Genomic DNA, 50,706 nt, shown 5'->3' on the forward strand with positions numbered 1-50,706 from the left:
TGCGGCGAGCAAAGGCAGACCGGTGCGCAAACCCATGAAGCCAATCTAGCCGGTCACCGCTGGGCTTCTCCTGTGCGCCGCGCCAAGTTACCCATCCGAAGTATCGCCCGCGCCGCGTTGTAGCCGCTCATTCCGTGTGCCCCGCCGCCCGGCGGCGTCGCCGACGAACACAGGTAGACGCCGTCGACGGGTGTTGCGTACGGGTTCGCCGACATCACCGGCCGAGCCAGCAGTTGGCGGAGACTGCTTGCGCCGCAACCGATGTCTCCACCGACGAGGTTGGGGTTGTAGCGGCTGTAATCGGCGGCGGTGATGACCCGGGAGGCGAGGATCACGTCTCGGAACCCGGGTGCGCATCGTTCGATCTCCGCGGTCATCGCCTCGCTCATGTCGACGTCGGAACCGTGCGGGACGTGGCAGTAGCTCCAGGCGACATGCCTGTTCGACGCCGCGCGGGACGGATCGATCCGGGTCGGTTCGCCGCCGAGCAGCCACGGGCGGAGCGGATGGCGACCGGCGGCGACGTCGGCTTCGACCGTGCGGATGACATCGTAGGACGTCGCGAGGTGGAAGGTCGCGGTGCGCGCCAGGTCGCGACCCCGCCACGGGATCGGTTCGGACAGCAGGTAGTCGACCTTGCACACGCCCGGACCGTATCGATACCCGGCCAGGCGGCGTCGGTACCCCGCGGGCAGGCGGTCACCGAGAATCGCCGCCAGCGCCGTCGGGGAAGTATCGAAGAGGACGGCGCGCGCTCGCGGGATCTCGTCGAAAGCCGTTATCTGCCAACCTGTTTCTACTCGTCCGCTGAAGCCGTGCAGCACGCCGGCCAGGGCGTCGGCGATCGCCTGCGAACCGCCGCGGGCGATCGGCCAACCGGTCGTCGACGCGGCGGCGGTCAACAGCAGCCCGGCCGCGGCCGACGCGGGAGCCGACGTCGGGCGGATGCCGTGTGCGGCGACGGCCGCGAACGCCGTCTTGGCGTCGTCGGTGGTGAACGCCGCGGTCAACAGGTCCGTGGAGCAGAGTGCGCGCGGACCGAACGACAGCCACGGCCGCGGATCGTCGGGAAACGACAGGGGCGACAACACTTGTCGCGCCAGGCGCGCGGGGTCACCGCTGAGCGGGCCGAGGACGCGACGCCACCGCGCGGCGTCGACGCCGAGATTGCGCAGCGTCTGCTCCCAGGACCGTTCGACGCTGAGCGTGCGCGCGGCGTCGAAGACGTGGGTGAAGGAGACGTCGGGGGTGAGCCATCGCAGCCCGTGCTCGTCGAGCGGCCACCGCATCCATGCCGGTGAGATGAACCCGAGCGGATGCACCGCGGCGCAGACGTCGTGGCGGTTGCCGGCCTCGAACAGCTCGCTCGAGCGCAGCCCGCCCCCGATGGTGTCGGCTCCCTCGATCACCAGCACCGACCACCCCGCCTCGGCAAAGGTGATCGCGGCAGTCAGTCCGTTGGGCCCGGACCCGACGACCACGGCGTCGTAACTCATGCGAGCTACCGGGACAAGTGCCTACCCGTTGCGCCCGTCGCGCCACTTGCACAGTGCCGCAAGGGGACTCAGATCGTAGTCGGGGCCGCCGACGCCGACGGTGAGCAGCGAGACCCCCTCGTCGGCGAGGGCGTCGGCGCGGCGCAGGATGTCGTCGATGCTGTCGGCGGGGTTGCCGGCCGCCGTCGAGCGTTCGATGGTCTGCGGGTCGCGGCCGACGGCGGCGCAGTGCTCGGCGAGAATCGCCGACTTGGCCCGGTATTCCTCGACCTGGAGGAACGAATGCCAGATATCACCGTGCTGCGCAACGTATTTGAGCGTCTTCTTCTCACCGGAGCCGCCGATCAGAACGGGGATGTCGCGCGTCGGAGCCGGGTTGAGCTTGGCCCATCGAGCCTCGATCCGCGGCAGCGCCTCGCCCAGATCGTTCAATCGTGAACCGGCGGTGCCGAAGTCGTAGCCGTATTCGTCGTAGTCCTTCTTGAACCACCCCGAGCCGATGCCGAGGATCAGGCGGCCGGCACTGATGTGGTCGACGGTGCGTGCCATGTCGGCGAGCAACTCCGGGTTGCGGTAGGAGTTGCAGGTGACCAGCGCGCCGATCTGCACGCGCGTGGTCTGCTCGGCCCACGCTCCCAGCATGGTCCAGCACTCGAAGTGGGCGCCGTCGGGATCGCCGTAGAGCGGATAGAAGTGGTCCCAGTTGAAAGCGACGTCGATGCCGATGTCCTCGGCGCGTCGAACCGCGTCGCGGATCAGCGCGTACTCCGGAGCGTGTTGTGGTTGAAGCTGGACACCGATACGAATGGGGAAGGCCATGACTGCCAGTGTGCCGGGTGAAGATGAACAATGCAGGTGATCTCCGCGACCGAGCAGACGAGACGAGGATCCGATGACCCGACCCCATGCTCCCGACCTCGACGTTCTCCGGCGTCGCACCAGCGAGAAATGGTCGTTGTACCCCGACGATGTGCTGCCGCTGTTCGTCGCCGAGATGGACTACCAGGTCGCGCCGTTCATCGCCGACGCGCTGATCGAGCAGATCCGTTGCGACGACTTGGGATACGTCGCGGGCGCCGGCGACGTCGGTGAGGCGTTCGCGGGTTTCGCCGCCCGACGCTGGGGATGGAGTGTCGATCCGTCGGGGGTTTCGGTCACCACCGACGTCAGCGTGGTGATCGCCGAGGCGCTGCGGGTGATGATCTCGCCGGGCGACACGGTGGTGATCACCTCGCCGGTGTACCCGCCGTTCTTCGACCTCGTCGTCGAGGCCGGTGGGCGAGTGGCTGATGTGCCGCTGGCGCACGGACGGCTGGATCTGGCCGAGATCGCCGCCGCGCTGGCCGACGGTGCCCGCGCCGTTCTGTTGTGCCATCCGCATAATCCATTGGGACACAGTCATTCTCGCGAAGAGCTGGTCGAACTCGCCGCACTGGCGCAGCGGCACGGCGCGCTCGTGCTGTCCGACGAGATCCACGCGCCGCTCGTCTACGACCCGGGCTTCGTCCCATTCCTCTCCTGCGGTGCCGCGGCCCGCTCGATCGGTGTCGCCGCGCACTCGGCGAGCAAGGCGTTCAACCTCGCGGGCGTGAAATGCGCGCTGACGGTCACGGCGTCGGAGCCGATGCGGGCGATGATCGCGCGCCAACCCGAGGAGGTGACGTTCCGGACGAGCATCCTCGGGCGGACGGCGACGTCGGCCGCGTATCGGCTCGGCGACGACTGGCTGGACGCGACGGTCGAGGAGATCCGGGCCGGTCGGGATCTGTTGGGGCGGTTGCTCGACGAGCGACTGCCGCTCGTTCGGTGGACGCCGCCCGCGGCGTCGTATCTGGCGTGGCTCGACTTTCGGGGTTACCCGCAACTCGGCGACGACCCGGCGTCGACGCTGCTCGAGACGGCCGGCGTCGCGCTGCAGGCCGGTCCGCCGTTCGGGCCGTCGGGGGTGGGGTTCGCGCGCCTCAACTTCGCCTGCTCACCGCAGGTGCTGACCGAGGCCGTGGAGCGGATCGCGGCTACCGCGACGGTCGAGTAGGGACCAGCCGCGAAGCGGTGGTCCCGTCATCGAGACCATGCCGCGTCCACTTGTCGTACCCCGATGCGAACATATGTTCGTGCGGATACCTCAGACCGAACGCAGCGACGCGTCGATCCTGCATGCCGACCTGGACTCGTTCTACGCGTCGGTCGAGCAGCGGGACAACCCCGAGCTGCGGGGGCGCCCGGTGCTGGTCGGAGGCGGTGTCGTGGTAGCCGCGAGCTATGAGGCGAAGGCATTCGGGGTGCGTTGCCCGATGTCGGGGCGCGAGGCGATGGCGATGTGCCCCGGTGCGGTCATGGCCCGCCCGCGGTTCGACGCGTACATGGAGGCGAGCAATGCCGTCTTCGAGATCTTCCGGGACACCACACCTCTCGTCGAGGGCATCTCCGTCGACGAGGCGTTCCTCGATGTCGGGGGACTGCGGCGGATCTCCGGTACGCCGATGGAGATCGCCACGGCGCTGCGGGCGCGGGTCCGGGCCGACGTCGGGCTGCCGATCACCGTCGGCGTCGCACGCAGCAAGTTCCTCGCCAAGGTGGCCAGCGCCGTCGGGAAACCCGATGGGCTGCTTGAGGTTCCGCCCGACGCCGAGCTGGAATTCCTGCATCCGCTGCCGGTCCGCCGCCTCTGGGGCGTCGGGGCGATCACCGAGGCCAAGCTCGCCGACGCCGGGGTGCGGACCGTCGGTGAGCTGGCCGCACTCGGCGAGACGCGACTGTCCGGAGTTCTGGGCCGGGCGTCCGGGCGGCATCTGTATTCCCTTGCGATGGCGCAAGATCCGCGTCGAGTCGAAACGGGACGTCGGCGCGGATCGATCGGATCGCAGCGAGCGCTGGGACGTCGGCCCAAGACGCCCGACGACCTGGAAGCGACGCTGATCGCCATCGTCGAGCGGTTGGCGAAACGGTTGCGCAAGGCGGAGCGGCTGACCCGAACCGTGGTGTTGCGCTTACGGTTCGACGATTTCGGGCGGGCGACGCGGTCGAAGTCGATACTGACGCCCACCGATCGGACCGACGTCATCATGGCGTTGGCGCGCGACTTGTTCCACGACGCGCTGCCGCTGATCGCCGAACGTGGTTGCACGCTGATCGGATTGTCGTTGACCAACCTCGACGACGCCGATTCCGCCCAGCTGACCCTGCCGTTCGACGACGATCACCAGGAAAGCCTCGACAAGACCATGGATGATCTGCGGTCGAGATTCGGCGTCGACGCCGTGACCCGGGCCGTGTTGGTGGGCAGACACCACGGCGCGGACGCGCCGATGTTGCCGGATTAGGCGCCGTCGGGAGTCTGTGGCGCGGGCTCGCCGATCCCGCCCCGTCGAGTCACGACTCGACGGTCTTCTCGAAGAACACTCGATCGAAGCCGTCGACATGTCGTCGATCCACTTCGACGTAGCCCAGATGCCGATACAGCTCCAGGTTCTCGGTCATCGCCGCGTTCGTGTACAGCCGCACCCCACCCAGACCCGCGTCTGCGGCGTGGGACTGGGCATGAGCCAGCAACGACCGCCCGTATCCCCGGCCACGCGCGGACGGTGCAATAGCCACGTTCTCGACGAACAGATGCGCCCGATCGACGCGACTGACCAGCACACCGACCACCTCGTCGCCGACGACGAGTACCTCCACATCGTCCGACGTCGCGATCAGGGCGCTGGTCGACGTCCATCGGCGCTGGTCGACGGCCCATTCGCGGCTCGTATCCGGAGAAGGCGGCGGCGACTATCGATGCCACCCGCCCGACGTCGCCGGGCTCGGCGGGCCGGATCGTCGTCGGGTCGGCATCCATGCCCGCGACCGTATCAGCGCGGTGAGCAAAACGATCAAAACGCGACTAACGCTCACAAGCGTGACTGTGACCGCCACCACCTCGACACTCATTCACAACCGAAGTCACCGCCGGGTGGCCGGAATCCCTTCCACGAATGAATTGAGAAAGCGATGTTGGTAGCGCTGGGCCTCGCGATGGTGGCCACGTTCATGTTCCTCATCATGACGAAACGTGCGACCCCGGTGGTCGCACTGATCCTGGTGCCCACCGCCTTCGGCTTGTTCGCCGGCGCCGGACTCGGCATCAGCGACATGATCTCCGACGGCATCAAAGACCTCGCCCCGACGGCGGCGATGCTGTTCTTCGCCATCATCTTCTTCGGCATCATGATCGACGTCGGGCTGTTCGACCCGATCGTCCGCGGCGTGGTGCGCCTGGTCCGCAACGATCCGGCGCGGCTCGTCGTCGGCACCGCGGTGCTCGCGGCGATCGTGTCACTCGACGGAGACGGCTCGACGACCTTCATCATCGTGACCTCGGCGCTCCTGCCGCTCTACCTGAAGCTCGGCGTCAGCCCCGTCGTCCTCACTGTCACCGCGGGCCTGGCCAACGGAACGATGAACATCCTGCCGTGGGGCGGTCCGACGGCCCGCGCGGCGTCGGCCCTCAAAATCGACACCTCCGACGTCTTCCTTCCGATGATCCCCTCGTTGATCGCCGCGATGGTCGTCGTGCTCGCGTTCTCCTACCACCTGGGTGTTCTCGAGCGGCGTCGGATCGGCCGGATCGAGATCCGTGAGTCGATCCTCGCATCGGTCGCAACCCGCAAGTCCCCGGCTCTGGCTGGCGGATCCGCCGACGCCACCGTCGACGCCGTGGAGACCACGTCGACGGGTACGGCATCGACCGGCACCGCAAACACCGGCGACGACAACGCCTTCACCGGAGTTCTCGATCCCAACCGCTCTACCCTCCGACCGAAACTGCTGTGGGCCAACGCCGCGCTGACCATCGCGTTGCTCGCCGTCCTGGGCGCCGACGTCGTCGCGATCCCGGTCCTGTTCATGATCGCCACCGGGCTGGCGCTGATCATCAACTTCCCGCACGTCAAGGATCAGCAGGCCGCGATCACCCGCCACTCGTCGTCGATCGTGTCCGTCGTCGCGATGGTGCTGGCCGCCGCCGTCCTCACCGGTGTGTTCACCGGGACCGGAATGGTCGAGGCACTCGCGCACTGGCTGACCGGCGCGATCCCGGACTGGATGGGCCCGCACATGGCCATCGTCGCCGGCGTGCTCTCCATCCCGCTGACCTTCCTGATGAGCAACGACGCCTTCTACTACGGGGTGCTGCCGGTCCTGAGCGAGACGGCGTCGAAATACGGCATCGATCCCACCGAGATGGCCCGCGCATCCATCACCGGACAGCCGGTCCACATGCAGAGCCCGCTGGTCCCCGCGATTCTGCTGCTCGTGGCGCTGGCCGCCGTTCCGCTGGCCGACCACCACAAGAAGGTGCTGTGGCGTGCCGCCGTCGTCTCGGTGGTGATGCTGACCGTCGGTTGCCTTGTCGGAGCGATCCCGTTCTGACCCGCGCCCAATTACGCTCACCTCATGGCGCCTGACACACGACCGGTCCCGCGGGCCGGTCGTGTGTCATTGGTGGGGCAGGTGCTGATCTTGCAGGTGGTGGTGATCGCGCTGAGCCTCATCGTCGGATTCGGTTGGCGCATCAGCAATGTCGACGACGACATGCGCGACGAGTACGCGCAGCGGGCCGTCGCCGTCGCACATGCGGTAGCGGGCGACCCCGACGTCGCGCGTCTCGTCGCGGCCAACCAGGGCACCAGCCTCGACGCCGCGGCGCTCGCCGATGGCGAGCTGCAGCGTGAGGCGGTCGATGTCGCTCGACGCACCGGCGTCCTCTTCGTCGTCATCGCCAATCGCGACGGGATCCGCATCGCCCACCCGGATCCCGACGAACTGGGCCGGCGCGTCTCGACCGACCCCGACTACGTCCTCGCCGGCCACGACGTCGCGGAAACCGACCGGGGCACCCTCGGCGAATCGGTGCGCGGCAAGGTCCCGGTCCGCGATGCATCGGGCGCCGTCATCGGGTTCGTCAGCGTCGGGATATCGACCGAGAAGGTCGCCGAGGCCACCCGCCGCGACATTCTTCTCACCGTCGGGCTCGCGTCGGTGGCGTTGGCCGTCGGCATCGCCGGTGCGGTGCTGCTGGCACGACGCTGGCGTCGGCTCACCCTCGGCCTGCAACCCGACGAGCTGGTCGCTCTGGTCACCGAGCAACGCGCCGTGTTGCACGCGCTCGCCGACGGTGTGCTCGCCGTCGACCGCGATGGGCGGATGCGAGTGATCAATGACAAAGCGCGACAATTGCTTTCGATCTCGGCTCCGGTCGGGACCGCCCGCGCGGACCTCGGCCTCACCACGCGCCTGCAGCAGTTGCTCGACGTCCCACAGACCGTCCCGATCGCTGCGACCGTCGGTGACCGCATCGTGCTGGTCAGCTCCCATCGGGTGACCGTCGACGGCCGCGACCTCGGCATCGTGATGTCCGTCATCGACCGCACCGACGTCGAGAATCTGACCCGTGAGCTCGACGCCATCCGATCGATGAGCGAAGCGCTGCGTGCCCAGCGGCACGAGACCGCCAACCGGCTGCACGTGCTCGCCGGGCTGCTGCGCCACGACCACGTGGCCGAGGCCGTCGACTATCTCGACGAGATCACCGGGTCGGGTTCGCGCGGAACGCGATTGACCGGACTCGACAACGTCGACGAACCGCACCTGTCGGCCTTCCTCGACGCCAAGGCCGCGTTGGCCCGCGAACGCGGCGTGGTGTTGAGTCTCGGCGCGCAGACCTGGGTCACCGGGGTGCTCGACGACGCGGTCGCGGTCACCACGGTCGTCGGCAATCTCATCGACAATGCGCTCGACGCCGCCGCCGACCCGGCGTCGAAGAACGGGAGGGTCGACGTGGAGCTGCTCACCGACGCCGACACGCTGTGGGTCACCGTCGCCGACTCCGGTCCGGGAGTCGTGTTCGACGATCCCGATCGGGTGTTCACCGAGGGGGTCACGTCGAAGGACGGGCACGCGGTGCCGGGCGGCCGAGGTATGGGACTGGCGCTGGTTCGGCAGATCTGCCGCCGCGCGGGCGGTGACGCGTGGGTGGCCCAGGCCAGCGAATCAGAGCTCGGCGGTGCGGTCTTCGTGGCGAAACTACCTGGGGCGCTGGATGCTGAGTGACTCACCTCGCCGGTTGAGCCGGGACGAAGCGTTAGCGGAGTCCCGTGTCGAAACCTCGCGGTCAACCAGCGGAGCGAGGATCGGACCGACGTCAGTGGAGACAGGAGTGGCGCATGAGTGAGCTCGGAGTATTGATCTGCGACGATGACTTTCGGGTCGCACGCCTGCACGCGGCGATCGTTTCCGCGGTGCGTGGCTTCCGGATCAGCGCCCAGGTGGGGTCGGTCGGTGCGGCGCGGGCCGCGTTCACCGACCCCGACGTCGGGCATATCGACCTCGCGCTGCTCGACGTCTACCTGCCCGACGGTTCCGGCATCGACCTGGCGGGTGAACTACCGTGCGACTGTTTCATCGTCGGTGCCGAATCGAGCGCCGACGCCATCCGCGCGGCGACGCGGTCGGGAGCGTTGACGTATTTGATCAAACCGTTCGACGACGCCGAGCTGGCGCGTCGGCTCGCCGGGTACGCCCACTACCGCCGTTTGCTGTCCAGCGGCAACGTCGATCAGCGGCAGGTGGATGAAGCGTTGTCGGCGATGCGGTTCGGAACCCGTGGCCGCGACAGCGCGCCGGCGTCGCCGACGGAGGAGAAGATCCTGGCGCTCTTCGAGGGGCCGGAGACGGGGCTGTTCGCCGACGACGTTTCCGATCGGGTGGGCATCTCGGCGCCGACGGCTCGACGCCACCTGGCCAATCTGGTGGCCGCGGGCCGCTTGCGGATGAGTCTGCAGTACGGCGGGACAGGCAGGCCGCGGCAGGAGTATCACCTGATGTGAGGTGGCCGGTGTCGCTCTGCGCGCACCCCGCCGCGGCCGGACGTTCGAGGTGGTCCCAATCGGCCGATTGCACGACGAACGTCGCAATTGCGAAGGATACTGGCATCGTCGTCGACGAAACGGAGCGAGATGATGAACCGGAGAAGACTTCTGTTCACGTCGGCGATCGCGGCGCTGGCATTGGTGGGTTCGGGTTGCGGCGATGCGGGCACGTCGTCGGGCGTCTCGACGGTCACGGTCACGGCGTCGACCATGACTTCGTCGAGTGCTGTGCCCGCGACGACCGCGCCCACCGATCAGTCCGGCCCCACCGATCAGACCGGCACCGTCGACGCAGCTCGATACCAGCAGGAGGGCGGCTACTTCTTCGTGTCGCCGAGCGGAAAGTTCCACTGCGGCATCATCTCCAATCGTGACGGTCGCAGGGCTGCAGCGGGATGCCACGGCAAGACGCAGCCGGTCCCGCCGCGTCCGGCGTCGTGTCCGCAGTCTGTCGGCTGGGGCCGGGGTCTGCAGGTCTACTCCGACGGCGAGGTGTCGTTCGTGTGTACCGGCGGGGTGATCTACGGTCCGGGAACCGGTGTGGAACCGCCGGCATTGGACTACGGTCGACGTCTGTCGGCGACCGGATTCACGTGTACGACGGCGACGTCGGGCGTCACGTGCAAGAGCGACGCGTCGGGTCACGGCTTCACCATCGCCGACAACACGAATACGACATTCTGATCTGCGGGCGTTTCGGCGTCCCCAAAGCCGGGGCAGCGGGCTGTGATCTACATCTCCTACAGTTGTTCCCATGACGACTGAAATCGCACCCACCGTCGAAGCGATCAACCCCGAGCTGGTCACCGCGGGCGTTCCGACGCATTGGTACAACCTGGCCGCCGACCTGCCCGAGCCGATTCCGCCGCACCTGCATCCGGGCACCAAGGAGCCGGTCGGCCCGGATGACCTGGCGCCGCTCTTCCCGGCCGGACTGATCGCCCAGGAGGTGACCCCGGAACGCTACATCGAGATCCCCGAGCCCGTCCGCGAGATCTACCAGATGTGGCGACCGTCGCCGCTGTTCCGCGCCCGCAAATTCGAGCAGGCGCTCAACACCAAGGCCCGGATCTACGTCAAGTACGAGGGCGTCAGCCCGGTCGGTAGCCACAAGACCAATTCGGCTGTGGCACAGGCCTATTACAACTCGGTCGACGGCGTCACGAAGCTGACGACGGAGACCGGCGCGGGGCAGTGGGGCAGTGCGCTGTCGTTCGCGGGCGCGCAGTTCGGCATCGACGTCGAGGTATGGCAGGTCAGGGCGTCGTACGACTCCAAGCCGTACCGCGGCTACCTGATGAAGACCTACGGCGGCACCGTTCACCCGAGTCCGTCGGATCTGACCGAGTCCGGCCGCGCGATGCTCGCCAAAGACCCCCACACCACCGGCAGCCTGGGCATGGCGGTCAGTGAGGCCGTCGAGGTGGCGGCGAACGATCCCGACGCGCGCTATGCACTCGGCTCGGTGCTCAACCATGTCGTGCTGCACCAGAGTGTGATCGGACAGGAGGCCGTAGCGCAGCTCAACGCCGTCGAGGCCGACGGCGCCGACGTCGTATTCGGTTGTGCGGGTGGTGGTTCCAATCTGGCGGGGCTGTCGTTCCCATTTCTGCGGGAGAAGCTCGCCGGACGGTCGAACCCGCGGATCGTCGCGGCCGAGCCGTCGGCGTGCCCGTCGATCACGCAGGGCGAGTACCGCTACGACCACGGCGACGTCGCCGGGCTGACCCCGCTGCTGAAGATGCACACCCTCGGGATGGACTTCGTGCCCGACCCCATTCACGCCGGCGGCCTGCGCTACCACGGCATGGCGCCCGCCCTCAGTCACACCGTCGAGCTGGGACTCGTTGAGGGACAGGCTATTTCGCAGCACGATGCGTTCGCCGCCGGAGTCACCTTCGCGCGCACCCAGGGCATCGTGCCCGCGCCGGAATCGACGCACGCCATCGCCGCATGCGCCGCCTACGTAGCCGACAGCGATCGCGAGGAAGTCGTGGTGATCGGATTGTCCGGGCACGGGCAACTCGACCTGCCCGCCTACGCGGAATACCTCGACGGCGGATTCTAAAAGCCATGACTACTCCCGCTCAGCGCAGCCGACTCTGGCCGGCTGCGCTGGCGGGTGTCATCGCGGTGGGGTCGGGGCTTGCGATCGGCGAACTGGTCGCCACGATGGTTTCACCCGACGCCGCGCCCTTTGTGGCGGTGGGCTCCGCGGTGGTCGATCGCACGCCGACGTTGGTGCGCGAGTGGGTCATCACGACCTTCGGCACCTCCGACAAGCTGGCGCTGTTCGTGGGGATGGGTGTCGTCATCGCGTTGCTCGCCGCAGAGTGCGGTGTCGCGGAACGTCGTCGACCGCCCGCGGGCGTCATGATCGTGGTGCTGTTCGGGGTGCTCGGCGTCGGTGCCGCGCTGGACCGGCCGACCGCCGTCTGGACGTACGCCATTCCGTCGGCCGCCGCGGCGGTGGTCGCCCTGATCGTGTTGCGGGTGCTGGTCGGGATGTTGCGCGGATCGTCGGTATCGGGGGAGGCCGAGGGCGTCACCCGTCGATTCGTTCTCACCGCGGGCGGAATCATCGCGCTGGCAGTCGTCGCGGGTGGGGTGGGTCGGCGGATGCTCGCCGACACGACGCGGACCGTGGCAGATCGGCTCGCCGTCCGGCTGCCGGCTCCCCGGTCGGCGTCGAAGCCGATTCCCGCCGGTGTCGAGGTCGCCGACGCTACGTCGTTCGTCACCTCCAACAGCGACTTCTACCGGATCGACACGGCGCTGCGCCTGCCGAGTCTGACGACGGCCGATTGGGAGCTGCGGATCCACGGGATGGTTGATCGGGAACTGCGCGTGCGGTGGACGGACCTGTTGTCCATGGACCTGATCGAGCGGTACGTGACGCTGACATGCGTGTCGAACGAGGTCGGCGGCGACCTCATCGGCAACGCGCGCTGGCTGGGTGTACCGATGAAGACACTGCTCGACCGGGTCGGCGTGCATGCGGGCGCCGACATGTTGTTGTCGACGAGCTCAGACGGATGGACCTGTGGCACACCGGTTTCCGTCGTCGCCGACGGTCGCGATGCGATGCTGGCGATCGGAATGAACGGGGTCGCGCTGCCGGTGGAGCACGGCTACCCCGTGCGCCAGGTGGTGCCCGGGCTGTACGGCTACGTGTCCGCGACGAAATGGGTGGTGGACTGGGAGCTGACCCGATTCGCCGACGCCACCGCCTATTGGACCGACCGCGGCTGGTCGGCGATCGGGCCGATCAAGCTGGCATCGCGCATCGACCGGCCGAGGTCCAGTGCGTCGTTCGCGCCCGGCGACGTCGTCGTGGCCGGGACCGCATGGTCGCAGCACGTCGGCGTACGCGAAGTGCAAGTCCGTATCGACGACGGGCCATGGCGTACTGCCGACGTCGCCACCGAGTACTCCCGCGACACCTGGCGGCAATGGCACTACACCTGGGCCGCGACGCCGGGCAAGCACACGGTGACCTGCCGCGCGATCGACGCCGACGGTCGGGCGCAGATCGAGACCCCGTCGTCGCCGATACCGAACGGGGCGACGGGGTTGGATATGAGGCGGTTCACCGTCGAGTAGGTACGGCCGCCGGTGAGGCCGGGTCCGAGCACCCGCTGGTTGAGCCCGGTCCCGCGAACGCGTCGACACCCGGTAGGTGTCGCTCCTAATGGTATTGATATCTTGCGTGCACCCTGCTGCGCCGCATCCTGCTGGTCCCCTCCGCTGGTTGAGCCGGTCCGAGCGCCGCTCTGCTGGTTGAGCCGGTCCGAGCGCCGTGCTGAGCGAGGCGCTAGCCGAGTCGAAGTAGCGCTAGCCGAGTCCGTGTCGAAACTTCTCAGCCACAACGACTTTCGACGGTCCGCGCCAATATCGCGATGTCACCCGGCAAGTGTCGCGTGTGCACCCTATGGGTGCACACGCCTCGATGTTCGATTCCATAACAGTTCGACAAGTGCGCTGCAATCAAATGCATTGTGGTACAGAGGTTTCGACACGCTCGTCACTTCGACTCGGCTAGCGCCTCGCTCAGTACGGCGCGCTTGCGCTCCTCGCGGCTCAACCAGCAGATGGGGCCTACCGTCGGTGAATTCAGGCTCAACCGGCAGAGAAACGCAACGTCATACAACTCTTAAGTGCGACACACCCGCTGTCGCTCCCTCCCGGCTGATCAGAGGTCGGCCCTCCGACTCCTCTCAGTGGGGGCGACCCGACATGAAGCGCTACCGCCCCAGGAACTGTCCGAGGTGCGGCACGGCTTTGCCCGGGGTCTTCGCGTTGAGGCCCTCGCCGATCGCGTGCAGCTTCCACTCGCCGCCCGCGCGCACGATGGTCGCCATCACCATCGCGGTGAACGGCATACCACCCTTGAGCGTGTAGCGGGCGAGCTCGGCGTCGGACGTCGAGTCGATCAGGCGGCAGAAGGCGTTGTCGATCTGCTCGAAGGTCTGCCCGCGGTAAGAGGTGACGATGAAGAGCAGCGTGTCGACGTGTGGCGGGATACGCGTCAGGTCGACGTTGATCACCTCGTCGTCGCCTTCACCTTCGCCGGTGAGGTTGTCGCCGGTGTGCACGATCGAGCCATCCGGGGTGCGCAGATTGCCGAAGTAGATGATGTCGAAGGGCGTGTGACCGGCGAACATGACCACTGACGCGTCGAGGTCGATGTTGGCGCTGCGGCTGCCGAATCGCCCGGTCTTGCGGATCGGATCCCACCCCAGACCCATCCGGATCTGGGTGAGCGCGACGCCGCCGTCTTTGCGCAGCGTGACCTTCTGCCCCTTCGTCAAGCTGACCGGGCGAGCCTTCGTCAGGCTGACTTCACCGCCGGCGGGGGCGGGAGCCGGCTGCTGGGGAACCGGCGCCGGATAGGTCGGGGCCTGCGGCGGCTGCGGGGCCTGCGCCGGCTGCTGGGCGTATCCCGGATACGGGGTCGCGGGGGTGCCGTAGCCGTAGTTCGGCGCCGGATAGTCGAGGGTCGGCGGGGCCGTGGGAGCAGGGGGAGTCGGAGCAGCTGCCGGCACCGGCACCGGTGCCGGTGCGGGAGCGCTGGGTGGCGGAGTCGGGGCGTCGTCGACGCTGACGCCGTGGTCGCGGACCAGGTCTGCGAAGCCGCCGGCGTACCCCTGGCCGATGGCTCGGACCTTCCAATTACCTTGGCGCCGATACACTTCCAGCGCGATGACCACCGACTCGGTGTTCAGGCCGTTGACGACATAGCGAAAGAGCTCGGTGCCGTTGGCGTCTGCGACGTGTGCGGTGGGAGCGGGGAAGCGGCCGAAGTTGCTCGACGCGTCGTCGAGCGTGATGACCGCGCGGATCTGATCGATGTCCGACGGCACGTTGTCGGTGTTGATCTGCAGCGTCGCGCCGCTCGGTCCGCTGCTGAGGGTGACGCCGGGGCCGGTCGGCTGGTTGTAGAACACGAAGTCGGCGTCGGAGCGCACCTTGCCCGCGGCGGTGACCAGCAGCGCCGACAGATCGGCGGGCGCGGTCAGCGTCATCGACACCGACAAATTGGACGTGGACAGCGGACCGTTCTGCCCCTTGGCGAGATCACTCATGCCCGCAGGGTATAGCATCCGGCCGACATGTGAGTCGGGTGAATGATTTCCGTATTGTCGGGATTGGGCTCCTCGTCGGACAATCCCGTCGGACAACCGAGGAAGATGGTGACATGCACGGAGGTTCCATGAGCGCTCGGCGCATCTTCGACGCCCACCTGCACATCGTCGACCCGCGATTTCCCTTGACACCCAACTACGGTTACCTGCCACCGATGTTCACCGCCGCCGACTACGCGGTGCGCGTCGGGCGGCTGGGTGTCGCCGGCGGGGCGGTGGTGTCGGGATCGTTCCAGGCATTCGATCAGTCGTATCTGCTCGACGCACTGCAGACGCTGCGGGGCGCGTTCGTCGGGGTGACGCAGATTCCGGCGGACACGTCGGACGAACGGATAGTCGAGCTCGACGCCGCCGGGGTGCGCGCGGTGCGATTCAACGTTCGACGCGGTGGGTCGGCGTCGCTGGACGATCTGGACCGGCTCGCGCGTCGCGTCCACGATCTCGCCGGCTGGCATACCGAGTTGTACATCGACTCGACGGATCTCCCGGACCTGGCGCCGATGCTGACTCGACTGCCCGCGGTGAGCATCGACCATTTGGGACTCAGTGCCGCCGGGCTGCCCGAACTCCTGCGACTGGTCGAGAGCGGAGCACGAGTCAAGGCGACCGGCTTCGGCAGAGGCGACGTCGATGTCCGTGCCGCCATGCGCCGGATCGTCGAAATCGATCCGCACGCTTTGGTTTTCGGCACCGATCTACCGTCGACGCGGGCGCCCAGGGCGTTCGACGACGGCGACGTCGAGGTGGTTCACGAGGCCGTCGGCGATGAGCTGATCGACGATGTGCTGTGGGGGAACGCGGTGCGCCTGTATCGGGTGTGAGGGTGGCTCGACATGGCTCGGGTCGAGTTGGGTTCTTCGTCTCGCCGGCCCCTCTACTTCGATACAACCGCTCGTTCCTCGCGGTCACTCAGCACGGCGGTTACACCGAACTCGCGAGCTCGTTCGGCACTCGGGGGGCGAAGGAGGCGTTCGGCACTCGGGGAGCGAGGGGGCTCGTTCGTCGCGTCGGCGCTCGGGGAGCGAAAGAGGCGTTTGGCATTCGGGGAGCGAGGGGTTCGTTCGTCGCGTCGGCGCTCGGGGGAGCGAAAGAGGCGTTCGGCGCTCGGGGAGCGGTGGGTTGCGTTTCGGCACGTGGGGAAGGGAGCTATACCGGATCAGGTTCCTCTGTGCGGTACTCGCGTTGCAGCACTTCGGTATTCATCCACTCCAGGATCTCTAGGCCCGCCAGTGCGCCCGACTGGGCGGTCACCGTCAGGTTCGGCGCCTGCCAGCCGAGCGATTCCAATTCGCCGTGGCAGGGACGGATGGCCTTGTCGGCGCAGAGCAGCAGGTCGTTGTCGAGCCAGCCGTCGCCTGCCGCGAGCATGATGTGGTCCGCGGGCAGCGTGCCGTCGGCGACCAGGCGGCGTCGAACTTCGTCCACCGCAGCGCTTTTCGTCACCGCCAGCGGCACCGCGTATATCTTGCGGCCCTGCTGCGACGCACTCCAACCATGCGCGGCGCAGTACTCCTGCCAGTCGGGGAGAAAGTCCGCGGGCTGCTCGTCGGGCTCGACGACGAGATAGCAGAACAGATCGTCGGCGATGCGCATCTTACGCACCCAACCATCGGTCGGGATGCGGGCGCGCAGAGCCGAGGTGACCTCCGCCAACGACGCCCCGTCCGCCGCGGTCCGTGCCGCGATGTGACTGTCCCACTGCGGATCTCGCACGCCGTCAGCCAGGATCGCGCCACCGTTGCTGGTCACCACGAAGCGAAAAGGGCCGCCCGGCAGGTTGATTCGAGTGAACTGCGCCGGCGTGCGCGTGGTGGTGGGCACGACGGACACCTGCTGCGCCAACGACGTCAACCGCGTGAGCGCGGCCCGCGCCATGTACGACAGCGGGGCGTCGTCGTAGATCTCGACACAGACCGGGTCGACGTTCGCGAACTGCTTCTCGCCCATGGCATTTCGTGAATAGATCATTGTGCGATCGAGGTCGGTCGCGATCAGAGTGCTCACTGGGCGTCGCCGTCGACCGGTGCGATCAAGCCCATGCACGAGTAGGCGAGGTCGTCGACGACCTCCACCGGCACACCGCGATCCGCGGCGAGCAGCCGGATGTGCGCGTGTTCGGGAGCATCGGCATCGCGGACCAGGACCTTCCACGGGACGCGGCGCAACAGTACGCGGGTGGTCTCCCCGACGCCGGGCTTCACGAAATTGACCGACGAGATGCCGTACCGGTCCCGGACTGCCTCGACCGATGCCCAGCCCGACCAGGTCGGTGCCCGGTCGCCGGCGGCGATGTCGGCGGCACGGGTGGCCGCAGCTTCGGCGACGGCGTCGAAATGGCCGGAAACGGTGTCCAGCAACGTATTCGACACATCGTACGGAGCGAGCTCCCGATAGAACTTCGCGCCGTGGAATTCGCCCGCACCGATCAGCGCGTCGTTCAGCACCGTCCGTGACACCAAGCCGGACACCGTCGAATTGAGACACGCGGATGCGATGAGGAAGTCACTGCGGGTGCCGAAGGTACGGACGCAGGAGCCGGGGTCGGCGAGCACGGCGAGGTCGTCGTTGAGCTGCGGGCCACCGGCAGATGCGTACTGGCGCAACGCCTCCGAGAGTTCCTTGGCGATCGCGCCCTTTCCGGTCCAACCGTCGACGAAGACGATCGACGCGGGATCATGATGTGCGACAAGGTAATCGAGAGCGACAGCGTCGATGCCGCGGTCGCGCACGATCGACACCGCATAGTGCGGCAGCGAGACACCGTGCCGATGCGCGGCCCAGCGTCGCATCAACACCCCGACCGGTGTGCCCGCCCGGGCCAACGAGACGAGCGTCAGATCCGGTCCACGGTCGGCGAGCAACAGGTCGGTGACCGTCCCGACCGCTTCGGCCAGGCGCGGCGCCGACGCCGACAGAGTCTCGTCGAAGAGCCGTCGATACGACTCGGTCGGCTGATACTCCACCGGCAACGACTCGGCGTAGTGCGCCGTCCCGGCCTGGATCTTGGCCTCACGGATCGCCACATCGGCTTCCAACTCGACGCCGGACAGATCCTTGAGCAGCCAGGTGACCTCGTCGGGTGCGTACGAGCCGAACGTCGGGCCGGTGAGTGGCGGAGTGACGAGAGTGTCGATCAACGGACTTCCTGACGTCGGGCGCGGGCGTCGCGCAGTCCCGCTTGCGTGGGAGCCGCCACGACGACGACGAGGACATCGTGACCGGCCCGCGTGAGCACATCGAGAACTCCTCCGGGACAACGCAATTCGGCGGTGTCGGCGGGAGTGTCGACGACCAGGACGAGCTGGCTGGGCTGCGCCGCGTCGAGGGTGGCGTTGTAGAGGTAGCGCCGGGCCGTCGAATCAGGTTCCGGCGCAACGAATTCGAAGCCTCGACGGAGTGGATAGCCGGGCTCGTCGAGCACGACGGCGGGCGACCGAGTGGTCGTCTGGTAACCGACCCGGTGCCCGTCGGCGGCCAGGGCCTGCGCGATTCGCTGCGGCAGATACATCAACTCCTCGTGCCCGACGACGACTACGCCGCCCTCTCGCAGCCGGGCGCGGATCAGCGTCGCCGCGTCGGAGACCGCAGCGGTGAATCCCGCGGCGTCGTCGGCGTGAAAGCCGAAACGTCCGCCGTCGGGGACGTCGGCAGGCCAGTCGACGGAGAGGAAATCGACCGCACCGGACTGTGCGGCAACGGGATTGAACGGCTCGGGGGTAAGGTCCGAGACCGCGTCGGGCAGGGCGTCGGGCAGTGTCACCGATCCGTTGGCGAGCGCGACGAATTCGATGTCGACGCCGAGATCTCGTGCGGCCGCGGTGTTGGCGCGACAATCGGCGTCCGAGCGCATGTCGACGAGCGAGGCGACGACGTAGGCGGGGTGCGCCGAGATGGCGTGCAGAGACCGAATGGCATCGATTGCCGTTGCGCCGGTGGATATTTCGTCGTCGACGAGGATGAGGGGGGCGCGCTGGGCGGGGGTGTCGACGCGTCTCGATACACCGAAGCTCGCAAGCTCGCTTGGGCGCTCGGCGAACGGGGGCGGAAAGCGCCCTTGAATCAGGTGCAGCGTGGCATGCGAGTGGCCCTCGGTGAACTCGCCGTAGACGGTGGCGTCGGGGGCTGACCGCCGCGTCGACTGCAGATAGCATCGACTTCCCAGACGAACCGCGACACCATGACCCAAACCCGTTGCCGTTTCCGCGAATCCGAAGACGGTGGCCTCGGCCGGGGCCACCGTCGGTGCGAGCCGACGGACGGCCTCGGCGGCATGATCGGCGAGCGCGTCGGCCGCCTCGCGCACCCGATTCGGGTCGGTCGGAATGTGTTTGCCGAGCACCGTGGAGACCAGCAGATGGGCGCGGCGAGGGTTGCGGCGGAGGCCGGGAATCACCAGATCGGTTGTGCGCCAGGAGGTTTTGGTAACGGTCAGCCCGAGGTGCTGCGAGGTCCACTGCGGCTGCGGAGAGGGTGTCGGGGATCCGATCATCAGCTCGGCGTCACCAGCTCGGTGAGTAGGTCGACGAAGGTGATGCCCGGATTGGTCACACCGAACACCGATGCTCTGATCAGCACCTGTTCGGCCCAATTGCGGTGGGGTTTGGCCTCATTCATCTTGTTCCCGTACGTGGAGGCGCGCACGCCGCCGGTCTTGGCCTCGGTGATGTCGAGGGCGTCGAGATACTCTTCGTGGGTGACCGCAGACAGCGCGTTCACCGGCGAGACGTGCGAAGGATGGATGACGGTCTTGCCGTGGATGCCGTTGGCGCGGTCGAGGGCGATCTCGCGCAGCAGACCGTCGAGGTCGCGGGAGACCAACTGCTGACGGAACCGCACGGCGTCGTGCTCGGCGAACGGGGTGGTGCGCAGCATCGGCCGGAACATGCGCTCGTGATCGGCGAAGTACTCCCAGACCGGTCCGGTGATGACGAAACCCGAATCATCGCGGCGGCCGAGGTAATTGACTATCCCGCTGATCGCGTCGGCGATCACGGCGACGTCGTAGATGGTGAGGTCGCGGTCGCGGCGGATGCCGTACACGCCGCACATGTCGGTGGCGCCGATGCGGGCGGCGAGCACGTGGGTCCGGTAGCGGTTGAGCAGTTCGGCGATCGCCCGCAGCTGGATGTCGCGGGTCTGACCGTGGACGAGTTCGGGGGACTCCAGGACCGGCATCACATAGAGGTGCTTGCCGACGCGGGAGCTGGCGTCGACGACGGCGGCCAACGACGGCTCGGAGTCGGCGGTGAACTTCGGCACGACGAATCCGGTCAGTGCGTCGACGCCGGGACCGAGCTGGTCGATGAGACGACCGATGTCGCGGGCCGTACGCGTGCGAACGAACAACAGCATCCCGCCCGCTGAGGTTCCGGCGAGGGCGTCGAGCGCGGACACGGTTTGCGCCAGACCCGCCTCCAACTCGTCGTCGGCGACGGCGTCTTCGAGGTCGATGACCATTGAACGCACGCCGTCGGAGCAACGGCGGGCGATGGTGGCGGCGAGGTCGGGCCGGGTGCCGGGAACATACAGCGTGGCGCCCAGGGCGTAGGCGAGGCGTTCGCGCGGATCGGAATCGGAGAACGGTGCCGGCCGGTTGAGGAAGAGTCGCTCGATACCGGCCGCGGCGAGGTGATCGAAGTATCGCAGGGACTTGTGGACGGGCTCCACGGAGATGGTCATCGGCAACTCCTTTCTCTGACAGGGGGCGAGAGCTGCCCCCGGTGATCGACACCCGCGATGGTACCGGCCGAACCGGACATCCGTGAGTTACGTAAATGACCCATCTGCGCAAATGCTGTGCGAGGCTGTCTGAAGGTCACCGCGTGGCGCTATTGTCTAGTTCGTCCGGGCCGGATCCCGCGTGAACGGCCGCTCGCCCGCTAATCACTCCGACGAAGGATTCCAGCGCATGCAACTCGTTTCGAAGACGAAGCGGGTCGTCGAGGCTCATCTCAACAACAGTTCCATCAGGGCGTTGAGCGGCTCGATGATCGCTTTCGAGGGTCAGGTGTCATTCAAGTCCGCAGGCTTCGGCGGCGGCGACGGACTGCTGGCGGGGATCAAGCAGCGCGCCACCGGCGAGGGGTTGTCGTTGATGGAGTGTTCCGGAACCGGCATCGTCTACCTGGCCCAAGACGCCGCCAACGTCACCGTCGTGGACCTCGCCGGTGAGCAACTACAGGTCGAGTCGCAGCAGTTGCTGGCGCTGACGCCCAACCTGCAGACCAACATCACCTTTGCCGGCGTCCGCGGCGGAATGTCGGGGCAGGGCCTGTTCACGACCACGGTGACCGGGCAGGGGCAGGTGGCGCTGCTGTCGCGCGGCGGCCCGCTGATTCACCTTCAGGTGACGCCGCAGTACCCGCTCATCGTCGACCCGGATGCCTTCGTGTGCGCGCGCGGCCAGATGTCGCAGTCGTTCCTCACCGACGTCTCCTGGCGATCGGCGATGGGGCAGGGCGGCGGCGAGGCGTTCTCACTGCGGTGGGACGGCAACGGCGTCGTATCCATTCAACCGGCCGAACGATAGGAGATGAGGAGATGTTCACCAAGGTCAACGGCAAAGTCGTGTCGGTCAATCTGGCCCAGGCCGGACAGATCACCGCGCGGCGTGGCGCGATGTTGTTCTACACCGGCCAGGTGTGGTTCGAGCCGCATCAGATCCCCGGCGGGATGGGCGGCGGAATGGGTGGCCTGGGCGGGCTGGCCGGAATGGCCGGCCGGATGATGTCGGGCGAACACGAGGCGACGATGATCGCGCAGGGCAACGGAACCGTGCACTACGGCTACCGCGGGCTCGACGTCGCGGTGGTCGAGCTGGGTGCCGGGGGCGGGGCGAATCAATTCGGTCCGGGCGGTGAGATGCGCGTCGAGGCGTCGCGGCTGCTGGCGTATTCGCAGGGGCTGCAGGCGACGATCGTGTCGACGACGTCGTCGGGCGTCGGAGTGGGCGGCGGCGGTCGGGGCGGCGGGCTGATGGGTGCCCTGCGGTCGGCCGCGGGCAGCATGGCCACCGGCCAGGGAATGTTCACCACGCAACTGACCGGCGCCGGATCGGCGGTGATCCTCGGCCACGGCGGCTTCATCGAACTGCCGGTGTCGCCCAACCGGCCGCTGACCGTCGACCCGCAGGCGTTCGCCGCGTCGGTGGGGCAGATTCAGACGAGCCTGCGCTCGACGGTGAGCTTGCGCAACATGGGCCGCACCGGCGGCGAAGGATTCCAACTCGACTGCACCGGACAGGGTGTGGTGTACGTCCAAGCATCGGAGCATCGACTGTGAGCCAATTGAACACCGTCTGGAACCCGCAGAATCTGCCGTCCGACGACAACATCCCCGACAACACCTACGCGTTCTGCATCGACCTCACCCGTCCGTGGTTCATGTCCAAGGGCGCCATGATCGCCTACTACGGGCAGATGAATTTCACCGCGCTCACCCACGGCCTGCAGGGGCAGCTGCTGCACATGGTCGCACAGCAGTTCTCCGCGCCGCTCTATCTCAGCGACTACGTGGTCGTCGAGGGCAGTGGCAAGCTGATCATCGGCGACCGCGGTTACGACATCAACTCCTACGACCTCGAGGACAACGGCAACCTCACCATCCGCGCGGCGAACCTTCTCGCGTTCGAACCGAATCTGTCGCTGAACCAGTCGATCGTCCCGGGCTTCGTCACGCTCGTCGGCACCGGGAAGTTCCTGGCGTCGTCGAACGGTCCGGTGATGTTCGTCGAGCCGCCGGTGCGCGTCGACCCGGAGGCGATGGTCGGCTGGGCCGACTGCCCGTCGCCGAGTCATCACTACGACCAGGCGTGGGTGTCGAGCTTCATCGCCGCGGCCGGACATCGCTTCGGTATCCGCTCCGGGGAGGAGCGCCAGTTCGATTTCACCGGCGCCGGAACCGTACTGGTGCAGTCGAGCGAGAAGGTGATCAACGATCAGAACATCGTCCGCGAGATCAGTGGCCAGTTGCCCGGACTGTCGACCGGCGGCTTGCAGCAGATCAACGCCGAGATTCAGCAACAGTTGGGTCAGAACCAGATGTGACGCGGCGTAAACCCCGCACAACAGGTCATCCCCAGCACCTCATGGGTGCTGGGGATGACCCGTTGTGCAGGGTTTGCGATCAGACGGTCGCAGCCTCCTCGCGTCGGCGGCGAATGATGCTCGACACCAGCGCAGCGGCGATCAGCACCACCCCGACCAGGCCGGTGACCACCTCGGGGATGTGCACCCCGCTCAGCGAGTAGAGCAGGATGAACGCGAGCGCGCCGATCGCCCAGTGGGCGCCGTGCTCGAGGTACACGTATTCGCTCAGGGTGCCCTTGCGTACCAGGTAGACGGTCAGCGACCGGACGAACATCGCGCCGATGAAGCCAAGGCCCAGGGCGATGATGATGGGGTCGGCGGTGATGGCGAACGCGCCGATCACGCCGTCGAACGAGAACGAGGCGTCGAGCACTTCGAGGTAGAGGAACAGGAAGAAGCCAGCCTTGCCGGTGGCCTTGGCCAGCTCCGACGGCCCGCCGGTGCGCTTCGCGGCCGCCGCCTGCTCGTCGAGCTCGTGCTCGACGTTCTCCTCTTCGACGTTGAACAGCTCACCGAGGCCGTTGACCAGCATGTAGGTGATCATGCCGAGCGCACCGGCGATCATGACCGTCGCGCGATGCTCGTCGTCGACCAGGAACGACGCCGTGCCGACGAGCAGCGCGGTGGCGATGACGACTTCGAGGGATTCCAGCTTGCCGATCCGCTCCAGCGGGCGTTCGATCCACGACAGCCAGGTCAGTTCCTTCTCCTCGAAGAGGAAGCCGAGGAACAGCATCAGCAGGAACATGCCGCCGAAGGACGCGATCTGCGGATGCGCGGCGGTGATCAGCGATTCGTAGCTGTCGGCGTTGGGATCCGACGGCGGGTTGAGCGCGAGGTCGAGGGCGTCGACGGGATTGAGACCCGCGGTGATCCACACGATCGCCAGGGGGAACACCAGTCGCATGCCGAACACGGCGATCACGATGCCGATGGTGAGGAAGATCTTCTGCCAGAAGTCGCTCATCCGGCGCAGCACCGTCGCGTTGATGACGGCGTTGTCGAAGGACAGTGATACTTCCAGGATGCCGAGGATGGCGGTCAGTGCGACGGCCTCCCAGCCGCCGTAGACGAGTGCCACCACCAGCGAGATCGCGGTGACGACGAAGGACAAGCCGAATATTCGGAGAACCACGATGGCCTTTCGAGCACGGTCAAGGGGTGTGTCGGTCCGAACTATCCTACATAACTGGCAAATCGGGCGATATTCGTCGGGGCGGCGGGCGCCGATGAGACGAGCCGCCGACGTCGGGAGTGTTCCCGGCGTCGGCGGCGTGTGTCTGAAAAGTGTTGCGGCGGTTACACGTTCACGCCGAAGTCCTTGGCGATGCCCTGCAGGCCGGACGCATAGCCCTGGCCGACGGCCCGGAACTTCCAGTCGGCGCCGTTGCGGTAGAGCTCGCCGAAGACCATCGCGGTCTCGGTGGAGGCGTCCTCGGAGAGGTCGTAGCGGGCGATCTCGGTGCCGCCGGCCTGGTTGACGACGCGGATATAGGCGTTGCGGACCTGGCCGAACGACTGACTGCGACCTTCACCGTCGTAGATGGAGACCGGGAAGACGATCGAATCGACCTCGGCGGGCACGGCGGCCAGGTTGACCTTGATGACCTCGTCGTCGCCCTCGCCCTCGCCGGTCAGGTTGTCGCCGGTGTGCTCGATGGAGCCCTCCGGCGACTTGAGGTTGTTGAAGAAGACGAAGAAGCCGTCGTTGACGACCTTCTTGCCGGTGTTGAGCCCGATCGCGCTCGCGTCGAGGTCGAAGTCGGTGCCGGTCGTGGTGCGGACATCCCAACCCAGGCCGACCGCGACGGCGGTCAAACCGGGGGCTTCCTTGGTCAGCGAGACATTGCCGCCCTTGCTCAGGCTAACGCCCATGAGTGTTCCTCCAAATGTGGTTGTCGATCGACGTGGCGGATCAGGTTGCGAAGTCCCCTCACCCTAGGTGAAAGGCGTGACACGAGCCCATCGTACAAGTGAATGGTGTGCGTTCACTCAGAGCGGAAGAACACGGCAAAAGCGGTACGCGAGGCGCTCACGCGACGTTGCTGCGGCCCGGGATCACCCACCCGTCGGCGACCATCTCGACGAGCAGCTGCGTCTTGTTGGTGACCGGCCGCCCGGCCTCTCCGTAGCGCTCGGCGACCCGCCGATAGTGCGTCTTGACGGTGCTCACCGCGATGTGATGAGCGGCGGCCGTCACTTCCACGGTCGCGCCGAGAACATAGGACGAGAGCACCTCGCGCTCACGGAAACTGATGTGCACGCGGTCCGACAGGTCGGTCGCGGCGCCGACGTAATCGTGCAGGATGCGTCCGAGCGCACTGTCCGCGTGCGGCCCGCGCAGCCAGATGACCGGGCGTACTCCGGCGTTCGTGCGCGACATCGGCGATGGCGCCAGCCCGACCAGAGTGACTCGCCCGGCGCCGTCGAGCGCCGCGATCACGCGCCGCAACTGAGCGTCGGTGCGGAAGATCGCCACGCGCGGCGTCGTGACGCGCAGCGCCTCGGGTTCGACGACCTCGGCGAGGTAGCCGCACTTCTCGACCAGGGCGACGACTGCGTAGTCGAGGGCGGTTCCGTCCCCGACGACGAGGATGTCGGGTGTCTGAGTGCGGGCATGGTCGGGCATGTCAGGTTCCTTCGATGACGTCGCGCCACTCAACGGAGTGTTTCTGGTGCGCGGGTTTGGTGTGCAGCCAGCCGTCGTCGACCAGCGCGAGGAGTAGTTGAGCCTTGTTTCCGACGGGCCGCCCGGCGTCCTCATACCGCTGCTTCACGCGGCGATAGTGTTCGCGGACAGTGCTTTCGCTGATGGTGTGTGCACGCGCGGTCGCGCCGATGGTCTTGCCGAACACGTAGGTGCCGAGCACCTCCAGCTCGCGGCTGGTGAGATGGACGCGGCCTTCGGGCGGCGATGGGTCGGGATCGGCGCGCGGCGTTCGCATCTGCGGGTGATGACGACAGGCTTCGGACAGGACGGCGGACAGCTTCGTCGTGGCCGCCGCGGTGGCGACTGCGCCCACGGAGGCCGGCTGACCGTCACTGACACCGATGCCGACTATGGTCGCGAGTCGATAGGCGGGGCTCGCGGCAAGCGGTTCGTAGCGGTGCGGGGAACGGGTGATCACGACGACCGCGTACCCGGGCCGGCGTGCGTCCGGCGATTCGACGTCGTGGACGACTGCGACGAAACCAAGCTTCTCCACCAGGGCGACCACGGCGTCGTCGAGGATGTCGTGCTCGGCGATCACCGCGACGACCGGTGTCGTCGGGGTGATCGCGGGGCACGGAACGGAAACGTCGTACATTGCGGAAACCTCGGTTCAAAGACTGGGCCGCAGCACAAAATGACTGGGCCTAACAAGATTCCGGCGAATGGGACCGAGAGTCAGCACTTCTTGCGACACGAATCGCGCGATAATGGGTTCGTGGGCACCCAAAGTCTCGAGCACCGTGCGCAATTACGCATGATTCATGAGAGTCGGGCATGATCATGCCTGTGACGGGAATGCGAATCTTGTTGGCATCGCCGCTCGGCCGAGTGGTAGCCGGCCCCTTCGAAGCGGCTTTCGCCGATTCGACGGTGGTCGTCGCCACCACCGAAGCCGAGTACATCGCGAGCGTGGCGGGGCACGTGCGGTTCGACGTCGTGGCCGCCGACCTGATCTGGAACCGCCCGGAGATGGAATGGGTCTTCGACGGCCTCGACGCGATCGACGTCCTGCGTACCGCGAATCGATTGGCGCCGGTGCTGCTTGCGTGCCAAGGGCACAGCATGGAGCAAGACCACTTCGAGGAGGCGCGGATGCGTCCGGAAGTGTCCGGGGTGATCTCCAAGTCCGACGGTCTGCCCGCGCTGATGGACGCGGTGCGTACGCTCGCCCTCGGCCGCACGCTGCCCCCGCCGCCGACCGCACGGTCGAAGCCGCCGCTCTACGAGCTGTTCGTCGGCCAGCGCGGGCACACCGCCGGGCGTCTGGCCGGAGCCATCGCGTCAGGGGCGGCGTCGGACAACGCCTCGCTGGCGAGGGTTGCGAAGGTCTCACCGAACACCGCGAACAAAGTGGCCACCACCTACCTCGGGCCGATCATCACGCGCCGCGGCGAACACGACGAATCCCTGCCGCTGACCCAGTCGGCGGTGTACCGATGGTGCGGTCTGCACGCCCGCTACCTCACCAGCTGGTGCCGCAGGCACGGCCATTCCGACGTCCTGGGGCCGCTGCCGATGTAGGCCGCGACATGGAGGCCGCGCCGCGAAGGCCGCGAAACGCCGATAGCGGTCGTCACTGGTCAACGGGTAATTCGAGTAGCCGATCACGCATGCCGTCGCGCGTTTCGTGCGGCACAATTATCGAGGTGAGCGACAACACCGGCTTCACCGGACATGTTTCAGATCTGTCGAATCAGAACGGCTTCCAGTGGGAATTCCACTGCGGTCGTTGCAGCACCGAGTTCCGCAGCGACTTCGCCGCGGACAACGTGTCCCGATTCCGCGGTCTGGTCCGCGGCGTCAGCGACCTCATCGGCGGGCAGGCGTACCGCGTCTCGAGCGCGGCGGACAGCTTCGGTGGAATGTTCAGCAACTACGGCGGAGCATCGAGTGCTAAGGACAAGGCGTACGCGCGGGCCGTCGAAGCCGTCAAGCAGCAGTTCAAACACTGCGGCGGATGCGGATCGTGGGTGTGCTCGTCGTGCTGGAACGGGCGCGTCGGCATGTGCCAGAACTGCTCGCCGCTGGCCGAGCACGACCTTGCCCGGGCACAGGCGTCGGCGCGTGGCTACCAGATGAGAGATGCTGCGGCAGAACAGGATTGGATGCGGGGTCAGCAGGTCAATGTGCCGGTGACGGTGAACTGTCCCAGCTGTGGCTCACATACCACCGGCGGCAAGTTCTGCGGAGCGTGCGGATCCTCGCTGCAGGCGACGGCGAACTGTCGATCCTGCGGGAGCCCGATGCAGCCCGGCGCGGTGTTCTGTACCAATTGCGGGCACACCGGATAGCTCCACCCAAGACCATATTGAAAAGGCTCAGGCTCGACGCCGTACGGTGTCGGGTCTGAGTCGCCTGCCGGGACCCGGTCGCGCAGACGACTCGAACCCAGCACCTCGTAAGGTGCTGGGTTCGAGTGGTATCGCCGGATGCGGTCGACGCCGCCAGCTAGCTAGGAGGGTGCTGATCAATCCAACGGGCGGCGCCCACCCGCTGGTTGAGCCGGGCCCGACGAGCGAAGCGAGACGCGCCCGCGTCGAAACCAAGGTGAGTCGAATTGACAACTGTCACAAGGCGTTTGGATTCGTTGGCATCGTCGTCTTGCGAGGTTTCGACACGGGACTCCGCTTGCGCTCCGTCCCGGCTCAACCAGCGGGTGAGGGACGTTTCGGCGTTAATCAGCACCGTCCTAGCTAGAGTGTGTCTCCCTAGTCCGCCCCGATGATGAAGGCTTCGAGCTGCTCGCGAGCGAGATCGTCGGCGACCTGCACCGGCGGGGACTTCATCAGGTACGCCGAGGCCGGAAGGATCGGGCCGCCGAGGCCGCGGTCGAGGGCGATCTTCGCCGCACGCACGGCGTCGATGATGATGCCGGCCGAGTTGGGGGAGTCCCAGACCTCGAGCTTGTATTCCAGGTTCAGCGGCACGTCGCCGAAGGCACGGCCTTCGAGGCGGACGTAGGCCCACTTGCGGTCGTCGAGCCACTCGACGTGGTCCGACGGACCGATGTGCACATTCTTGTCGGAGATCTTGTTGGCCAGCTGACCCTTCAGGTTCGAGGTCACGGCCTGCGTCTTCGAGACCTTCTTGGACTCCAGCCGCTCACGCTCGAGCATGTTCTTGAAGTCCATGTTGCCGCCGACGTTGAGCTGGTAGGTGCGGTCCAGAGCGACGCCGCGATCCTCGAACAGCTTGGCCATCACGCGGTGGGTGATGGTGGCGCCGACCTGGCTCTTGATGTCGTCGCCGACGATCGGCACGCCGGCGTCGACGAACTTCTGCGCCCACTCGGGGTCGGAGGCGATGAAGACGGGCAGCGCGTTGACGAAGGCGACCTTCGCGTCGATCGCGCACTGCGCGTAGAACTTGTCCGCGTCGTCGGAGCCGACGGGGAGGTAGGAGACCAGGACGTCGACCTTGGCGTCCTTGAGCGCCTGTACCACGTCGACGCCTTCGCCGTCGGCTTCGGTGATGGTCTCGCGGTAGTACTTGCCGAGGCCGTCGAGGGTGTGGCCGCGCTGCACGGTGACGCCGGTCGGCGGGACGTCGGCGATCTTGATGGTGTTGTTCTCGCTGGCGACGATCGCGTCGGAGAGGTCGAAGCCGACCTTCTTGGCGTCGACGTCGAACGCGGCGACGAACTCCACGTCGCGGACGTGGTATTCGCCGAACGTGACGTGCATCAGACCGGGAACGGTCGCGGTCTCGTCGGCGTCCTTGTAGTACTCGACGCCCTGTACCAAGGATGAAGCGCAGTTACCTACGCCCACAATGGCAACACGCACCTTTTTGGGCTCACCCATGGTCGGGTTCTCCTTTTCTAGGAGGCGTCGTGGCCGATTGCCGCGACACCGGGGTTTTCTCACTGGGAGCGTCGGACGGAACCGTCGGTTCGTCGGCGCCCAAATCTTGGTCGAGCGTGGTTTCGTTGCGATGGGGCTCGCGTCCCAACGGCATCGGGGCGGTCGGTTCCCCGTTGGCCTCCTCGGCGATCAGCTCGTTGAGCCAGCGCACCTCGCGTTCGCTCGATTCGAGGCTGAGCTCGTGGAGTTGGCGGGTGTAGCGATCCGACGATCCGCGGGAACGTCCGACCATCTCGCGCAGACCTTCGCGCCGCTCCTCGACCTGGCGTCGACGACCCTCCAGGATGCGCATGCGCGCGACGGCGGGGGTGCGGCTGAAGAAGGCCAGGTGCACGCCGAACCCGTCGTCGGTGTAGTTCTGCGGACCGGTGTCGGCGACGAGTTCGGCGAAGCGGGCGCGGCCGGTGTCGGTCAGTTGGTAAACGCGGCGTCCTCGGCGCACTTTGACGCCCTGCGGGCCGTCGTCCTCGACGATGAGGCCGTCGGTCTGCATCCGACGCAGCGTCGGATAGAGGGAGCCGTAGGAGAACGCCCGGAACGCGCCGAGCAGGCCGGTGAGACGTTTGCGGAGCTCGTAGCCGTGCATGGGGGACTCGAGAAGGAGTCCGAGCACAGCAAGTTCGAGCATGTGTCGCCTCCTTGCAATCGATTGCCCTATCACCGGAATCGGTGGTTTCGATAGTACACCCAATGTATCGCGCCGATATAACCGTGGGTAACTGCGTGGGTTTGCCGCAGGCGCCAACGCGCCCGACGACCACCCGGCTAGGCTGAACGAGTGCAACAGCAACGGCAGCCCGCGACGCGACGGGAGTTGATCGATTACGCGCTCACGCGCAAGTCGGTGCTGTCCGACGTGTATGCCGGGCGCACCGCTGTCAGCGAGGTCTGCGACGCCAACCCGTATCTGCTGCGGGCGGCGAAATTCCACGGCGCGACCAGCGACGTCACCTGCCCCATCTGCCGCAAGGAGAAGGTCACGATGGTGTCGTGGATCTTCGGCGACAAACTGGGTCAGGCGTCGGGCTCGGCGCGTTCGGCGGCTGAACTCGACCGGATGGCCGAGGTTCTCGAGGAGTTCTCGGTGCACGTCGTCGAGGTGTGTCGCACATGTCACTGGAACCATTTGGTCCAGTCGTTCGTTTTAGGTCTGCGACCCACTCGAACGCGTACGCGTCGAGTCGCGAAATAACCCCTCGTCGACGCCGGGCTCTCGCCTGCGCGCTCGACGTTTAGTTTCGTCAAGCGACCGGGACATCAGTACCCTGTTCGTCAGACCGTGCAGCAAAACGAAGGGCACTTGAATGTCAGCCGGAAATGGTTCGCCCAGCAGGACCGGGCAAGAGCCGACCAAGACTGAGTCGGTGCGGAAGAGGCAGAAGATCATCTCGTGGGTGGTCGGACTCGTCGGCATCGGCGTTCCCGCCGTCGCGCTGATCGCGATCATCGCGTTCATGGCCGTCTACGTGAGCGCCGATGTGCCCCGCCCCGGCGACATCAAGCAGAACCAGGTGGCGCTGATCCTCAACACGAACGGCAAGACCATCGCCAAGGTGGTCCCGCCGGAGGGCAACCGCACCGACGTCAAGATCTCCGACATCCCCAAGTCGGTGCAGAACGCGGTGATCGCCGCCGAGGATCGCGAGTTCCAGACCAACTCGGGCTTCTCGGTACGCGGACTCTCGCGCGCGGTGCTCGGCAAGTTCACCGGCCGCGACGACGCGGGCGGCGGCTCGACCATCACCCAGCAGTACGTGAAGAACGCGCTGGTCGGCGACGAGCACTCGTACACCCGCAAGTTCAAGGAACTCGCGATCGCGACCAAGATGTCGACCAAGTGGTCCAAAGACGACATCATGGCCGCCTATCTCAACACCATCTACTTCGGCCGCGGCGCCTACGGCGTGTCCGCCGCCGCGCAGGCCTATTTCCGTAAAGACATCAGCAAGGTGACCACCGCCGAGGCCGCGGTGCTCGCGTCGTCGATTCGCTCGCCGTCGTACTACGACCCGGAGACCAACCCGGAAGCCGCGCTCAACCGCTGGAATTACGTGCTCGACGGCATGGTGTCGATCGGCGCCCTGGACAAGACCGAACGCGCGGCGATGAAGTACCCGAAGGTGCCCGCCTATCGGGAGGATTCGACGACGGCCGACCCCGGGCCCAACGGGCTGATCAAGCGGCAGGTGCTCGCCGAGCTCGAATCGCTCAACATCTCCGAACAGCAGGTACGCACCGAGGGTCTGAAGATCACCACGACCATCGATCCGAAGGTGCAGGCCGCCGTCGTCAGTGCGGCCAAGAACAAGCTGCAGGGTGAGCAGAAGACCACTCGCACGGCCATCGTGTCCATCGACCCGGCCACCGGCGGCGTGCGCGGCTACTACGGCGGCAGCGACGGCCTCGGCTGGGATCATGCGCAGGCCGGCCTGCAGACCGGGTCGTCGTTCAAGGTGTTCGCGCTGATCGCCGCCCTCGAGCAGGACATCCCGCTGTCGAAGACGTACAGTTCGTCGCCCTATCAGGCCACCGGCGGCCTCACCGTCACCAACTCCGACGGTGAGAGCTGCGGCACCTGCAACCTCGCCACCGCGATGAAGATGTCGCTCAACACCGTGTACTACCGACTGATGATGGACCTCAACGGTCAGGCGCAGGCTGTCGCCGACGCCGCGCACAAGGCGGGCGTCGCGGAGACCTTCGGCGATATCCCGCACACCCTGCAGGACAAGAACGGCGGAGTCGAGGGCGGCGTGGTGCTCGGCCAGTACCCGTCGCGGGTGATCGACATGGCTTCGGCGTACGCGACTCTCGCGGCGTCGGGCATCTACCGTGCCCCGCACTTCGTGCAGAAGGTGGAGACGTCGAAGGGCGAGGTGCTCTTCGACCGGGCCAAGGATCCGGGCAAGCGGGTGTTCGAGGCGAAGGTCGCCGACAACGTGACCGCGGCACTGGAGCCGATCGCCTCGTACTCCAACGGCAACGGCCTGTCGGATGACACCTACGGTTCCCGTCCGTCGGCGTCGAAGACCGGTACCGCGCAGCTCGGCGACACCGGCCAGAACAAGGACGCGTGGATGGTCGGCTACACGCCGCAGCTGTCGACGGCCGTGTGGGTCGGCACGGATCAGGGCATCGCGCTGAAGAATGCCTGGGGCGGCCCGATGTACGGCAGCGGGCTGTCGGCGCAGATCTGGAAGGCGTCGATGGACGGCGCCCTGCAGGGCCAGCCGATCAAGCAGTTCCCCGAGCCGGCCGCGGTCGGCGGTCAGGCGGGCGTGCCCTACGAGCCGCCGCCGGTGACCTACACCCCGCCGCGGACCAGGAGCAACAACAGCGGTCGCAACAACGGCGGCGGTGACGGCAACCTCACCCTGGCACCCGGCGTGACCATTCCGCTGCCGGGCGGCAGTCCGCGCCACGGCAGAGGCAATTCCGGTAACTACGGCGGCGACAACTCCGGCGGAGGCGACACCACCGGTGGCGACACGACCGGCGGAGGCGACGGCACCGGTGGCGATACCACCGGGAACGGCGGGTAACGGTCGGTGACCGTCACCGACTCGCAGCGCCCATCCGACGACGTCGAGTCGCCGGAACCGCTGGCAGGCGACTCTCGCGTCGACGCGCAGCGGGAGTCGCCGTCGCTGTCGGACCCGGTCGTGGCACCGGCGAGTTCGGTGATCGGCGGGCCGGTGGGGCGCCACGCCGTCGTCGGGCGGCAGAAGTATCTGACGCCGATCCGGGTTCTGTTCGGACTCGCACTCATCGGCCTGGCGCTCGGCTGGTTCGGCAAGGCGGGGTGCCTGCAACAGCGGCCCGTCGACCCGGCGTCGTCGAGCGCGTCGCGGACCGCACAGGGCGGACTGGACCTCGACTGGCGCAACCAGCGGCAGTTCTTCGCGCTGTGCTATTCCGACGTCATCGCTCTCTACGGCAACGAGCATCTGGATACCGCGTCGTTTCCGTATCGCACCTACTGGTTCGAGAAGGATTCCAGCGGGGTGCAAGTGAAGCGCTACATGGAGTATCCGGTGCTCACCGGCATGTTCATGTACGGCGCCGCGAAGGTCACCGACTGGTGGCAGACCGGGCACGAGAAGTGGGGGCTGCCCTCGGCGCTGTCGGCGGTGATGTTCTTCAACTTCGTCGCCCTGGGATTGGCGCTGTTCTGGCTGGTCACCATCTGGGCGACCGGGCGCACCGCGCGAACCCGGGTCTGGGCACCGTGGCTGGCGGCGTTGTCGCCGCTGGTGATCGTGCACGTGTTCACCAACTTCGACGCCATTCCCATCGCGATGGTCGCGCTCGCGATGCTGGCGTGGACGCGTTTCGAGGACTCCGACGACGCGCGGCCCGGCTGGACGCCGGTACTCGCCGGTGTCGCGATCGGACTCGGGGCGTCGTCGAGCTGGTATCCGCTGCTGTTCTTCGTGGCGATCGGCGTGCTGTGTGCGCGCAACGGTCGGATCGCCGGATTCGTCGCGGCGGCGGTCGGGGCGGTGCTGGCCTGGGCGGCGGTCAATGTGGCGGTGCTCCTCGCCTATCCGACGGGATGGTCGGAGTTCATCCGGTACGGGCTGGCCCGATCCGCCGAGTCGGATTCGTTGTTCGGCGTGGTGCGCGACCTCGGTGGTTTCACGTGGAACACTGCGGTTTTGAACGGTCTCTCGCTATTTCTGCTGGTCCTCGCGGTCGTTGGGGTGGTGGCTGTCGCGATCCTCGCGCCGAAGCCGCCGTCGCTGGCCCAGCTGATGTTCCTGCTGGTCGCCGCGTATCTGCTCACCAACAAGGTGTGGAGCCCGCAGTATTCGCTGTGGCTGGTGCCGCTGGCGGTCCTCGCGATTCCCCGGACCAGGCTGCTGATCAGCTGGATGGTCATCGATGCGCTCATCTGGATTCCGCGGATGTCGCAGTACCTCGACACCGACCGCATGTGGCTGACGCCGCAGTGGTTCACCCTCGCGGTCTTGATCCGTACCGGCATGGTGATCGCGCTGTGCGTCGTGGTCGTCTGGGATGTTCTCGGGCTCGACGCCCGGCGCCTGAGACAGTGGGTGCCCGACGGCGGGCAGTTGAGCTTACGGCGAGGGTGAGGCGATGGTTCGGCTGTCGTCTGATCAGGGGAATGGCGCCCGTCGATGCCGGGAATGCGCGGTTCGGCGGCTAGCGTGGTTCCGTGGCGAGTGGAAACGGCGTTTCAGGCAATCGGGTCAACAAGAAGGTGCTGGCGATCATCGGCGGGGTCGCCGTCTTGATTCTTGTCATGTGCGGTTCGTGCGTCGCCATCTCAGGTGGCTCCGACGATGCGAAGAAGGCGACGCCCAGCACGGTGACGATGACCACGACGGTCACCTCGACGGAGGTAAGTACGGAGGTAAGTACAGTGACCGCCACGCCCTCGGCGACACGGGGTGCGCGAACGTCATCAGCCCCAGACGGGGACGACGACCCCACGACGACGCCGCGGGGGACGACGACACCGCGCGGGCTGGTTCCGACTCGGACGACTACCGCCGAGAACCCGACGACGACCGACAGCGGGTCCGTCTACTACTCGAGCTGTGCTCAGGCGCGTGCCGCGGGAGCTGCACCACTACGCCGGGGCGAGCCAGGCTACCGGTCCGGACTCGATCGCGATGGCGACGGCGTCGCCTGCGACAGCTGACGACGATCATCCCCGACCGTCGTACGGCATGCCCGACGCGGTGATGGTCAGCGAACCGATCGTCGCGCTCGGTGGCAGCAGTGCCATCGTCAAGACCGCACGCGCGGCCTCTTCGACGGGGAAGGTCGGCTCGACGATGCGCCGACCGTCCGGCTGTTCGGCGCCTTCGCCGACGCCGATGTGGTCGGTGATGTCGGTGTGGGTGTTGCCGATGTCGATCTGGCCGCAGGTGATTCCGTAGCGTCGCCCGTCCAGGGCGGTCGCCCGGGTGAGCCCGGTCAGCGCGTGCTTGCTCACCGCGTAGGCGACCGAGCGCGGCCGTGGTCGGTGAGCCGAGATCGATCCGTTGTTGATGATCCGACCACCTTGTGGCACTTGGCTTTTCATAACGCGGACCGCGGCCGCGGTGCACAGCATCGCGCCGGTGACGTTGATGTCGAGCGTCCGCGTCCAATCGTCGAGCGAGATCTCGTCGACCGCGCCGGCCGGTCCGAAGATGCCCGCGTTGTTGAACAGCAGGTCGACGCGCCCCCAGCGGTCGACGGTCCGCTCGAACAGTGCGTCCACGTCGGCGGCGCGGCTGACATCGGCGACCACCGTCATGGCCTGCCGATGATCGCCGGCGGTCTGCACCAGCGGCTCGGGCCGGCGTCCGGCCAGCGCGACGCGGAACCCGGCGTCGAGCAAGGCGTGAGCCACCGCCCGACCGATACCCGATCCGGCGCCGGTGACGATGGCTACCGGCGCGTTTGTGACGGCGTTCATCACCGGCCTGCCATCCGCGCCAGCAATCTCGCCTTCGCCGCCGGCCAATCGTCGTCGATCATCGCGAACTGCGCCGTGGTGCGCCAGCCGTCGCCGAAGCGCAGTTGCTTGCGCAGCAGGCCCTCGAACGTCGCGCCGAGCTTGCTGATCGCGGCGCGTGAGCGGGCGTTGTTCTCATGCGTGTGCCACACGACGCGCACCGCTGCGCAGGTCTCGAAAGCATGGTGCAGCAGAAGGTATTTCGACGACGGATTCACCACGGTGCCCTGCGCCGCATCGGTGTAGAAGGTGTATCCGATTGCGGCGCTGAGGTTTACCGGGTCGATGTCGTAGAAGCTCGTCGACCCGACGACGGCGCCGGTCGCGTCGTCGACCACGGCGAACGCCTCGCGGCGATCAGCTGCCTGGGCGGCCTCGATGTAGGTCAGGGCCGACGCCGTGTCGTGCGGAATGCCGGGCGACCACCGGAAGACCTCGGGATCGCCGATCAGCGAGCCGATCGCCTCGGCGTCGTCGATCATCAAGGGCCGCAACGTGACCGCGCCGGTGGACAGCGTCGGCGCGCCGAGCCAGGTCATGCCGGCGCCAGCTCGGCGTCGTCGGACGGATCGGCGTCGACCGGCTCGATTACCTTGCGGCGCAACCCCATCGACGCGAGCGGCTCGCGCAGGGAAGCGTGGACGAAGGCATAGATCAAGTACACCAACAGGATCGACTGCACCCACACCCCGAAGTTGACTCCACCGATGACCCACCACTTCATCGGCGCACCGGAGTTCATGATGCCGAACAGTCGGAAGATGGTCATGTCCAAGACGAGGTTGGCGACGATGTAGACACCGATCACCTGCCATCGGATCTGCAGCAGCACGAAGAACGGCAGCACCCACAACATGTACTGCGGCGAGTTGACCTTGTGGAACACCATGAATCCGGCCAGCATCGCCGCGGCGACTCCGATCCACGGGAACGCGCCCCGACGCTGATAGACCTTCCAGCCCAGATACATCGCGACGCACCACGCGCTGAGGATCAGCAGTGGGGACAGGATGCCCACCAGCGTGTTGTAGGTGTCCATGTGGCTGCGCCCGACGATGAACCGAAAACCCCAGTGCCAGATGGAGTTCGTGTCCACGTCGGCCCGACGCTTGCCCTGGAAGGTCATCGCGGCCTTCCACCCTTCGAAGCCGCCGATCATGAACGGCAGCTGCACCACGATCACGGTGATCGCCGCGGCCGCGGCCACCCAGATCGCTCCGGCCCAGTCCAGCGCCCGGCGCGCCGAGGACGCGTCGACTCCCTTCGCGGCGGCGAAGCCGCCGCCGGTCAACACGTAGGCGGCCAGCGGCAGCACGAAGAAGCCCGGATAGAGCTTGAGGCAGAAACCGATGGCCAGCAGGATCGACGCCAGGATCGCGCTATTGCGCAACGTCATTCGACGTTCGCCGGTGCTCGGCGACGTCGAGGCGCCCCACGCCATCACGGCCACCGCCGCCACCGAGGTGAACACCACCGGCAGTTCCCAGTTGTGGAATGCGTAGAACACGAGTGGTCCGCTGGCCGCCCACAGGAGCACCCACCAGCGGGTCAACAAGGCGAGCAGCACGGTGATCGCCAGGGCGAACGGGACGAGCAGCCATACCGTGTGGGTGAAGAAGCCGGTGTCGGTGTGGGCGCCGATCGCGCCGAGCCACATCATCATGCCGGACAGCACCGGGTACTCGACGGAGCCGCCGAAGAGGTGCCCGCTCGCGTCGATGCCACCGTTGATGTAGGGGAAGACGTGGTTGTTGATGTCGCGGCCGACCCACAGGAACATGATGTCGGAGTAGCAGGGGATCGCGGCGTCGGGATTGCCGACCGGCCACACGTGACTGCGGCCGTCGGGGAAGTACGGCGCCCCGCCGCAGACGGCCTTCGAGTAGTAACTCCAGACCAGCGCGTAGCACGTGATGATCAGCGAGTTCAGCAGGACGAGCGCCTCGGTTCCGCGGCCGGCGAGGTATCGGCGCCAGCGGTCCGGCGGTCTGGTCGTGGCCGGTTCTGGGCGCAAGTCAGACATGAGCTACACGTTAGGTGGTAGCGGGTGCCGGGAGCCAATCGCCGCACTGCGATCCTTGGGGCATGACTTCCGACGAGTCGACGCCGGGCGCGGTCCTCGCATTGACGCCGCTGCGGCAGTGCGGCGGGTTCATGATCGGGTCGGCGCTGTTCGCCGTCGGGTCGGCGCCGTACTTCGCGAGCTGGGCCGGCGCCGACGTCGTGAACATCTGCTACTTCGTCGGCGCGATCTTCTTCACCGCAGCCGGACTGATCCAGCTGCTGGTCAGCGGGCCCGCGACGGTGCCCGCAGCGGGGTCGGGGGTGATGGTGCGCGCCGACTGGCTCTCGGCGTCGACTCAGTTCGCCGGGACCATACTGTTCAACGCCAGCACGACGGCGGCGTTGATGGCGAGCGGCGTCGTCGCGCAGCGACAGAATGTGTGGAGCCCCGACGCCGCGGGGTCGGTGGCCTTCCTCGTCAGCGGTGCGCTGGGGCTCTACGCGCTGCGTGCCGGCACGAGTCCGGCGCCGCGCGACGCGCAGTGGTGGTCGGCGCAGATCAACTTCGTCGGGTGCGTGGCGTTCGGGGTGTCGGCGGTCGGGTCGTTCGTGACGAGAGCCGGCGGAACGCTCGACGCCTCGGTGGCATCGATCGGCACCTTCATCGGCGCACTGTGCTTCTTCGCCGCGTCCGCGGTCCTGGTGCCCAGCGCGCGTTGAGCTGGACGGTTCCGATGGTTTCGACTCGCTCGTCGCTTGCGCTCCTCGCGGCTCAACCGGCGGTGGGGTCGTCGCTTGCGCTCCTCGCGGCTCAGCCGGCGGTGGGTTCTCAGCCTGCGGCCGTAATGCGAGCGCGCCCCCTTCCGCTGGTTGAGCGAGCGCAGCGAGTCGAAACCTGCCCGACGTCCACGATTTCGCAGGTCAGCACCGCGTCGTGTATCTTGGAGCGGTTGCCGACGCAGGCGACCCTCCTGCCGTGGACAGTCCACGGCCGACCTAGCCCATAGGAGGTGATGTGGTCTTATGCGTCACTACGAATTGATGGTCATCCTCGATCCAAGCCTGGACGAACGTACCGTCGCACCCTCTCTCGATACCTTCCTCAATGTTGTTCGCACCGATGGCGGCAAAATTGAAGGAGTCGACATCTGGGGCAAGCGCCGTCTCGCTTACGAAATTGCCAAGAACAGCGAAGGCATCTACGCGGTCATCGACCTGAATGCGGAACCCGCCACGGTCAGCGAGCTCGATCGTCAGTTGAAGCTGAACGAGTCGGTGCTGCGCACCAAGGTCCTGCGTAAGTGAATCTCACATCCGATGGAACCGAACGACGCCCCGCTGCGTCCTAGTTCTGACGGATGTCGGTACCGGTGAATAGGCTGGGGCACGACTCCAACTCAATCCGGTGCAGTCGATTCATCGAGTGCCCACTTCACAGCTTCTAGAGCGAGGGGAAACACATGGCAGGCGAAACAGTCATCACCGTCGTTGGCAACTTGACCGCCGACCCGGAACTGCGGTTCACACCGTCCGGGGCAGCAGTCGCCAACTTCACGGTTGCATCGACGCCGCGCACCTTCGATCGTCAATCCAACGAATGGAAAGACGGCGAAGCACTGTTCATGCGTTGCAACATCTGGCGCGACGCCGCGGAGAACGTCACCGAGAGCCTCACCAAGGGTTCGCGTGTGATCGTCACCGGCCGGCTGCGTCAGCGCTCGTTCGAAACCCGCGAGGGTGAGAAGCGCACGGTCGTGGAACTCGAAGTCGACGAGATCGGTCCCTCGTTGCGCTACGCCACCGCGAAGGTCAATCGGGCCTCGCGCGGGAACAGCGGCGGCGGCGGATTCGGTGCGTCCAGCGGCGGTGGATACGGCGGCCCTTCGGGCGGCGGTACTAACCGCGGCGGCGGATCGAGCCAGCCGACGCAAGCCGACGATCCGTGGGGCAGTGCCCCCGCGTCGTCGGGCTCGTTCGGCGGAAACGACGACGAACCACCCTTCTGAGAAAGATTTCCGACGCCCCTCGTGGCGTCGGGCCCTAACTGGAGCAATACATGGCAAAGCAAAAAGGACGGAAGGTCCGCGTCGAAAAGGTCACCAAGACCAAGGCGTGCACCTTCTGCAAGGACAAGAAGACTGTCATCGACTACAAGGACACCGCGCTGCTGCGTCGTTTCCTGTCCGACCGCGGCAAGATCCGCTCGCGTCGCGTGACTGGTAACTGCGTGCAGCACCAGCGCGACATCGCGGTCGCCGTCAAGAACTCGCGTGAGGTGGCATTGCTGCCCTTCACCTCGACCGGCCGATAAGCGGAAGGGATAAGAACATGAAACTCATCCTCACCGCTGCCATCGACAAGCTCGGTGTCGCAGGCGACACCGTCGAGGTCAAGGACGGCTACGGCCGCAACTACCTGCTGCCCCGCGGTCTGGCCATCAAGGCCACCCGTGGCGCAGAGAAGCAGGTCGAAGGCATCCGCCGCGCGCAGGAAGCCCGCGAGGTCCGCGGCGTCGAGCACGCCAACGAACTCAAGCAGGCTCTCGAAGGCCTGGAGAACGTGTCGCTGGGCGTCAAGACCCACGACTCGGGCAAGCTGTTCGGTTCGGTCACCGCGGCCGACGTCACCGCCGCCATCAAGAAGGCAGGCGGCCCGTCCGTCGACAAGCGTTCGATCGATCTGCCCAAGGGCCACATCAAGGCAACCGGTACCTACCCGGTCGTCGTCGCCCTGCACACCGGTGTGTCGGCCAAGCTGAACCTGGCCGTCGTCGCCGAGTAATTCGCGCTTCGACGCAAACCCCGCACTAAACGACGAACCCCGCACCTTCGAGGTGCGGGGTTCGTCGTCTGTTGTGGGGTCTGGGTCAGAACGCCGAGTGCGGCGCCCCGATCCCCGGATCGATACGCGTGGGGCCGTCCTTGCCCGGGGTGACGTCGAAGTCGAAGATCGACGTCGGAATGTACACCGTCGCACAGGAATTCGGGACGTCGACGACTCCGGACAACCGGCCCTCGATCGGGGCCGCCCCGAGGAGCAGGTAAGCCTGCTCGGGTGCGTAGCCGAACTTCGTCAGGTAGTCGATCGCATGCAGGCAGGCGCGCTGGTAGGCCAGATGCGAATCCAGGTACCGCTGCTCGTCGTCGAGGGTGACCGAGGTACCGGAGAAGGCCAGGAACTGCTCGTATCGCGGCCCGACGTCGCCGCCGGGCAGGAAGATCGCATTCTCCGCGACCCCGTAGGTCTCCATTCCACCGGGGATGATGTCGACGTGCAGGTCGATGAACCCGCCCATCTCGATCGCACCGCAGAAGGTGATCTCGCCGTCGCCCTGGCTGAAATGCAGGTCGCCGACCGAGAGGTTGGCACCGTCGACGAACACCGGATAGAAGACGCGGGTGCCGCGGGTGAGGTTCTTGATGTCCTGATTGCCGCCGTTCTCGCGCGGCGGTGCGGTGCGCGCGGCTTCGGCTGCGGCAGAAGCGAATTCATCGCCGGACAGCGAGCCGAGGATGGCGTCGTCGGCCAGCGGTGGCAGCGCCAGCGGTGGAACGCGATCGGGGTCGGTGGCGATCAGCGCGCCTTCGCGTGTATTCCAGCGGGCGAGCAGGTCCTTCGACGGCGCCGTTCCCATCAGTCCCGGGTGGATGATTCCGGTGAATTCGACGTGCGGCACATGCCGTGAGGTGGTGGTGTGACCGTGGAAGTCCCACACCGCCTTGTACGCGTCGGGGAACTGCTCGGTGAGGAATCCGCCGCCGTTGAGTTTGGCGAAGATGCCGGTGTAGCCCCAGCCCTGACCGGCCAGCGGTCCGCTGTCCTCCTGCGGGATCGGCCCGACGTCGACGATGTCGACGATCAGCAGGTCACCCGGCTTGGCGCCTTCGACCGCGATCGGGCCGGACAACGTGTGCACGGTGTTCAGCGGCGCGTTGAGGATGTCGTCGGCGGAGTCGTCGTTGTGGATCGCGCCGTCGAACCATTCCCGGCAGTGCACCCGGAACGTGTCGCCGGGCTTGACGGTTACCGCAGGCGGAATCGCGTAGTGCCATCGGTTGTGGCCGACCTTCTCCTGGTCGGTGAAGCTGCGCGACGAATCGAGTGGAAAGACGACTTCGGGCATGGGACTTCCTTTCATCCGTGCGTCATTGCAAGGTCCTCAGGGCCGAGGAAGCTTGGCGTGCAAGGGATTCGACGACGATGCCGATTCGCGCCGAGCATCTGGCACGGCATTCACCACGCCGGGCCGCTCCGCGGTGGCCTTGGTCGCGTCGAGGAGTCGCATCCCGCGTCCCCCGCGTGCGAGGCGCGGTGCGGTGATCCGACGCCGGGCCGGTTCACCGCACCGACAGTCGAGGGTGTCGGGCACGTCGGCCATCGCGAAGCCTGCGTCGAAGGTGCCGCATGAAGGGCACTCGAATCGGTACAGGGGCATGGCCCTCCCGTCTGCGGGGTCGTCACTCTTGCTTCGCAGCGTAGGTGCCGCAGCGCCTACTCGTGCCGGGTTCACCCGTATTCGATATGCACCGAACGGCATTCCAGATAACCGAAGCCTGTTCAGTTCAGCGAACTCCGGTTGTAGGTCCGCATCGACCACGCGTAGCCGACGCCGCTGAGGACGACGCACCAGATGATGCTGATCAGCAGATTATGACCCATCGGCGTACCCAGCAGCAGTGCGCGCACGGTCTCGATGAACGGGGTGAACGGCTGATGCTTCGCAAACCAGGCGATCACCGTCGGCATCGAGTCAGCCGGCACGAAGCCGCTGCTCAGGAACGGCAGCAGCATCAGGATCATCGGTGTATTGCTCGCCGACTCAACGGATTTGGCTGCGATACCCATGCCGACGGAGATCCAGGTCAACGCGACGGCGATGAGTGCGATGACGCCGAACGCCGCGAGAACGCTGCCCACGCCGGTCGACGTGCGAAAGCCCAGCGCCACGGCGACGGCGAACACGACGACCACCGCCAGCATCGTCTGGATCACCGCACCGACGACGTGCCCGGTCAGCACCGACGCCCGCGAGATGGCCATCGTGCGAAACCGCGCGACGATCCCTTCGCGCATGTCCATCGCCACCGTGATCGCGGTTCCCTGCGCGCCCATCACGATGGCGATCAGCATAATGCCCGGAACCACGTAGCGCAGGTAGGCCGCCGTTCCGCCGCCGATGGGTGCGGAACCCGTTGCGCCACTGGGCAATCCGTTGCCGAGAGTTCCGCCGAACACGTAGACGAAGATCAGCAGCAAGATCACCGGCGTGCCGATGGTGAGTCCGGTCAGCACCGGATAGCGGAGCATGTGGCGCATGTTGCGCCGCAGCATCGTATTCGAGTCGGTGACGGCGTGGGTGAGCGTACTCATCGGGAAACCTCCTGTGCAACAGTGGAATTCGAGTCAGTGAGAGCGAAGAACACGTCGTCGAGGTTGGGGGTGGCGATACTGATGTCGTCGACGCGGGCGGCGGCGTCGAGCCGGTCGACGATGGAGCGGACCGACCCGAAGCTGCCGTCGCTGGCGACAGTGAGCGTGAGGTCGGCGGAGCCGGCGCGCAGGTCGTGACCGGACAGCGCGCGTCGAGCGTCGGCGAGCGCGTCGGTATCGGAAAACCTCAGTCGCACTTGGCCGCCCGGCACGAGCCGCTTGAGTTCGGTTGGCGTGCCCTGCGCGACGATGCGCCCGCCGTCGAGGACGGCGATCCGGTCGGCGAGCTGATCGGCCTCTTCCAGGTACTGGGTAGTGAGGAAGATGGTCATGCCGTCGTCGACCAGTCGGCGCACGATGTCCCACATGGTGGCGCGGCTGCGCGGGTCGAGGCCGGTCGTCGGCTCATCGAGAAAGATGACGGAAGTTCCGGCGGCAGTGGATGTTTCGCCGGTACCAGGGGTTCCGCCGACGAGGGTCATCGCGAGGTCGAGCCGACGGCGCATGCCGCCGGAGTAACTCGACAGCGGCTTGGCCGCGGCGTCGAGGAGGTCGAACTGCTCGAGGAGTTCCTCGACGCGTGCGCGGCCGGCTTTGCGTGGCAGGTGACGTAGATCGGCCATCAGTTGGAGGTTCTCCCGCCCGGTGAGCAGACCGTCGACCGCGGCGAACTGGCCGGTCAGGCCGATCGCGCCGCGCACCGAATCTGCTTGGGACACAACGTCGTAGCCGTTGATGCGGACGGTGCCGGCGTCGGGGCGCAACAGTGTCGAGCAGATGTGGACGGCGGTGGTCTTGCCCGCGCCGTTGGGCCCGAGGAGTGCGCAGACCGAGCCGGCGGGGACGGTGAGATCGATGTCGTTCAGAACCTGCTTGTGGCCGAACGACTTTCGTAGGCCGGAGATCTCGATGGCGTTCATGACAGATCCTTCTCCAGGTTGGGGGTTGCGGTCAGAGTGCGGGTGACGAAGATGTCGCCGTAGCTGGTGCGGGCGCGGACGGCGACGGTGTCGTCGTCGGAACCGGGGACGGTCGACGGCGTCAGTTCGTTGTGGAAGCGGCCGTGCGCGGATTCGACGTCGAGGTAGGCGGCGGTGCCGTCGTGGATGCCGATCTCGATCTCGCCGAACGAACTGTCGGCGCTGACGGTGCCGCGCCGCACGTCGCGGACCGACGCCTTGCCGTGCGCGGTCTTGATCGACACCGAATCCAGGGCGCGTTCGATGTCGATTGAGCCGTATGCGCCGCGGATCTGCGCCGGACCCGCCGCCGTGCCGACCGAGATGTTGCCGTAGGAGTTCTTGATCGACGTCGAGCCGCCGACGTCGCCGAGGCGGACCGCACCGTAGGAGGCGTTGATGGTGACGTCGGTGTCGACGTGGCGCGCGGAGATCGCCCCGGTCGACGACTTGAGGTTCAACGACGCCGTGGACTCGACGATGACGTCGGCGTAGGAGACGTCGAGGTCGACGGGGCCGAGCGCGCCGTCAGCGCGGATGCTGCCGGCGGACACCGAACCGGTGACCGCGGTGCCGGCCGGGACATCGATGACGATGTCGACGGAGTCGGGTGCGCCGAGCCGGGGGAGCAGCCGCCACTTGGTGGAGTTGTGCACCCGCAGTCGGTCGCCGAGCAGCGTCGACGTGGTCTGTTCGGCGGCGCGGACCGACGACGCGCGGTCGGGATATTGCGGGGTGATGGTGACGTCGGGTGTGGTGCGGTCGGAGGCGATGATGTGGACGTCGCCGACGGCGAGGTCGAGGTCGAGGGTGAAAACGGGCATGTCGGGGACTCCTCAGCGGACCCAGCCGGTGAACTGCGCACCGGTTGTGGGGGTGGATCGGGGGGCGGGGGCGGATGCGGCGTCGAGCGTGGTGGCGACGGCACGGACGAGCCAGTTGTTGACCGAGATGCCGTCGCGCGCGGCGGCGGCCTCGATGCGCTGTTTGAGGTGGTCGGGCAGGCGCAGGGTGACGCGGGCGGTGGTGCCGTCGTCGGCGGGCTCCACTGACGGCGGTGGTGGGGCGCTCGGTGGTTCCGGGGTGCTCGGTGGCGTCGTCGGGGGTGGTGTCACGACGAATTCCGGGTCGCGGCCGCGCAGGCGGACCTCGACGGACCCGGGGGCCAGTTCGCTGGTGATCTCACCCGCCGCGGTGGACAGGGCGTCGAGCAGGATCAGTCGGGTTGCGGCGTCGAGCGGCGCGGTGAGGCGTTCGGCGAGGCTGCGGGCGTCGTCACCGCCGGCAGCTGCGGCGACGGCCAATTGGTGTCGGAGATTGTCGACGTATGCGTTGAGTTCCATGACGTCAATTTGACGCCGTAGTGACGTCATTGTCAATAGGGTGACGTCGTGGATGACGTCAGGGTGACGCATCATCCGCTGGTTGTGCCGGAGCGTTGGCGAAGGCGGTCTACTCTGCTGGTTGAGCCAGAGCGTTAGCGAAGGCGGTCTACTCTGCTGGTTGAGCCGGGTCGGAGCGTTAGCGAAGACCCGTGTCGAAACCACGCAAGCCGACGCTGCCAGCGCACCAATCACAGAGCGGCAGTTGATAACTCGTCTCACCATGGTTTCGACGCGGGCGCGTCTCGCTGCGTTTACTTCGACTCGCTGCGCTCGCTCAGCACGGCGCGTCGGGCCCCGGCTCAACCAGCGGGGGAGTCGCGTCGGGCCCCGGCTCAACCAGCGGACTGGCGCCACGACCCGCCTCAACCGGCGGAGAAAGCGTTGACTACTTCGGCGGTGAGAACCACAGCGGCAGTTGATTCCAGCGCTGCAGGCGGGGCGGGAGGTACTGCGGTGCGGGATTCGCGTTGTGTGCGATGTCGCCTGCCGGGTAGAAGAACTTGTGCCACGCCGCGGTGAGGATCATCGCGCGGGAGCCGGTGGTGCATGCGACGACGTCGGGCCGGGGCGCGGTGCACGTGCTGCCGTTGACGGTGAGCCGGTTGCCTACGCTCAGGGTCGGGGGCCGGAAGCCCGACGTCGGGGTGAGTTGGGTGTTGGGCCCGAAGATGCCGGCCGGTGTGACCCACCACGGACCCTGCTGATCGCCGGAGATCAGTGCTCCTTGCGTTCGGGGCGGTGCGGTGGCCGGTGCGCCCTTGCAGCTCACGTACCGGTACGACGGCCCGAACGCGCACAGCCAGCGGCCCGCGACGAAGAAGCTGCGGCCGTTGTCGGCAAAGGCGAGCGACTGATATTTCGCCGGATTGACCGGGTGATACTTGGCGAGGTCGAACTCGACGGGCAACGGCGGCCCGACCGGTGTCGCGGTTGCGGCGTGAACGCCGAAAGTCGCCAACGACGCCGCGGCGACCGTCGCGACGACGGCCCGTTGGATCACGCTCATCAAGCGGGTTCTCATCACAGGTCCTCTCCCCGGTCCGCCCCGACGGCACACGCCGACCATTCCACCACGTCGGCGTCGACGACGTGCGTGAAGGTCGCAATCGTGTCCTGATCGTCCGACCCCGATCCACTGGCAACGTGCCGTTCACGCTCGGGTCAGACGCCCGTCGGCAGTGCGTCGGAGCCAACACGCCCGACATTCACATCGGTGTGACACGCCGAAATCCGCGAAAAATCTTGCCTGTGAATAAATTTCTGGGCGCTGACCTGCAGTTTTCGGACAACTCTCCACAGAAATCCCCAAGTTACCCACAGGCGGTCAACAAGCAGTCCTGCGCGGTCGGCAAACCGTCCACAGTTTGTTCACAGAGTTGTCCACACGCCGGTTTGAGCCTGGTGCATCCGGGCTTTACTGTTCCCGGAGCGGTAGGTGCCGGCGTCGCACGCTCGACTTGTCAGACCTCGACGGTAAGACAAGAGGGTCCGACGCGTGCGCGTCATCGGGTGGACATTTCGTTTGAGAGGTATGACGGACTTGGCAGTAGTCGACGATCGGGGCCATGAAGAGGCTCCCGAGGAGCTGCCCGCCGAGGAGTTCGGCCGGCAACCACCGCAAGACATGGCGGCCGAGCAGTCGGTGCTCGGCGGCATGATGCTGTCCAAAGACGCGATCGCCGACGTCTTGGAGAAGTTGCGTCCCGGTGACTTCTACCGGCCGGCCCATCAGGCGGTCTACGACGCGATCCTGGAGCTCTACGGCAAGGGTGAACCTGCCGACGCCGTGACCGTCGCTGCGGAGTTGGAGCGTGCCGGAGAGCTCAAACGCGTCGGCGGAGCGCCGTATCTGCACACCCTGATCTCGACGGTGCCGACGGCGGCCAACGCGGGGTACTACGCGGAGATCGTCGCGGAGAAGTCGATCCTGCGGCGCCTCGTGGAGGCCGGCACGCGCATCGTGCAGTTCGGCTACGCCGGTGGTGAGGGGCAAGACGTCGCCGAGGTGGTCGATCGCGCCCAGGCCGAGGTGTACGAGGTCACCGAGCGGCGAACCGCCGAAGACTACGTGCTGCTCGAAGAACTGCTGCAGCCGACGATGGACGAGATCGACTCGATCGCCTCGCGCGGCGGTATCTCGCTCGGCGTGCCCACCGGCTTCGCCGACCTGGACCGGCTGACCAACGGCCTGCACCCCGGACAGATGATCATCGTCGCCGCGCGCCCCGGTGTCGGGAAGGCGCTGGCACTCGACACGCCGCTGCCCACGCCCACCGGCTGGACCACGATGGGCAACGTGAGCGTGGGGCAGCAGCTGCTCGACGCCCACGGTCGGCCCACCACCGTCGTCGCGGCGACCGAGGTGATGACCGAGCGGCCCTGCTACGAGGTGGAGTTCTCCGACGGCTCGCTCCTCGTCGCCGACGAGGAGCATCAGTGGGCGGCAGAGGTCGACGGTGTGCGCGACGTGATGACCACCGGAGTGCTGCGCGGCCACGTCGGCAAGGCCGTCGTACGCAACACCGCGCCCCTGGAGTTGCCGCATCGCCACTACGTGTACGGGCCGTATACCGTTGCGGCGCTTGCCGGAATGGCGTTCGACGACCCCGAGATCGGGATGCGGATCGACGCCGAGGGGCCCGTCGACGTGATGACGCTGATGGCCGACCTCGGTGGGCGTATCCCCTTCGAGTACCTGCGTGGATCGATCGCGCAGCGTCGGGCATTGCTCGCGGGACTGCTCGACGCACGGGCCATCGTCGAGGACGACGGGTGGATCACCGTGCCCGCGGCCACTCGGCATATGACTGCCGTCGTCGCGGATCTTGTTGCGGGACTTGGCTATACCTACCGGGTGTCGGCCACCGGATGGGTGCGCGTCGACGCCGACGACGACGTGTTCACGTTGCACCACAAGGCGATTCGGCACAAGGAACTGCGCCGGGCGTCGGGCGTGCGGCGCATCGTGGCGATCCGTCCCGTCGATTCGGTGCCGGTGCGGTGTGTACAGGTCGACAACCCGGAGGCGATGTACCTCGCGGGCGAATCGATGGTCCCGACGCACAATTCGACACTGGCGATGGACTTCCTGCGGTCGTGCTCGATTCACCACGGCAAGACCAGCGCCATGTTCTCGCTGGAAATGAGCAAGACCGAGATCGTCATGCGACTGCTCTCGGCCGAGGCGAAGATCAAACTGGCCGACATGAGGTCGGGATCGATGACCGACGACGACTGGTCGCGGTTGGCGCGGCGTATGGGCGAGATCTCCGAGGCGCCACTGTTCATCGACGACTCGCCGAACCTGACGATGATGGAAATTCGCGCCAAGGCGCGGCGACTCAAACAGCGCCACGATCTGTCGTTGGTGGTCATCGACTACATGCAGCTGATGACGTCGGGTAAGAAAGTCGAATCGCGTCAGCAGGAAGTGTCGGAGTTCTCGCGCTCGATCAAGTTGTTGGCTAAAGAACTCGAAGTCCCCGTAGTCGCGATTTCCCAGCTCAACCGTGGACCGGAACAGCGAACGGATAAGCGGCCGCAGGTGTCGGATCTTCGCGAGTCGGGATCGCTCGAGCAGGATGCGGATATGGTTATCCTATTGCATCGACCGGATTCTATTGAGCGAGACGATCCGCGAGCCGGTGAGGCGGATATTATTGTCGGTAAGCATCGAAATGGGCCGACGGCGACTATTACTGTGGCACATCAATTGCATTTGTCGCGATTTGTGGATATGGCTCGGGGATAGGGGATTTTGTAGGCTCTCATCAAACGTGGTGGAATCTCACGCGTGATGGCGGAGTGATGGAGGATCCGCCAAGTTTATGAGACACGCGGGTTGTTGGATCCTAAGGATGCGCCGACAGCCATGTGATGATCAGGTCACCAAAGCAGTGCGATCCGATGGCAGGCCGAGGTGATCGCCATGGGCCGCAGTGGAGACAAGGCGCTAACTGCCTCTATACTCATACCGACGTGCAGACGACCTGAGTGAAATTTCACGAGCGTGGACTGGTCGGGGCTCGACGAACTCACCAATGCGGCGCCTTGGCGGGCCTTTCGATGGCACTGCGGGCAGAAACACTACTCGGGCAACTTCTGGTCGAGCATCGTTGGTCGCTATGCTATCTATGAGTCACGACTTGAGTTGGCGCGCTTGCTGTTTGCTTATTTCAGCGCGGTTGTACGAAAAGACGCGGTTGTACGACAAGTTGTCGTAAAATCTTCTCTGTTCCGGGCATTGGTCGACCGCGAGCCGCGCAAGCATATCCCTGACTATCTGCTGGTCACGGATACGGTCCCTGTGGTTGTGGATGTGAAGCCGGACCGGGTGTCAACGATACCAAGGTTGCCTTCACATTCGAGTGGACTCGTGATCTCGTCGAGGCTCGAAGCTGGCGCTATGAGATTAGCGGTCGAGCCTATCGGAGTGGAACTTGGTGAATGTCCGCATTCTCGCAGGATACCGGCGCGAATGGCTGTTCCGGCCGGAGCTCCTGGCGCACGTACGGGAGAAAGAACTGGACGGTTCGCTCGCGGACGCGTTCAGGTGCTTTCCAGGTGAACCGATCACGACGTCAAATCAGCTCTGGTGCACCTTCTCTGGCGCCAGGAACTGTTGATTGATCTGGGCGAGCCACTGAGTGGACGAACTCAATTGAGAAGGCCGGCATGAACTTCAGCTGGGGTACGAATCGGCGTGGGCACCCGGCTGGTGCACGCCGGGAGTTGGTGGAGATTGT

General features: G+C 66.5%; 50 protein-coding genes (1 of these 50 cut by a window edge). 24 read left to right on the top strand and 26 right to left on the bottom strand.

The features are described 5' to 3' along the window. The 3 genes in view from HH308_RS19730 to HH308_RS19740 are tightly spaced (at most 21 nt apart) and all read right to left on the bottom strand, a layout consistent with a single transcriptional unit that may run on beyond the window. Positions 1 to 36: the beginning of a TPM domain-containing protein gene (locus HH308_RS19730; protein WP_170195956.1), read on the bottom strand. It extends 2,037 nt beyond the left edge of the window; the window shows 36 of its 2,073 coding nt (coding positions 1-36); the start codon lies at positions 34 to 36; its stop codon lies beyond the left edge, outside the window. 17 nt (positions 37 to 53) lie between these two features. Beyond that, positions 54 to 1,496, bottom strand: a complete 1,443-nt coding sequence (locus tag HH308_RS19735; protein ID WP_170195957.1) for a phytoene desaturase family protein — start codon at positions 1,494 to 1,496, stop codon at positions 54 to 56. Between the two features lie 21 nt (positions 1,497 to 1,517). Beyond that, positions 1,518 to 2,315: an LLM class F420-dependent oxidoreductase gene (locus HH308_RS19740; RefSeq protein ID WP_170195958.1), complete on the bottom strand. Its 798-nt coding sequence runs from the start codon at positions 2,313 to 2,315 to the stop codon at positions 1,518 to 1,520. 73 nt (positions 2,316 to 2,388) lie between these two features. Here HH308_RS19740 and HH308_RS19745 point away from each other — a divergent pair, with 73 nt between their 5' ends. Together HH308_RS19745 and dinB are read left to right on the top strand one after the other, a co-directional pair. Continuing rightward, the gene (locus tag HH308_RS19745) at positions 2,389 to 3,531 is read left to right on the top strand and encodes a MalY/PatB family protein (RefSeq protein ID WP_170195959.1); all 1,143 of its coding nucleotides are present in this window, start codon (positions 2,389 to 2,391) and stop codon (positions 3,529 to 3,531) included. Positions 3,532 to 3,610: 79 nt separating this feature from the next. Next, positions 3,611 to 4,819, top strand: a complete 1,209-nt coding sequence (gene dinB / locus HH308_RS19750; protein WP_170195960.1) for a DNA polymerase IV — start codon at positions 3,611 to 3,613, stop codon at positions 4,817 to 4,819. Positions 4,820 to 4,868: 49 nt separating this feature from the next. On the opposite strand, the gene HH308_RS19755 is transcribed toward dinB, so the two are convergent. Further along, on the bottom strand, positions 4,869 to 5,174 hold the full coding sequence (locus HH308_RS19755) for a GNAT family N-acetyltransferase (protein WP_170195961.1): 306 nt from the start codon (positions 5,172 to 5,174) through the stop codon (positions 4,869 to 4,871). A gap of 312 nt (positions 5,175 to 5,486) precedes the next feature. On the opposite strand from HH308_RS19755, the gene HH308_RS19760 reads away from it, so the two are divergent. The 6 genes from HH308_RS19760 (at position 5,487) to HH308_RS19785 (ending at position 13,006) form a co-directional block, all read left to right on the top strand. Next, a complete protein-coding gene (locus tag HH308_RS19760; protein ID WP_170195962.1) occupies positions 5,487 to 6,905 on the top strand; it encodes a CitMHS family transporter in 1,419 nt (472 codons plus the stop codon). Positions 6,906 to 6,929: 24 nt separating this feature from the next. Beyond that, positions 6,930 to 8,585: a sensor histidine kinase gene (locus HH308_RS19765; protein ID WP_211188647.1), complete on the top strand. Its 1,656-nt coding sequence runs from the start codon at positions 6,930 to 6,932 to the stop codon at positions 8,583 to 8,585. Positions 8,586 to 8,698: 113 nt separating this feature from the next. After that, positions 8,699 to 9,361, top strand: coding sequence for a response regulator (locus HH308_RS19770; protein ID WP_170195963.1), 663 nt, complete (start codon positions 8,699 to 8,701; stop codon positions 9,359 to 9,361). A 129-nt stretch (positions 9,362 to 9,490) separates the two neighbouring features. Continuing rightward, positions 9,491 to 10,087 (top strand): DUF6636 domain-containing protein, encoded by a 597-nt coding sequence (locus tag HH308_RS19775; RefSeq protein ID WP_170195964.1) that lies wholly within the window; start codon positions 9,491 to 9,493, stop codon positions 10,085 to 10,087. Positions 10,088 to 10,157: 70 nt separating this feature from the next. Further along, entirely contained in the window at positions 10,158 to 11,471 is a 1,314-nt protein-coding gene (locus tag HH308_RS19780) for a TrpB-like pyridoxal phosphate-dependent enzyme (RefSeq protein ID WP_170195965.1), read from the top strand. Positions 11,472 to 11,476: 5 nt separating this feature from the next. Further along, complete coding sequence (locus HH308_RS19785; RefSeq protein ID WP_170195966.1) at positions 11,477 to 13,006, top strand: molybdopterin-dependent oxidoreductase; 1,530 nt, start codon at positions 11,477 to 11,479, stop codon at positions 13,004 to 13,006. Between the two features lie 641 nt (positions 13,007 to 13,647). Here the strand turns inward: HH308_RS19785 and HH308_RS19790 are convergent. Continuing rightward, positions 13,648 to 14,988: a TerD family protein gene (locus HH308_RS19790; protein WP_170195967.1), complete on the bottom strand. Its 1,341-nt coding sequence runs from the start codon at positions 14,986 to 14,988 to the stop codon at positions 13,648 to 13,650. A gap of 128 nt (positions 14,989 to 15,116) precedes the next feature. Here HH308_RS19790 and HH308_RS19795 point away from each other — a divergent pair, with 128 nt between their 5' ends. Then, positions 15,117 to 15,869, top strand: coding sequence for an amidohydrolase family protein (locus HH308_RS19795; protein WP_170195968.1), 753 nt, complete (start codon positions 15,117 to 15,119; stop codon positions 15,867 to 15,869). 325 nt (positions 15,870 to 16,194) lie between these two features. Here the strand turns inward: HH308_RS19795 and HH308_RS19800 are convergent, their stop codons facing one another. From HH308_RS19800 to HH308_RS19815, 4 genes are read right to left on the bottom strand one after another with little or no spacing between them, the layout of a single operon-like run. Then, positions 16,195 to 17,052: an HAD family hydrolase gene (locus tag HH308_RS19800; RefSeq protein WP_312870734.1), complete on the bottom strand. Its 858-nt coding sequence runs from the start codon at positions 17,050 to 17,052 to the stop codon at positions 16,195 to 16,197. Beyond that, on the bottom strand, positions 17,049 to 18,182 hold the full coding sequence (locus tag HH308_RS19805) for a cysteine protease StiP family protein (RefSeq protein ID WP_170196002.1): 1,134 nt from the start codon (positions 18,180 to 18,182) through the stop codon (positions 17,049 to 17,051). The genes HH308_RS19800 and HH308_RS19805 overlap by 4 nt, the downstream gene beginning before the upstream one ends. Further along, positions 18,182 to 19,537 carry a phosphoribosyltransferase family protein gene (locus HH308_RS19810; RefSeq protein ID WP_170195969.1) on the bottom strand — a complete coding sequence of 452 codons (1,356 nt, stop codon included), beginning with the start codon at positions 19,535 to 19,537 and terminating at the stop codon, positions 18,182 to 18,184. Before HH308_RS19810 ends, HH308_RS19805 begins: the two co-directional genes overlap by 1 nt. Then, on the bottom strand, positions 19,537 to 20,727 hold the full coding sequence (locus HH308_RS19815) for an HpcH/HpaI aldolase/citrate lyase family protein (protein WP_170195970.1): 1,191 nt from the start codon (positions 20,725 to 20,727) through the stop codon (positions 19,537 to 19,539). Before HH308_RS19815 ends, HH308_RS19810 begins: the two co-directional genes overlap by 1 nt. A gap of 229 nt (positions 20,728 to 20,956) precedes the next feature. Here HH308_RS19815 and HH308_RS19820 point away from each other — a divergent pair, with 229 nt between their 5' ends. Genes HH308_RS19820 through HH308_RS19830 form a run of 3 tightly spaced genes read left to right on the top strand, consistent with a single transcriptional unit; the run spans position 20,957 to position 23,093 of the window. Next, a complete protein-coding gene (locus HH308_RS19820) occupies positions 20,957 to 21,577 on the top strand; it encodes an AIM24 family protein (protein WP_170195971.1) in 621 nt (206 codons plus the stop codon). A gap of 11 nt (positions 21,578 to 21,588) precedes the next feature. Beyond that, positions 21,589 to 22,329, top strand: a complete 741-nt coding sequence (locus tag HH308_RS19825) for an AIM24 family protein (RefSeq protein WP_170195972.1) — start codon at positions 21,589 to 21,591, stop codon at positions 22,327 to 22,329. After that, positions 22,326 to 23,093 (top strand): AIM24 family protein, encoded by a 768-nt coding sequence (locus HH308_RS19830; RefSeq protein WP_170195973.1) that lies wholly within the window; start codon positions 22,326 to 22,328, stop codon positions 23,091 to 23,093. Before HH308_RS19825 ends, HH308_RS19830 begins: the two co-directional genes overlap by 4 nt. 79 nt (positions 23,094 to 23,172) lie before the next feature. Here the strand turns inward: HH308_RS19830 and HH308_RS19835 are convergent, their stop codons facing one another. The 4 genes from HH308_RS19835 to HH308_RS19850 form a co-directional block, all read right to left on the bottom strand. After that, positions 23,173 to 24,270 (bottom strand): DUF475 domain-containing protein, encoded by a 1,098-nt coding sequence (locus tag HH308_RS19835; RefSeq protein ID WP_170195974.1) that lies wholly within the window; start codon positions 24,268 to 24,270, stop codon positions 23,173 to 23,175. Between the two features lie 164 nt (positions 24,271 to 24,434). Continuing rightward, on the bottom strand, positions 24,435 to 25,010 hold the full coding sequence (locus HH308_RS19840) for a TerD family protein (protein ID WP_170195975.1): 576 nt from the start codon (positions 25,008 to 25,010) through the stop codon (positions 24,435 to 24,437). A 157-nt stretch (positions 25,011 to 25,167) separates the two neighbouring features. Next, positions 25,168 to 25,764 carry a helix-turn-helix transcriptional regulator gene (locus tag HH308_RS19845; protein WP_170195976.1) on the bottom strand — a complete coding sequence of 199 codons (597 nt, stop codon included), beginning with the start codon at positions 25,762 to 25,764 and terminating at the stop codon, positions 25,168 to 25,170. Between the two features lies 1 nt (position 25,765). After that, positions 25,766 to 26,443: a helix-turn-helix transcriptional regulator gene (locus HH308_RS19850; protein WP_170195977.1), complete on the bottom strand. Its 678-nt coding sequence runs from the start codon at positions 26,441 to 26,443 to the stop codon at positions 25,766 to 25,768. A gap of 179 nt (positions 26,444 to 26,622) precedes the next feature. Here HH308_RS19850 and HH308_RS19855 point away from each other — a divergent pair, with 179 nt between their 5' ends. Continuing rightward, on the top strand, positions 26,623 to 27,369 hold the full coding sequence (locus tag HH308_RS19855; RefSeq protein WP_170195978.1) for an MSMEG_1198 family transcriptional regulator: 747 nt from the start codon (positions 26,623 to 26,625) through the stop codon (positions 27,367 to 27,369). A gap of 125 nt (positions 27,370 to 27,494) precedes the next feature. Beyond that, entirely contained in the window at positions 27,495 to 28,139 is a 645-nt protein-coding gene (locus HH308_RS30500) for a zinc ribbon domain-containing protein (RefSeq protein WP_170195979.1), read from the top strand. A gap of 417 nt (positions 28,140 to 28,556) precedes the next feature. On the opposite strand, the gene HH308_RS19865 is transcribed toward HH308_RS30500, so the two are convergent. Next, the gene (locus HH308_RS19865; protein WP_170195980.1) at positions 28,557 to 29,651 is read right to left on the bottom strand and encodes an inositol-3-phosphate synthase; all 1,095 of its coding nucleotides are present in this window, start codon (positions 29,649 to 29,651) and stop codon (positions 28,557 to 28,559) included. Beyond that, positions 29,644 to 30,339: a PadR family transcriptional regulator gene (locus HH308_RS19870; RefSeq protein ID WP_170195981.1), complete on the bottom strand. Its 696-nt coding sequence runs from the start codon at positions 30,337 to 30,339 to the stop codon at positions 29,644 to 29,646. The genes HH308_RS19865 and HH308_RS19870 overlap by 8 nt, the downstream gene beginning before the upstream one ends. Positions 30,340 to 30,489: 150 nt before the next feature. Here HH308_RS19870 and HH308_RS19875 point away from each other — a divergent pair, with 150 nt between their 5' ends. From HH308_RS19875 to HH308_RS19885, 3 genes are all read left to right on the top strand, one after another. Further along, the gene (locus HH308_RS19875) at positions 30,490 to 30,903 is read left to right on the top strand and encodes a DUF5318 family protein (RefSeq protein ID WP_170195982.1); all 414 of its coding nucleotides are present in this window, start codon (positions 30,490 to 30,492) and stop codon (positions 30,901 to 30,903) included. 112 nt (positions 30,904 to 31,015) lie between these two features. Next, positions 31,016 to 33,253: a transglycosylase domain-containing protein gene (locus HH308_RS19880; protein WP_170195983.1), complete on the top strand. Its 2,238-nt coding sequence runs from the start codon at positions 31,016 to 31,018 to the stop codon at positions 33,251 to 33,253. 6 nt (positions 33,254 to 33,259) lie between these two features. Then, entirely contained in the window at positions 33,260 to 34,807 is a 1,548-nt protein-coding gene (locus HH308_RS19885; protein ID WP_312870736.1) for a glycosyltransferase family 87 protein, read from the top strand. Between the two features lie 70 nt (positions 34,808 to 34,877). On the opposite strand, the gene HH308_RS19890 is transcribed toward HH308_RS19885, so the two are convergent. Further along, positions 34,878 to 35,057 (bottom strand): hypothetical protein, encoded by a 180-nt coding sequence (locus HH308_RS19890; RefSeq protein ID WP_170195915.1) that lies wholly within the window; start codon positions 35,055 to 35,057, stop codon positions 34,878 to 34,880. Between HH308_RS19890 and HH308_RS19895 the strand changes: the two genes are divergently transcribed. After that, entirely contained in the window at positions 35,050 to 35,379 is a 330-nt protein-coding gene (locus HH308_RS19895; protein WP_246284733.1) for an excalibur calcium-binding domain-containing protein, read from the top strand. The two genes, HH308_RS19890 and HH308_RS19895, sit on opposite strands and share 8 nt — an antisense overlap. A 6-nt stretch (positions 35,380 to 35,385) precedes the next feature. Here HH308_RS19895 and HH308_RS19900 read toward each other — a convergent pair whose 3' ends face one another. The 3 genes from HH308_RS19900 to HH308_RS19910 are packed head-to-tail and all read right to left on the bottom strand — an operon-like array spanning position 35,386 to position 38,206. After that, positions 35,386 to 36,144, bottom strand: coding sequence for an SDR family oxidoreductase (locus HH308_RS19900; protein ID WP_170195984.1), 759 nt, complete (start codon positions 36,142 to 36,144; stop codon positions 35,386 to 35,388). Beyond that, positions 36,144 to 36,722, bottom strand: a complete 579-nt coding sequence (locus HH308_RS19905; RefSeq protein WP_170195985.1) for a GNAT family N-acetyltransferase — start codon at positions 36,720 to 36,722, stop codon at positions 36,144 to 36,146. Before HH308_RS19905 ends, HH308_RS19900 begins: the two co-directional genes overlap by 1 nt. After that, positions 36,719 to 38,206, bottom strand: a complete 1,488-nt coding sequence (locus HH308_RS19910) for a glycosyltransferase family protein (RefSeq protein WP_170195986.1) — start codon at positions 38,204 to 38,206, stop codon at positions 36,719 to 36,721. Before HH308_RS19910 ends, HH308_RS19905 begins: the two co-directional genes overlap by 4 nt. Positions 38,207 to 38,268: 62 nt before the next feature. Here HH308_RS19910 and HH308_RS19915 point away from each other — a divergent pair, with 62 nt between their 5' ends. The 5 genes from HH308_RS19915 to rplI all read left to right on the top strand — a co-directional run bounded on the left by HH308_RS19915 (position 38,269) and on the right by rplI (position 40,968). Further along, complete coding sequence (locus HH308_RS19915) at positions 38,269 to 38,907, top strand: hypothetical protein (protein WP_170195987.1); 639 nt, start codon at positions 38,269 to 38,271, stop codon at positions 38,905 to 38,907. Between the two features lie 303 nt (positions 38,908 to 39,210). Further along, complete coding sequence (gene rpsF, locus HH308_RS19920; protein WP_170195988.1) at positions 39,211 to 39,492, top strand: 30S ribosomal protein S6; 282 nt, start codon at positions 39,211 to 39,213, stop codon at positions 39,490 to 39,492. 155 nt (positions 39,493 to 39,647) lie between these two features. Beyond that, positions 39,648 to 40,193, top strand: a complete 546-nt coding sequence (locus tag HH308_RS19925; RefSeq protein WP_170195989.1) for a single-stranded DNA-binding protein — start codon at positions 39,648 to 39,650, stop codon at positions 40,191 to 40,193. 50 nt (positions 40,194 to 40,243) lie between these two features. Further along, positions 40,244 to 40,498: a 30S ribosomal protein S18 gene (gene rpsR / locus HH308_RS19930; protein WP_170195990.1), complete on the top strand. Its 255-nt coding sequence runs from the start codon at positions 40,244 to 40,246 to the stop codon at positions 40,496 to 40,498. 17 nt (positions 40,499 to 40,515) lie between these two features. Further along, complete coding sequence (gene rplI / locus HH308_RS19935) at positions 40,516 to 40,968, top strand: 50S ribosomal protein L9 (protein WP_170195991.1); 453 nt, start codon at positions 40,516 to 40,518, stop codon at positions 40,966 to 40,968. 85 nt (positions 40,969 to 41,053) lie between these two features. On the opposite strand, the gene fmdA is transcribed toward rplI, so the two are convergent. The 7 genes from fmdA to HH308_RS19970 form a co-directional block, all read right to left on the bottom strand. Further along, a complete protein-coding gene (fmdA, locus tag HH308_RS19940; RefSeq protein ID WP_170195992.1) occupies positions 41,054 to 42,310 on the bottom strand; it encodes a formamidase in 1,257 nt (418 codons plus the stop codon). Positions 42,311 to 42,346: 36 nt separating this feature from the next. Next, complete coding sequence (locus HH308_RS19945) at positions 42,347 to 42,622, bottom strand: FmdB family zinc ribbon protein (RefSeq protein ID WP_170195993.1); 276 nt, start codon at positions 42,620 to 42,622, stop codon at positions 42,347 to 42,349. A gap of 122 nt (positions 42,623 to 42,744) precedes the next feature. Beyond that, on the bottom strand, positions 42,745 to 43,557 hold the full coding sequence (locus HH308_RS19950; RefSeq protein ID WP_170195994.1) for an ABC transporter permease: 813 nt from the start codon (positions 43,555 to 43,557) through the stop codon (positions 42,745 to 42,747). Beyond that, a complete protein-coding gene (locus HH308_RS19955; protein WP_170195995.1) occupies positions 43,554 to 44,537 on the bottom strand; it encodes an ATP-binding cassette domain-containing protein in 984 nt (327 codons plus the stop codon). The genes HH308_RS19950 and HH308_RS19955 overlap by 4 nt, the downstream gene beginning before the upstream one ends. Next, positions 44,534 to 45,400 carry a DUF4097 family beta strand repeat-containing protein gene (locus HH308_RS19960; RefSeq protein ID WP_170195996.1) on the bottom strand — a complete coding sequence of 289 codons (867 nt, stop codon included), beginning with the start codon at positions 45,398 to 45,400 and terminating at the stop codon, positions 44,534 to 44,536. The genes HH308_RS19955 and HH308_RS19960 overlap by 4 nt, the downstream gene beginning before the upstream one ends. A gap of 12 nt (positions 45,401 to 45,412) precedes the next feature. Next, positions 45,413 to 45,919 carry a toxin-antitoxin system HicB family antitoxin gene (locus HH308_RS19965; RefSeq protein WP_170195997.1) on the bottom strand — a complete coding sequence of 169 codons (507 nt, stop codon included), beginning with the start codon at positions 45,917 to 45,919 and terminating at the stop codon, positions 45,413 to 45,415. A 427-nt stretch (positions 45,920 to 46,346) separates the two neighbouring features. Further along, positions 46,347 to 46,967 (bottom strand): hypothetical protein, encoded by a 621-nt coding sequence (locus HH308_RS19970; protein WP_170195998.1) that lies wholly within the window; start codon positions 46,965 to 46,967, stop codon positions 46,347 to 46,349. Positions 46,968 to 47,501: 534 nt separating this feature from the next. Between HH308_RS19970 and dnaB the strand changes: the two genes are divergently transcribed. Continuing rightward, positions 47,502 to 49,712 carry a replicative DNA helicase gene (gene dnaB / locus HH308_RS19975; protein ID WP_376767240.1) on the top strand — a complete coding sequence of 737 codons (2,211 nt, stop codon included), beginning with the start codon at positions 47,502 to 47,504 and terminating at the stop codon, positions 49,710 to 49,712. The last annotated feature ends 994 nt before the right edge of the window (positions 49,713 to 50,706 follow it).

This window comes from Gordonia asplenii (assembly GCF_012933505.1).
GTDB lineage: Bacteria > Actinomycetota > Actinomycetes > Mycobacteriales > Mycobacteriaceae > Gordonia > Gordonia asplenii.

What these genes read in the sequence shown, in the direction of transcription:
- HH308_RS19735 (WP_170195957.1), bottom strand. Translation starts at nt 1,496, where the DNA reads ATGAGTTACGACGCCGTGGTCGTCGGGTCCGGGCCCAACGGACTGACT.
- HH308_RS19740 (WP_170195958.1), bottom strand. Translation starts at nt 2,315, where the DNA reads ATGGCCTTCCCCATTCGTATCGGTGTCCAGCTTCAACCACAACACGCT.
- HH308_RS19745 (WP_170195959.1), top strand. Translation starts at nt 2,389, where the DNA reads ATGACCCGACCCCATGCTCCCGACCTCGACGTTCTCCGGCGTCGCACC.
- HH308_RS19760 (WP_170195962.1), top strand. Translation starts at nt 5,487, where the DNA reads ATGTTGGTAGCGCTGGGCCTCGCGATGGTGGCCACGTTCATGTTCCTC.
- HH308_RS19765 (WP_211188647.1), top strand. Translation starts at nt 6,930, where the DNA reads ATGGCGCCTGACACACGACCGGTCCCGCGGGCCGGTCGTGTGTCATTG.
- HH308_RS19770 (WP_170195963.1), top strand. Translation starts at nt 8,699, where the DNA reads ATGAGTGAGCTCGGAGTATTGATCTGCGACGATGACTTTCGGGTCGCA.
- HH308_RS19775 (WP_170195964.1), top strand. Translation starts at nt 9,491, where the DNA reads ATGATGAACCGGAGAAGACTTCTGTTCACGTCGGCGATCGCGGCGCTG.
- HH308_RS19780 (WP_170195965.1), top strand. Translation starts at nt 10,158, where the DNA reads ATGACGACTGAAATCGCACCCACCGTCGAAGCGATCAACCCCGAGCTG.
- HH308_RS19785 (WP_170195966.1), top strand. Translation starts at nt 11,477, where the DNA reads ATGACTACTCCCGCTCAGCGCAGCCGACTCTGGCCGGCTGCGCTGGCG.
- HH308_RS19790 (WP_170195967.1), bottom strand. Translation starts at nt 14,988, where the DNA reads ATGAGTGATCTCGCCAAGGGGCAGAACGGTCCGCTGTCCACGTCCAAT.
- HH308_RS19795 (WP_170195968.1), top strand. Translation starts at nt 15,117, where the DNA reads ATGAGCGCTCGGCGCATCTTCGACGCCCACCTGCACATCGTCGACCCG.
- HH308_RS19810 (WP_170195969.1), bottom strand. Translation starts at nt 19,537, where the DNA reads ATGATCGGATCCCCGACACCCTCTCCGCAGCCGCAGTGGACCTCGCAG.
- HH308_RS19815 (WP_170195970.1), bottom strand. Translation starts at nt 20,727, where the DNA reads ATGACCATCTCCGTGGAGCCCGTCCACAAGTCCCTGCGATACTTCGAT.
- HH308_RS19820 (WP_170195971.1), top strand. Translation starts at nt 20,957, where the DNA reads ATGCAACTCGTTTCGAAGACGAAGCGGGTCGTCGAGGCTCATCTCAAC.
- HH308_RS19825 (WP_170195972.1), top strand. Translation starts at nt 21,589, where the DNA reads ATGTTCACCAAGGTCAACGGCAAAGTCGTGTCGGTCAATCTGGCCCAG.
- HH308_RS19840 (WP_170195975.1), bottom strand. Translation starts at nt 25,010, where the DNA reads ATGGGCGTTAGCCTGAGCAAGGGCGGCAATGTCTCGCTGACCAAGGAA.
- HH308_RS19845 (WP_170195976.1), bottom strand. Translation starts at nt 25,764, where the DNA reads ATGCCCGACCATGCCCGCACTCAGACACCCGACATCCTCGTCGTCGGG.
- HH308_RS19850 (WP_170195977.1), bottom strand. Translation starts at nt 26,443, where the DNA reads ATGTACGACGTTTCCGTTCCGTGCCCCGCGATCACCCCGACGACACCG.
- HH308_RS19855 (WP_170195978.1), top strand. Translation starts at nt 26,623, where the DNA reads ATGATCATGCCTGTGACGGGAATGCGAATCTTGTTGGCATCGCCGCTC.
- HH308_RS19865 (WP_170195980.1), bottom strand. Translation starts at nt 29,651, where the DNA reads ATGGGTGAGCCCAAAAAGGTGCGTGTTGCCATTGTGGGCGTAGGTAAC.
- HH308_RS19870 (WP_170195981.1), bottom strand. Translation starts at nt 30,339, where the DNA reads ATGCTCGAACTTGCTGTGCTCGGACTCCTTCTCGAGTCCCCCATGCAC.
- HH308_RS19880 (WP_170195983.1), top strand. Translation starts at nt 31,016, where the DNA reads ATGTCAGCCGGAAATGGTTCGCCCAGCAGGACCGGGCAAGAGCCGACC.
- HH308_RS19895 (WP_246284733.1), top strand. Translation starts at nt 35,050, where the DNA reads ATGACCACGACGGTCACCTCGACGGAGGTAAGTACGGAGGTAAGTACA.
- HH308_RS19900 (WP_170195984.1), bottom strand. Translation starts at nt 36,144, where the DNA reads ATGAACGCCGTCACAAACGCGCCGGTAGCCATCGTCACCGGCGCCGGA.
- HH308_RS19905 (WP_170195985.1), bottom strand. Translation starts at nt 36,722, where the DNA reads ATGACCTGGCTCGGCGCGCCGACGCTGTCCACCGGCGCGGTCACGTTG.
- HH308_RS19910 (WP_170195986.1), bottom strand. Translation starts at nt 38,206, where the DNA reads ATGTCTGACTTGCGCCCAGAACCGGCCACGACCAGACCGCCGGACCGC.
- HH308_RS19915 (WP_170195987.1), top strand. Translation starts at nt 38,269, where the DNA reads ATGACTTCCGACGAGTCGACGCCGGGCGCGGTCCTCGCATTGACGCCG.
- rpsF (WP_170195988.1), top strand. Translation starts at nt 39,211, where the DNA reads ATGCGTCACTACGAATTGATGGTCATCCTCGATCCAAGCCTGGACGAA.
- HH308_RS19925 (WP_170195989.1), top strand. Translation starts at nt 39,648, where the DNA reads ATGGCAGGCGAAACAGTCATCACCGTCGTTGGCAACTTGACCGCCGAC.
- rpsR (WP_170195990.1), top strand. Translation starts at nt 40,244, where the DNA reads ATGGCAAAGCAAAAAGGACGGAAGGTCCGCGTCGAAAAGGTCACCAAG.
- rplI (WP_170195991.1), top strand. Translation starts at nt 40,516, where the DNA reads ATGAAACTCATCCTCACCGCTGCCATCGACAAGCTCGGTGTCGCAGGC.
- fmdA (WP_170195992.1), bottom strand. Translation starts at nt 42,310, where the DNA reads ATGCCCGAAGTCGTCTTTCCACTCGATTCGTCGCGCAGCTTCACCGAC.
- HH308_RS19945 (WP_170195993.1), bottom strand. Translation starts at nt 42,622, where the DNA reads ATGCCCCTGTACCGATTCGAGTGCCCTTCATGCGGCACCTTCGACGCA.
- HH308_RS19950 (WP_170195994.1), bottom strand. Translation starts at nt 43,557, where the DNA reads ATGAGTACGCTCACCCACGCCGTCACCGACTCGAATACGATGCTGCGG.
- HH308_RS19955 (WP_170195995.1), bottom strand. Translation starts at nt 44,537, where the DNA reads ATGAACGCCATCGAGATCTCCGGCCTACGAAAGTCGTTCGGCCACAAG.
- HH308_RS19960 (WP_170195996.1), bottom strand. Translation starts at nt 45,400, where the DNA reads ATGCCCGTTTTCACCCTCGACCTCGACCTCGCCGTCGGCGACGTCCAC.
- HH308_RS19965 (WP_170195997.1), bottom strand. Translation starts at nt 45,919, where the DNA reads ATGGAACTCAACGCATACGTCGACAATCTCCGACACCAATTGGCCGTC.
- HH308_RS19970 (WP_170195998.1), bottom strand. Translation starts at nt 46,967, where the DNA reads ATGAGCGTGATCCAACGGGCCGTCGTCGCGACGGTCGCCGCGGCGTCG.